Annotated in this window: 57 protein-coding genes and 2 pseudogenes (2 of these 59 only partly in view); 21 read left to right on the top strand and 38 right to left on the bottom strand. The window is 64.8% G+C overall.

Annotated elements, in window-relative coordinates:
• On the bottom strand, nt 1–1,298 hold the 5' portion of the coding sequence (locus tag JJB99_RS06615) for a pseudouridine synthase (protein ID WP_200498011.1). Its footprint begins 766 nt before the window's first position; the window shows 1,298 of its 2,064 coding nt (coding positions 1–1,298); it begins with the start codon at nt 1,296–1,298; its stop codon lies beyond the left edge, outside the window.
• A 119-nt stretch (nt 1,299–1,417) separates the two neighbouring features.
• On the opposite strand from JJB99_RS06615, the gene JJB99_RS06610 reads away from it, so the two are divergent.
• A complete protein-coding gene (locus tag JJB99_RS06610) occupies nt 1,418–1,876 on the top strand; it encodes a nucleoside deaminase (protein WP_200498010.1) in 459 nt (152 codons plus the stop codon).
• On the opposite strand, the gene JJB99_RS06605 is transcribed toward JJB99_RS06610, so the two are convergent.
• The 6 genes and pseudogenes from JJB99_RS06605 to JJB99_RS06580 form a co-directional block, all read right to left on the bottom strand.
• Nucleotides 1,873–2,778: an alpha/beta fold hydrolase gene (locus JJB99_RS06605; RefSeq protein WP_200498009.1), complete on the bottom strand. Its 906-nt coding sequence runs from the start codon at nt 2,776–2,778 to the stop codon at nt 1,873–1,875. The two genes, JJB99_RS06610 and JJB99_RS06605, sit on opposite strands and share 4 nt — an antisense overlap.
• Before the next feature lie 194 nt (nt 2,779–2,972).
• Entirely contained in the window at nt 2,973–4,256 is a 1,284-nt protein-coding gene (gene purD / locus JJB99_RS06600; protein WP_200498008.1) for a phosphoribosylamine--glycine ligase, read from the bottom strand.
• A 286-nt stretch (nt 4,257–4,542) separates the two neighbouring features.
• Nucleotides 4,543–5,561, bottom strand: a pseudogene (locus JJB99_RS06595) (IS5 family transposase).
• A gap of 166 nt (nt 5,562–5,727) precedes the next feature.
• On the bottom strand, nt 5,728–6,048 hold the full coding sequence (locus JJB99_RS06590; RefSeq protein WP_246775152.1) for a hypothetical protein: 321 nt from the start codon (nt 6,046–6,048) through the stop codon (nt 5,728–5,730).
• Nucleotides 6,049–6,052: 4 nt separating this feature from the next.
• Entirely contained in the window at nt 6,053–6,241 is a 189-nt protein-coding gene (locus JJB99_RS06585) for a DUF3606 domain-containing protein (RefSeq protein WP_200498007.1), read from the bottom strand.
• Between the two features lie 1,010 nt (nt 6,242–7,251).
• Nucleotides 7,252–7,461, bottom strand: a pseudogene (locus JJB99_RS06580) (phosphoribosylamine--glycine ligase); the annotation flags it as partial.
• Nucleotides 7,462–7,895: 434 nt separating this feature from the next.
• Here JJB99_RS06580 and JJB99_RS06575 point away from each other — a divergent pair.
• Nucleotides 7,896–8,636 (top strand): hypothetical protein, encoded by a 741-nt coding sequence (locus JJB99_RS06575; protein ID WP_200498006.1) that lies wholly within the window; start codon nt 7,896–7,898, stop codon nt 8,634–8,636.
• Between the two features lie 558 nt (nt 8,637–9,194).
• Entirely contained in the window at nt 9,195–9,797 is a 603-nt protein-coding gene (locus JJB99_RS06570) for a hypothetical protein (protein ID WP_200498005.1), read from the top strand.
• Nucleotides 9,798–10,053: 256 nt separating this feature from the next.
• Here JJB99_RS06570 and JJB99_RS06565 read toward each other — a convergent pair whose 3' ends face one another.
• The 4 genes from JJB99_RS06565 to JJB99_RS06550 are packed head-to-tail and all read right to left on the bottom strand — an operon-like array spanning nt 10,054 to nt 12,653.
• A complete protein-coding gene (locus tag JJB99_RS06565) occupies nt 10,054–10,353 on the bottom strand; it encodes a winged helix-turn-helix domain-containing protein (RefSeq protein ID WP_200498004.1) in 300 nt (99 codons plus the stop codon).
• A 2-nt stretch (nt 10,354–10,355) separates the two neighbouring features.
• Nucleotides 10,356–10,907, bottom strand: a complete 552-nt coding sequence (locus JJB99_RS06560) for a hypothetical protein (protein WP_200498003.1) — start codon at nt 10,905–10,907, stop codon at nt 10,356–10,358.
• Nucleotides 10,904–11,500, bottom strand: a complete 597-nt coding sequence (locus tag JJB99_RS06555; RefSeq protein ID WP_200498002.1) for a septation protein IspZ — start codon at nt 11,498–11,500, stop codon at nt 10,904–10,906. Before JJB99_RS06555 ends, JJB99_RS06560 begins: the two co-directional genes overlap by 4 nt.
• 40 nt (nt 11,501–11,540) lie before the next feature.
• A complete protein-coding gene (locus tag JJB99_RS06550; protein WP_200498001.1) occupies nt 11,541–12,653 on the bottom strand; it encodes an alpha/beta hydrolase in 1,113 nt (370 codons plus the stop codon).
• A 138-nt stretch (nt 12,654–12,791) separates the two neighbouring features.
• Here JJB99_RS06550 and xseA point away from each other — a divergent pair, with 138 nt between their 5' ends.
• Entirely contained in the window at nt 12,792–14,414 is a 1,623-nt protein-coding gene (xseA, locus tag JJB99_RS06545; protein WP_200500066.1) for an exodeoxyribonuclease VII large subunit, read from the top strand.
• A gap of 109 nt (nt 14,415–14,523) precedes the next feature.
• On the opposite strand, the gene JJB99_RS06540 is transcribed toward xseA, so the two are convergent.
• The 3 genes from JJB99_RS06540 to JJB99_RS06530 form a co-directional block, all read right to left on the bottom strand.
• Nucleotides 14,524–15,888 carry an IS30 family transposase gene (locus tag JJB99_RS06540; protein ID WP_210347628.1) on the bottom strand — a complete coding sequence of 455 codons (1,365 nt, stop codon included), beginning with the start codon at nt 15,886–15,888 and terminating at the stop codon, nt 14,524–14,526.
• A gap of 100 nt (nt 15,889–15,988) precedes the next feature.
• Nucleotides 15,989–16,138 (bottom strand): hypothetical protein, encoded by a 150-nt coding sequence (locus JJB99_RS06535; RefSeq protein WP_200498000.1) that lies wholly within the window; start codon nt 16,136–16,138, stop codon nt 15,989–15,991.
• 284 nt (nt 16,139–16,422) lie between these two features.
• Nucleotides 16,423–17,247 carry a dienelactone hydrolase family protein gene (locus JJB99_RS06530; protein ID WP_200497999.1) on the bottom strand — a complete coding sequence of 275 codons (825 nt, stop codon included), beginning with the start codon at nt 17,245–17,247 and terminating at the stop codon, nt 16,423–16,425.
• Between the two features lie 173 nt (nt 17,248–17,420).
• Between JJB99_RS06530 and JJB99_RS06525 the strand changes: the two genes are divergently transcribed.
• Complete coding sequence (locus JJB99_RS06525) at nt 17,421–17,645, top strand: DUF2093 domain-containing protein (protein WP_200497998.1); 225 nt, start codon at nt 17,421–17,423, stop codon at nt 17,643–17,645.
• Between the two features lie 19 nt (nt 17,646–17,664).
• On the opposite strand, the gene JJB99_RS06520 is transcribed toward JJB99_RS06525, so the two are convergent.
• Nucleotides 17,665–17,970 carry a hypothetical protein gene (locus JJB99_RS06520; RefSeq protein ID WP_200500065.1) on the bottom strand — a complete coding sequence of 102 codons (306 nt, stop codon included), beginning with the start codon at nt 17,968–17,970 and terminating at the stop codon, nt 17,665–17,667.
• 508 nt (nt 17,971–18,478) lie between these two features.
• Here JJB99_RS06520 and JJB99_RS06515 point away from each other — a divergent pair.
• Complete coding sequence (locus JJB99_RS06515) at nt 18,479–18,676, top strand: hypothetical protein (RefSeq protein WP_200497997.1); 198 nt, start codon at nt 18,479–18,481, stop codon at nt 18,674–18,676.
• A gap of 313 nt (nt 18,677–18,989) precedes the next feature.
• Here JJB99_RS06515 and lpxK read toward each other — a convergent pair whose 3' ends face one another.
• From lpxK to JJB99_RS06480, 7 genes are read right to left on the bottom strand one after another with little or no spacing between them, the layout of a single operon-like run.
• Complete coding sequence (gene lpxK / locus JJB99_RS06510; RefSeq protein WP_200497996.1) at nt 18,990–20,006, bottom strand: tetraacyldisaccharide 4'-kinase; 1,017 nt, start codon at nt 20,004–20,006, stop codon at nt 18,990–18,992.
• A complete protein-coding gene (locus JJB99_RS06505; protein ID WP_200497995.1) occupies nt 19,999–21,345 on the bottom strand; it encodes a 3-deoxy-D-manno-octulosonic acid transferase in 1,347 nt (448 codons plus the stop codon). The genes lpxK and JJB99_RS06505 overlap by 8 nt, the downstream gene beginning before the upstream one ends.
• A complete protein-coding gene (locus JJB99_RS06500) occupies nt 21,308–22,021 on the bottom strand; it encodes a lysophospholipid acyltransferase family protein (RefSeq protein WP_200497994.1) in 714 nt (237 codons plus the stop codon). The genes JJB99_RS06505 and JJB99_RS06500 overlap by 38 nt, the downstream gene beginning before the upstream one ends.
• Complete coding sequence (locus tag JJB99_RS06495) at nt 22,018–22,266, bottom strand: DUF4170 domain-containing protein (protein ID WP_200497993.1); 249 nt, start codon at nt 22,264–22,266, stop codon at nt 22,018–22,020. The genes JJB99_RS06500 and JJB99_RS06495 overlap by 4 nt, the downstream gene beginning before the upstream one ends.
• 60 nt (nt 22,267–22,326) lie before the next feature.
• Nucleotides 22,327–23,142 carry a 3'(2'),5'-bisphosphate nucleotidase CysQ gene (locus tag JJB99_RS06490; protein WP_200497992.1) on the bottom strand — a complete coding sequence of 272 codons (816 nt, stop codon included), beginning with the start codon at nt 23,140–23,142 and terminating at the stop codon, nt 22,327–22,329.
• Nucleotides 23,129–24,520 (bottom strand): TldD/PmbA family protein, encoded by a 1,392-nt coding sequence (locus JJB99_RS06485; RefSeq protein ID WP_200497991.1) that lies wholly within the window; start codon nt 24,518–24,520, stop codon nt 23,129–23,131. The genes JJB99_RS06490 and JJB99_RS06485 overlap by 14 nt, the downstream gene beginning before the upstream one ends.
• Nucleotides 24,517–24,690 carry a hypothetical protein gene (locus JJB99_RS06480; RefSeq protein WP_200497990.1) on the bottom strand — a complete coding sequence of 58 codons (174 nt, stop codon included), beginning with the start codon at nt 24,688–24,690 and terminating at the stop codon, nt 24,517–24,519. Before JJB99_RS06480 ends, JJB99_RS06485 begins: the two co-directional genes overlap by 4 nt.
• Before the next feature lie 110 nt (nt 24,691–24,800).
• On the opposite strand from JJB99_RS06480, the gene JJB99_RS06475 reads away from it, so the two are divergent.
• Nucleotides 24,801–25,319, top strand: a complete 519-nt coding sequence (locus JJB99_RS06475) for a DUF6101 family protein (protein ID WP_200497989.1) — start codon at nt 24,801–24,803, stop codon at nt 25,317–25,319.
• A 104-nt stretch (nt 25,320–25,423) separates the two neighbouring features.
• Here JJB99_RS06475 and ubiA read toward each other — a convergent pair whose 3' ends face one another.
• Both ubiA and JJB99_RS06465 read right to left on the bottom strand, forming a co-directional pair.
• Nucleotides 25,424–26,362: a 4-hydroxybenzoate octaprenyltransferase gene (gene ubiA, locus JJB99_RS06470; RefSeq protein WP_200497988.1), complete on the bottom strand. Its 939-nt coding sequence runs from the start codon at nt 26,360–26,362 to the stop codon at nt 25,424–25,426.
• The gene (locus JJB99_RS06465) at nt 26,359–27,015 is read right to left on the bottom strand and encodes a hypothetical protein (RefSeq protein ID WP_200500064.1); all 657 of its coding nucleotides are present in this window, start codon (nt 27,013–27,015) and stop codon (nt 26,359–26,361) included. The genes ubiA and JJB99_RS06465 overlap by 4 nt, the downstream gene beginning before the upstream one ends.
• Before the next feature lie 208 nt (nt 27,016–27,223).
• Between JJB99_RS06465 and JJB99_RS06460 the strand changes: the two genes are divergently transcribed.
• The 6 genes from JJB99_RS06460 (at nt 27,224) to JJB99_RS06435 (ending at nt 33,403) form a co-directional block, all read left to right on the top strand.
• Nucleotides 27,224–27,988, top strand: a complete 765-nt coding sequence (locus JJB99_RS06460; protein ID WP_200497987.1) for a 16S rRNA (uracil(1498)-N(3))-methyltransferase — start codon at nt 27,224–27,226, stop codon at nt 27,986–27,988.
• Between the two features lie 340 nt (nt 27,989–28,328).
• Nucleotides 28,329–29,480: an ATP phosphoribosyltransferase regulatory subunit gene (locus JJB99_RS06455; RefSeq protein ID WP_200497986.1), complete on the top strand. Its 1,152-nt coding sequence runs from the start codon at nt 28,329–28,331 to the stop codon at nt 29,478–29,480.
• A 3-nt stretch (nt 29,481–29,483) separates the two neighbouring features.
• Nucleotides 29,484–30,461, top strand: a complete 978-nt coding sequence (hisG, locus tag JJB99_RS06450; protein WP_200497985.1) for an ATP phosphoribosyltransferase — start codon at nt 29,484–29,486, stop codon at nt 30,459–30,461.
• A gap of 100 nt (nt 30,462–30,561) precedes the next feature.
• Nucleotides 30,562–31,599 (top strand): glycosyltransferase family 2 protein, encoded by a 1,038-nt coding sequence (locus JJB99_RS06445; protein WP_200497984.1) that lies wholly within the window; start codon nt 30,562–30,564, stop codon nt 31,597–31,599.
• On the top strand, nt 31,596–32,441 hold the full coding sequence (locus JJB99_RS06440) for a ChbG/HpnK family deacetylase (RefSeq protein ID WP_200497983.1): 846 nt from the start codon (nt 31,596–31,598) through the stop codon (nt 32,439–32,441). Before JJB99_RS06445 ends, JJB99_RS06440 begins: the two co-directional genes overlap by 4 nt.
• A 125-nt stretch (nt 32,442–32,566) precedes the next feature.
• Nucleotides 32,567–33,403 carry a DUF2076 domain-containing protein gene (locus tag JJB99_RS06435; RefSeq protein WP_200497982.1) on the top strand — a complete coding sequence of 279 codons (837 nt, stop codon included), beginning with the start codon at nt 32,567–32,569 and terminating at the stop codon, nt 33,401–33,403.
• 187 nt (nt 33,404–33,590) lie between these two features.
• On the opposite strand, the gene JJB99_RS06430 is transcribed toward JJB99_RS06435, so the two are convergent.
• A complete protein-coding gene (locus JJB99_RS06430; RefSeq protein WP_200497981.1) occupies nt 33,591–34,406 on the bottom strand; it encodes a L,D-transpeptidase in 816 nt (271 codons plus the stop codon).
• Between the two features lie 316 nt (nt 34,407–34,722).
• On the opposite strand from JJB99_RS06430, the gene JJB99_RS06425 reads away from it, so the two are divergent.
• Complete coding sequence (locus JJB99_RS06425) at nt 34,723–35,502, top strand: protein phosphatase CheZ (protein WP_200497980.1); 780 nt, start codon at nt 34,723–34,725, stop codon at nt 35,500–35,502.
• Between the two features lie 185 nt (nt 35,503–35,687).
• Here JJB99_RS06425 and JJB99_RS06420 read toward each other — a convergent pair whose 3' ends face one another.
• Nucleotides 35,688–36,209: a hypothetical protein gene (locus tag JJB99_RS06420; RefSeq protein WP_200497979.1), complete on the bottom strand. Its 522-nt coding sequence runs from the start codon at nt 36,207–36,209 to the stop codon at nt 35,688–35,690.
• A 311-nt stretch (nt 36,210–36,520) separates the two neighbouring features.
• Here JJB99_RS06420 and JJB99_RS06415 point away from each other — a divergent pair, with 311 nt between their 5' ends.
• The 3 genes from JJB99_RS06415 (at nt 36,521) to JJB99_RS06405 (ending at nt 39,928) form a co-directional block, all read left to right on the top strand.
• The gene (locus tag JJB99_RS06415) at nt 36,521–36,817 is read left to right on the top strand and encodes a co-chaperone GroES (protein WP_027546050.1); all 297 of its coding nucleotides are present in this window, start codon (nt 36,521–36,523) and stop codon (nt 36,815–36,817) included.
• 123 nt (nt 36,818–36,940) lie between these two features.
• Nucleotides 36,941–38,572, top strand: coding sequence for a chaperonin GroEL (gene groL, locus JJB99_RS06410; RefSeq protein WP_200497978.1), 1,632 nt, complete (start codon nt 36,941–36,943; stop codon nt 38,570–38,572).
• Between the two features lie 144 nt (nt 38,573–38,716).
• Entirely contained in the window at nt 38,717–39,928 is a 1,212-nt protein-coding gene (locus tag JJB99_RS06405; protein WP_200497977.1) for a hypothetical protein, read from the top strand.
• A 129-nt stretch (nt 39,929–40,057) separates the two neighbouring features.
• Here the strand turns inward: JJB99_RS06405 and JJB99_RS06400 are convergent, their stop codons facing one another.
• The gene (locus JJB99_RS06400) at nt 40,058–40,456 is read right to left on the bottom strand and encodes an META domain-containing protein (RefSeq protein ID WP_200497976.1); all 399 of its coding nucleotides are present in this window, start codon (nt 40,454–40,456) and stop codon (nt 40,058–40,060) included.
• A gap of 138 nt (nt 40,457–40,594) precedes the next feature.
• The gene (locus JJB99_RS06395) at nt 40,595–42,259 is read right to left on the bottom strand and encodes an L-lactate permease (RefSeq protein WP_200497975.1); all 1,665 of its coding nucleotides are present in this window, start codon (nt 42,257–42,259) and stop codon (nt 40,595–40,597) included.
• 318 nt (nt 42,260–42,577) lie between these two features.
• Between JJB99_RS06395 and JJB99_RS06390 the strand changes: the two genes are divergently transcribed.
• The gene (locus JJB99_RS06390; RefSeq protein WP_200497974.1) at nt 42,578–44,338 is read left to right on the top strand and encodes an ABC transporter ATP-binding protein/permease; all 1,761 of its coding nucleotides are present in this window, start codon (nt 42,578–42,580) and stop codon (nt 44,336–44,338) included.
• A gap of 222 nt (nt 44,339–44,560) precedes the next feature.
• Here the strand turns inward: JJB99_RS06390 and JJB99_RS06385 are convergent, their stop codons facing one another.
• From JJB99_RS06385 to JJB99_RS06370, 4 genes are all read right to left on the bottom strand, one after another.
• Nucleotides 44,561–45,574, bottom strand: a complete 1,014-nt coding sequence (locus JJB99_RS06385; RefSeq protein WP_200497973.1) for a TorF family putative porin — start codon at nt 45,572–45,574, stop codon at nt 44,561–44,563.
• A 467-nt stretch (nt 45,575–46,041) separates the two neighbouring features.
• The gene (locus tag JJB99_RS06380) at nt 46,042–46,392 is read right to left on the bottom strand and encodes a histone (protein WP_200497972.1); all 351 of its coding nucleotides are present in this window, start codon (nt 46,390–46,392) and stop codon (nt 46,042–46,044) included.
• Between the two features lie 68 nt (nt 46,393–46,460).
• Nucleotides 46,461–47,798, bottom strand: a complete 1,338-nt coding sequence (gene glcF / locus JJB99_RS06375; RefSeq protein WP_200497971.1) for a glycolate oxidase subunit GlcF — start codon at nt 47,796–47,798, stop codon at nt 46,461–46,463.
• Nucleotides 47,795–49,033 carry an FAD-binding protein gene (locus JJB99_RS06370; protein WP_200497970.1) on the bottom strand — a complete coding sequence of 413 codons (1,239 nt, stop codon included), beginning with the start codon at nt 49,031–49,033 and terminating at the stop codon, nt 47,795–47,797. The genes glcF and JJB99_RS06370 overlap by 4 nt, the downstream gene beginning before the upstream one ends.
• 230 nt (nt 49,034–49,263) lie before the next feature.
• Between JJB99_RS06370 and JJB99_RS06365 the strand changes: the two genes are divergently transcribed.
• A complete protein-coding gene (locus JJB99_RS06365) occupies nt 49,264–49,599 on the top strand; it encodes a putative quinol monooxygenase (protein ID WP_200497969.1) in 336 nt (111 codons plus the stop codon).
• Nucleotides 49,600–49,641: 42 nt separating this feature from the next.
• Here the strand turns inward: JJB99_RS06365 and JJB99_RS06360 are convergent, their stop codons facing one another.
• Complete coding sequence (locus JJB99_RS06360; RefSeq protein ID WP_200497968.1) at nt 49,642–51,135, bottom strand: FAD-linked oxidase C-terminal domain-containing protein; 1,494 nt, start codon at nt 51,133–51,135, stop codon at nt 49,642–49,644.
• A gap of 278 nt (nt 51,136–51,413) precedes the next feature.
• Between JJB99_RS06360 and cycA the strand changes: the two genes are divergently transcribed.
• The gene (gene cycA / locus JJB99_RS06355) at nt 51,414–51,809 is read left to right on the top strand and encodes a cytochrome c-550 CycA (protein ID WP_200497967.1); all 396 of its coding nucleotides are present in this window, start codon (nt 51,414–51,416) and stop codon (nt 51,807–51,809) included.
• 120 nt (nt 51,810–51,929) lie between these two features.
• Here cycA and JJB99_RS06350 read toward each other — a convergent pair whose 3' ends face one another.
• Nucleotides 51,930–52,886: an alpha/beta fold hydrolase gene (locus JJB99_RS06350; protein ID WP_200497966.1), complete on the bottom strand. Its 957-nt coding sequence runs from the start codon at nt 52,884–52,886 to the stop codon at nt 51,930–51,932.
• A 329-nt stretch (nt 52,887–53,215) separates the two neighbouring features.
• Here JJB99_RS06350 and JJB99_RS06345 point away from each other — a divergent pair, with 329 nt between their 5' ends.
• Nucleotides 53,216–53,398, top strand: coding sequence for a hypothetical protein (locus JJB99_RS06345; protein WP_200497965.1), 183 nt, complete (start codon nt 53,216–53,218; stop codon nt 53,396–53,398).
• Between the two features lie 7 nt (nt 53,399–53,405).
• Here JJB99_RS06345 and JJB99_RS06340 read toward each other — a convergent pair whose 3' ends face one another.
• The 4 genes from JJB99_RS06340 to JJB99_RS06325 form a co-directional block, all read right to left on the bottom strand.
• Nucleotides 53,406–53,666: a hypothetical protein gene (locus JJB99_RS06340; RefSeq protein WP_200497964.1), complete on the bottom strand. Its 261-nt coding sequence runs from the start codon at nt 53,664–53,666 to the stop codon at nt 53,406–53,408.
• Nucleotides 53,667–53,868: 202 nt separating this feature from the next.
• Nucleotides 53,869–54,513: a tetratricopeptide repeat protein gene (locus JJB99_RS06335; RefSeq protein WP_200500063.1), complete on the bottom strand. Its 645-nt coding sequence runs from the start codon at nt 54,511–54,513 to the stop codon at nt 53,869–53,871.
• A gap of 122 nt (nt 54,514–54,635) precedes the next feature.
• The gene (gene ykgO / locus JJB99_RS06330; protein ID WP_006611362.1) at nt 54,636–54,761 is read right to left on the bottom strand and encodes a type B 50S ribosomal protein L36; all 126 of its coding nucleotides are present in this window, start codon (nt 54,759–54,761) and stop codon (nt 54,636–54,638) included.
• A 211-nt stretch (nt 54,762–54,972) separates the two neighbouring features.
• Nucleotides 54,973–55,077: the end of a MaoC family dehydratase gene (locus JJB99_RS06325; RefSeq protein WP_200497963.1), read on the bottom strand. The gene runs 330 nt beyond the window's last position; the window shows 105 of its 435 coding nt (coding positions 331–435); its start codon lies off the right edge, out of view; its stop codon occupies nt 54,973–54,975.

The raw sequence follows: 55,077 nt of genomic DNA, 5'->3' as shown, positions 1-55,077 counted from the left end.
TTGTGATAGAGGAACAGCCGGGTGCGCTCGCGCGGCGGCAACGGCTTGCCGTCGACGGCGACCACGTCGTTCTGGGTGACGTCGAGGGCGGGCGAGTTGATGACGCGGCCGTTGACGGTGACGCGGCCCTGCGTGACCATCTCCTCGGCATCGCGGCGCGAGGCAAGCCCTGCACGCGCGAGCACCCTGGCGATGCGCTCGCCGACCTTCTTCGGCTTCGGTGCTTCGTCCCGGCGCGGCCGGCCCTCGAAATCACGGTCGCGCTCGCGATAGGCGCCGCGGCCGCCGAAGGCGGGGCGCCGTTCGAAGATCCGGCTATCGTCCTCGTTCTCGCGGCGCGGACGATCGCCGAAGCGACCTTCGCTGCGCGGATGTTCGTGCCAGTCAGAGCGACCTTCGGAGCGCTCGCGCGGACGATTGAATTTGGGGCGATCACCACCGCGTTCGCCACGCTCGCCATCGTTGTCGCGACGAGCCCGATCGAATTTGGGCCGCTCGCGGAACGGACGATCACCCGAGCCGCGATCATCGCGCTTCTGCCAAGGCTTGTCGGTGCCGCGGTCGCGGCCGCCGAAATCCTTGCGTGGCCCGCGATCCGGTGCCCCCCGCGAAAACTTTCGCTCGCCGTCGAACTTGCGCTCCGGGCGGTCACCACGTGGCGCGCGATCACCGCGATCGAAATTCGGACGGTCTCCGCGCGGTTTGAAGCTGCGCTCGCCACGATCCTCGCGCGGCCCGCGATCGCGGTCCCCGCCGCGCGAAAACTTCCGCTCGCCCTCGAACTTGCGTTCGGGCCGGTCGCCGCGCGGCGCATAAGGCCGCTTGTCGCCGAACTTCCGCTCGCTGGAGCGGCCGGCGGGGCGGGACTCGTCGCGATCCCGGCTGCGCGGCGGGCGGTCGTCGCGACCATGGGACGGACGCTCGCCGCGCGGCTTGAACGGCCGCTTCTCGCCATCGCGCGCTCCGCGGTCGGAGAACGGACGGTCGCCCCGCGGCTTGAAACTGCGCTCGCCGCGGCCCTCGCTGCCGCGATCATCGCGCTTGAAGCGCGGACGGTCGGAAAAATCGCGGCGCGGGGCATCGCCCTCCTCGCGGCGGCGGAACGGACGGTCGCCACGATCGGCGCGAGGCGGTCGGCTGTCGCGGTCACCCCTCCCCTCGCCCTTGCCCTCAAAACCGCGCTTGGCGAATTTCTTCTCGGGACCGCGCGGCTTGCCGGAGCGGCCGCCCTTCGATGGTCCCTTGGGCGGGCCTCGCCGGCCGCGGGAATCGTTGTCTTTGTCGCTGTCGCGAGGCATGAATAATCTCACTCAGGGGGTAGCCGGAAAGCATTGTGCGCGCTCGTTCCGAGCCGCATGCTCAGGCAAAATCGGTCTTCACTCTTGCTGAAGGCGGAGCTAGTAGCAGGTTTCTGGCGATGATACGAGACTTGAAAGCCCCCTCCTTCATGGATTTGGCGCTCAAAACGGCCGAAAACGCCGGAAAGGCGGGCGAAGTTCCGATCGGATGCGTGGTGGTCCGCAATTACGAGGTCATCGCCACCGCCGCCAACCGGACGTTGACGGACTATGACCCCACCGGGCATGCCGAAATCATTGCACTGCGCGAGGCCGCCAAGAAAATCGGCAGCGAGCGCCTCGTCGACTGCGACCTCTACGTGACGCTGGAGCCCTGCACCATGTGTGCGGGCGCGATCTCGTTTGCAAGGGTGAGGCGGCTCTATTACGGCGCCGCCGACCCCAAGGGCGGCGCGGTCGAGTCCGGCGTGCGGTTCTTTACCTCGCCGACCTGCCATCATGCGCCGGATGTCTATTCCGGCGTCGGCGAGAGCGAGGCGGCGCGGCTGCTCAAGGAGTTCTTTCGCGAGCGGCGCTAGCTGCCTGCGAAGAACTCGCGCAGCGCGTTCGCGGTCACCTCGGGGTTTTCCTCCGTCAGGAAGTGCCCCGACTCCACCGGCATGCCGTCGACGTTGGTCGCCCATTGCTTCCAGGTGTCGAGCGGCGTCGCGGCGGCCTGCGCGATGCCGGCATTGCCCCACAGCGCCAGCATCGGGATCGTGATCTTCTTGCCGGCCTCGAAATCGGCCTTGTCGAGGTCGTAGTCGAAATAGGCGCCGGCGCGGTAGTCCTCGCACATCGCGTGCACGCGGGCGGGATCGCGGAACGGGGCGATGTAGTGCTCGAGCGCGGGCGGATCGATCGCGTCCAGCGTCTTCGACCTGGTCTGGCTCGCCATCTTGAAGCGCAGGAAGAACTCGCCATTGCCGGAGATCAGCGTCTCCGGCAGCGGGTAGGGCTGCGCCAGGAAGGTCCAGTGATAGATCTTCAGCGCGTAGGCGCGGTTCATCCGCTCCCAGTAATTATAGGTCGGCAGGATATCGAGCACGGCGAGCTTCGACAGCCGGCCGGGATGGTCGAGCGCCAACCGATACGACACGCGGCCGCCGCGGTCGTGACCGGCCAGCGCGAAGTGGACGTGGCCGAGCCGCTCCATCGCCTCGACCATGGCTTTCGCCATCGCGCGCTTGCTGTAGGGCATATGCAGCGCATCGCTCGCGGGCATGTCGGACCAGCCATAGCCCGGCAGGTCGGCGATGATCAGCGTGAAGGCGTCGGCGAGCTCGGGCGCGACGCGGTGCCACATCACGTTCGTCTCGGAGAAGCCGTGCAGCAGCAACAGCGGCGGCCCGCTGCCGCCGACGCGGGCGAAGATGCGGCCGAGGGAGGTGTTGATCCATTCGGAGGCGAAGCCGGGATAGAGGTCGGCGAGATCGGACATCTTGTTGCATCCTTGTCAGGGTCAGCCCGGAACTGCTCTCAACAAAATGTCGAAAACAACCCCATGCACAGTAGCGGTATTATCAGCGGGGCCGCTAACCCCAACAGTTGATTGCGCATTTCTGGAATGTCGAGACGGCGCCCACATCGAGATTCCGGTTCGGCACGCTGCACGCGCCGTCCCCCAATGACGAGCTAGATCTTGGCCTTCTCGGCTTCCACCGCCTGCCAGCCGATGTCGCGGCGGCAGAAGCCGTCGCGCCAATTGATGCGGTCGACGGCCTGATAGGCGCGCGCCTGCGCCTCGGTCACGGTGGCCCCCAGCGCGCAGACATTGAGCACGCGGCCGCCATTGGCAAGGATCGCGCCGTCCTTGGCCACCGTGCCGGCGTGGAAGATCTCGACGGTCTCGACCTCCGCGGCGTGATCGAGCCCCTCGATACGCGTGCCCTTCTGATAGTCGCCGGGATAGCCCTTCGCCGCCATCACCACCGTCAGCGCAGACTCCGGATACCAGCGAAGGTCAAAGTTCTTCAGCTGGCCATCGCAGGCGGCGAGGAACGCCGGCACGATGTCCGACATCATGCGCAGCATCAGCACTTGGCACTCGGGATCGCCGAAGCGGACGTTGTACTCGAACAGCTTTGGGCCCTGCGTCGTCAGCATGATGCCGGCATAGAGGATGCCGCGGAACGGCGTGCCGCGCTGCTTCATGCCCGATACCGTCGGCAGGATGATCCTGGCCATGATCGCGTCGTGGATCGCCGGCGTCACCAGCGGCGTCGGCGAATAGGCGCCCATGCCGCCGGTGTTCGGGCCGACGTCGTGGTCGAACACGCGCTTGTGGTCCTGCGCGGACGCCAGCGGAATGGCGGTCTCGCCGTCGCACAGCGCGAAGAAGCTGATCTCGCGGCCGGGCAGAAATTCCTCGATCACGACCTCCGTGCCGGCTTCGCCGAAGGCGCCCTCGAACATCATGGCGATGGCGTCCTCGGCCTCGCGCACGGATTTGGCGACGACGACGCCCTTGCCGGCGGCGAGCCCGTCGGCCTTCACCACGATCGGCGCGCCCTGGCTCTGGACATAGGCGCGCGCATCGGCGGCGTTGGTGAAGCGCCTGTAGGCGCCGGTCGGAATGCCGAATTCGGTGCACAGCGCCTTGGTGAATCCCTTCGAGCTTTCGAGCTGCGCGGCCGCCTTGCTCGGGCCGAACGCCTTGATGCCGGCCGCGGTGAGATCGTCGACGATGCCGGCCGCCAGCGGCGTCTCCGGGCCGACCACGACGAGCTCGACCGCATTGGTCTTGCAGAAGTCGATCACGGCGGCATGGTCGGCGATGTCGAGCGCGACACATTCCGCCTCGCGCGCGATCCCGGCATTGCCGGGCGCGCACCAGAATTTGGTCACCAGGGGGGAGGCTGCGATCTTCCACGCCAGAGCATGTTCGCGGCCGCCAGAACCAAGCAGGAGAATGTGCATCGAAGGCTCGAAAATGAGGGGTTTTGCCGGGGCGGAGGTCGCACGAATCGGGGTGGGGCTCAAGGGGGCGGCCCCGAACTCCCCGTCATTCCCCAAGGCAATCGCCTATGGCGCGCACGATGCTGCGGCATTGGCAGTCGGCTCCCTCTCCCGCTTGCGAGAGCTTTGCTTAATTGGATGTGCGGAGGTAGTTCCCGCTGCCGGGCTTTTTTTGCGCAGCGTCTGACGGCGCACGGCATGGAACGGTTGCGTTTTGGTGGCGACGGATGGCTTCGGGCGACGACGGTCATGCTGCAGCTCCCACAGCAGACAGCACCGCCCATCGTTTGAGATTCATGGCGAGGCAGATCAGGCGCAGATGGGTCTGGTTGCGCGCCAGGCCCAGATAGCGGGCGCGCGCCCAGCGGTAGCCGCCCTTGAGGCGGGCGAAGACCTGCTCGACCGGCGCGCGCCGCTTTCCCACAGCGTCGTTGAAGCGCTTCTGCCGCTCGGTCAGCGGATGATGCTTGTTGGGGCGGAACATCAGCCGCGGCTTGATGCCTCGCGCACGAAGGCCGCTGCGGCGCGCTCGTGCTTGTCATAGGCCTGGTCGGCATACACCGCCTTCTCATCACCGCAGATCAACTCGTCGGCGGGCACCGTGTCGTTGACCGCAGCATCGGTCAGCTTGCTGCGGCGGATGATCGCCGAGCCCTGGTCGATGCCCACATGTGCCTTGTAGCCGCCGAAGTATCGTTTGCCGCCCTTCTTGGTCCAGCGCGCGTCAGGATCGCGCTTGCTGTTGACCAGTTTGCTCGGCGCCAGACCGTCCGGGCCGGGCGGTTGCGGATCCTCTGGCGGCTTCGGCGGCTTCACCGCCGCCGGGATCAGGCTCGCGTCGATCAACGTGCCCCGGCGCAGCACCAGCCCGCGCGCGTCGATCTGATGCAGGATCTCGGCGAACAGCTTCTCGTCCAGACCGGCCTGCTGCAAAGTCTCACGGAAGCGCCAGATCGTCGTATGGTCGGGTGTCTCGTCGCTCAGCACAAAGCCGCAGAAATCGCGGAACGAGGCGCGGTCATCGAGTGCTTCTTCGAGTTCCGGATCGGACAGCCCATACCATTGCTGCAGCAGCAGCGCCTTGAACATGACCAGCCGCGGATAGGGCGGCGAGCCACGCTCCGGCTCCGGAAGGCCGCGCAGCACGCGCTCCACAGCCGCCCAGTCGACCAGCTCGGAAATCCGCCTCAGCACCGGGCTTCCTTTTCCTCGCCGCGATACCAGCGCATCCGCGAAGCCCGGTTGCCCAACCTGTCGATATGCCATTCCGAGCCCCCTCCGAACTTCGGCCCTAGAGAATCGCAGATTCGCCCTTTATGCAAAGCTCTCGCTTGCGGGAGAGGCGGAGCCAGCCCCAAACCATCTTCGTGGAATCCATATGCGATTGCCCTGCCGTCATTCCGGGGCGCGCCCGCATCGCAACGGCTCCGGCTCAGCGGCGGAGCCATCCAAGAGCGTTGGCGCGCAAGGAGAGCAGCCAATTCCAAAGGCGCGCGAACCACGGCAGCGTGAGGAGTTTTGGGCGGACGATCCTGAACAGTCTTTCGACCAGAAACAGGCTACATGCGTAGGCGCAAACGATGACGGCGGTGCCGGTGATCCAATGCCCTTCACCCGCAATCGCGACGGCACCGAGCTTCAAGGGCTCGACGATACTGGCCGGGACGAGAAGCAGCACCAGGGACTGGTAAGGCCCCAATCCCTCGATGTGGCGACGTAGCCGCGATGGCTGATGCAACGAGGGCTGCGACATCCGACTATCGCCCTAGCCTCTTCTCCACCTTCTTCCTGACGTTGCCGACTTTTCTGACCGCCTTCTTGACGGCCGAGGCCGATCGTCCCGCTTTCCTGGCCTCATATCGGACCTCGTAGTCTTGCCCGCCGGCGACGCGGCTGCGGTCCTGCTTGCGCCCGCGGACGGTCTGTTTCTTTGCCTTCTTGGCCATGAGACGCCTCCTCATGGCGCAACGCAGGAATAAGTCGCCCGGTTCCGGGAGCCGTTCCCGCTTGATGAACGCGCGATGCGAGATGCGCCGCTCGCGGCGAGAGGCGAATTGGAACGGACCGATGGCGGATGGCTTGATGGCTCAAAGGAGTGCCATCATGAAGATCTCCCGTTTTGCCCTCGTCATGGCCGTTATCATTCCCTGCTCCGCGTTCGCTCAAGGCGGCGGTGGCGGTGGAGGCGGAGGTGGCGGCGGAGCTGGTGGTGGAGGCGCAGGCGGAGCATCATCTTCTGCCGGCGGCGCGGCAGGCGCAGCCTCCTCGTCAGGGACAGCGGGTGCAGCCGCAACATCTCCATCCGGTTCAGTCGGGACCGGTGCTGCAGGGACCGGTGCTGCAGGGACTGGCGCAAATGCGAACGCGACGACGGCTCCTAACCTCAACAACGGATCGGCCACGGGAAACGTTGCGGGCGGCAACCTCAACAGCCCCTCGCCCGCCCAGTCAGGTGCAAATCGTCCAACAGGCAACGGCAATGGCCTGACAACGGGAGCAGCGCCCGGCACGAACACGGCCGGCACGGCAGCCCCATCGGGTTCGCCCGGAAACGCGCAGGGCGCGGCCCCTGCGGGCGGCATCGGCAGGCCGATGACGACGGACGAAAAGGGCAGTGACGATAAGATCGATCAAGAGAACAACCGCGCCGATAGAATCGTGGGGAAGATTTGCAAAAACTGCTGAATTGCACCCTGTGCATCGTTTTCGTCGCAGCGCTTGCGTTGAATGAGTCTGCCGAGGCCAGACACCACAGGCAGCATACGCATCCCGTCGCTGCAGCGGCAGGCGAGCCCAATTCCACGAAGCCTGCCGTGGATCCGCCTCGCGATCCCGCCGACATAGCCATGGAAAAGAAGATCAAGAGCATCTGCCGCGGCTGCTAAGCGCAATGGCTTCGGCCGAGGAGCTGCCGCGAGCAAAGGAAATCGCGAAACTGGTTTAGTGCCCACCGTAATTCCGGGCCGACCAGGACCAACTCGACCGCGTTATTTTTGCAGAAATCGATCACCGCTGCATCGTCGGCGACATCGAGCCAAGCATCCGCCTCGCGCGCGATGCCGGCATTGCCGGGCGCGCACCAGAATTTGGTCCCCCGGGGAGAGGCCGCGATCTTCCACGCCAGGGCATGTTCGCGGCCGCCGGAACCGAGGAGGAGAATGTGCATCGAGGGCTCAGAATGAGGGGTTTTGCTGGGGGCGGAGGTCGCACGAATCGGGGGGGCTCAAGGTGGGCTGGGGGCCCGTATCCCTTGGGCGCATGTAAGCTGATGTTTCCACAGTGTGGCGGCGTTCAATGTTAAGCGATGCCTTGATTAGGTCTGATCGACAATGACAAGGCTCATCCCGTTGGAGCGCATCGAATTTTTCAAGAAATAGATGCGGCTCCGACGCTTTGACCGCGAGGGTCTTCGCCCCCATTCCATTTAAGCATTGTGAACTGCTCACAAAACCTGGGCTTGAGTTCACGTTCGTGGCATGTTCACCAGCAACCTAAAATATTCTGTAAGGCCTTTACTGCTTTTGGCGAGCGGGCGCGTTCCGAGCTGATTTTCGAGCGGCGCCAAACGCACGTCAACTGAAACAAGATATCAGGAATGTCATGCCAGACGACGGGTGGAATAAAGACGAAGTGCTGCGGCGCAAGCTTCATGAACGCTACATCTTGTTCATCTTACTGAGCATCCTCATCGGCGTTCTAACGGTGAAGTGGTCCGACGTTCCTAAGCTCACCGATTATCTGGGGTTCGCTCTGACGTTGGCTTCACTGTTGCTGGCTGTCCTGGCGATTGGCTACGCAATTTATTCCAACCAAGGATTAGAGACGAACTTGGCGTCGTTGGTCTCGTCAATCTCTGACGTCAAGGCAATCGCGTCGACTTTATCTGCATCGTCAACGGCCCTCTCCAGTGACCTGCGTAATCTGTCCGAAAGAACTGGCGGCATCGATCAACGTTTGAGCGAGATGGCAGAGGCTGCACGCAACCAAGATCAAAAAAACCAGACCGTGACGCCAACTGACGGCAAGAGCGCGCCAATCGCGCCAAGTTTTGATTTAAGACGATTCGCAGCTGAAACGTCTACGAGCGGCAGGTGGGTTCTGTTCTGCCTTGCAGTGGCATATTTGAACAACAAAGCGATCAACATGCGTGAGTTGCTTCATCGAACAGAAAAGAATGTTGATTATTCGCACGGATTTTTAATCGCAGTATCATCCGCAAACATTTACGAGGGAAATTCCGAGTTATCGAATTTGACTGTGGACGACTTCAGAGGGGTCGCGAAAGAGTTTCTTTCAGACTTGGTCTCGCTGACAATGACCTCTGCGGACGTTCGAAAATAAGGAACATGCGCGAGATGACCACAGCGGACATGGGGCGGATTAGGACCTACTTGGAAGATCAAGGATTCGATCATTTTGGTTCACTTGATGACTACCCCCGATTGCCCCTCAAGCAGGTCGCAGACCCGGAAGATCAAATTTAATGGATTAAGGCGACAGTGCACCACGCTCCAAAGCCGAACTCATTAGCTGACATGGTTCAGTACACTGTCACCATATTCCTATCGCCCCCTCGTCGGGCAGGCTGCCGACAACCGGCGGACACGAATGGAGAGTGACCGCATGGGACGCCATGGCTGAGGTGTACCTTGCGGATTACCCTAGCGTGGATCGCTGGATGTCCGCATTGAGGGGTTCGTCGAAGAGACTAAGCGGCGCTGTCGCCCGATCATCGACAGAACCTATGCCGAGCCGAATCGAAGCGTTGGTGGTGGTGCAAGAAGCCTGCATAATTACCGTTAGGTTTTGAATCATGATTACGGTGCACTAAGTTCCAGAGCCAATGCATCAGCTGTCACCGTAATCTCCTTTGTAGCTCCACATCTAACGGACTCAGCCATGCTTGAGAACGAACCTTTGGTTTTCCCTGCTCGCCAACGGTACGTGATGGACCCCGGTATCTCCAATCGCCAGCTTTGGGCAATTGGGATGGTAGTAGTGCAGTGGTCCCACGCCGAATGGTACATTGATATGAACACCCATCACCTGATGAATCAGGACAAGGACCTCCTTGAGCAATACAGGAAAATTAGAGGTTTCAAGCAGAGCCTCGCATTCTGGGTGACACTGATAGAACTAAAGACACACGATCCATATCGCGCCTACATGCTCGGTCTTGTGCCCAGAATACAGAACCTAAATACGCAGAGAGATGAGGTTATTCATCGCCTCTGGGGCGGCGGAATGGAACGCCACTCGCCCAGCGCCGCGGGGCTAGAAACCACTGACGCCGGTCTGCTTCCCAATCCGGGAGAAAATCGAAAGACTAACGTTCGCGATGGCCTTATTCCGTTTACTTGGCACGCCACCTTCGATCGCTTGCGACGGCTAGCGACAGAAATCGCCGAACTAAACCGCGATCTGCTGCAATCAATGCTGTTTGATTCCGCGCCGCACGGCTACGTAGACATCGATGGCCAGGTCAGGCCGCGAACGCGCTGAATCGTCTTCCGACGCTCTTTCCAATCAACGTAATTGACTTCGCCCGCAGCAGTCAACGCTTCCGGGATATTGCGGTAGTGCACTAATTCCGAAGTTCTGCCCATCATTCCGGGGCGCGCCAGCGCGAGCCCGGAATCCATTGAACCGCAGTGTTGGTGGAACGATGGATTCCGGGCTCGTCGCTTCGCGACGCCGCGGAATGATGACGGAAAGAGCACGCGCCGGTTGACAATAGGGGGAGCGGCGGGAGTGAGGCCTACACCTGCCTCCCCGCAATAATCTCCTGCAACGTCGCGACGTGCCGCGCGAACGCCCCGCGCCCCGCGGCCGTAGCCCTCACCGTCGTCTGCGGCTTCTTGCCCACGAACGCCTTCTCCACCGAGACATAGCCAGCCTTCGCCAGCGTCTCGATATGCGCGCCGAGATTGCCGTCGGTGGCGCCGGTGAGCTTCTTCAGCCGCGCGAATTCCAGCCCGACCTCTGCGGGCAGCGCGTTCAGCGCCGCCATGATCTTGAGCCGCAGCGGCTGGTGGATGATGTCGTCGAGCTCGGCCAATGCTAGCTCCGCCGCATCCAGAGGCCGCCGACGGTCAGACCGCCGCCATTGACGGCTGCCATCCACAACAGCAGCGATATCCCCGGGACATAGAAATAGCCGATCAGCGTCAGCGTAATGATGGTCGCGCCGATCACGAGGAAGGCGTGGCCGAACCAGACGCCGGCCATCATGTAGAACAGCATGATGTAGATCGGCCAGAATGCGGTTTGCTGGCGCGGCGTGAACTGGCCGAAATAGCAGCAGAAGATTCCGAACGCGACGATCAGCAGAAACGTCAGGAGATAGCGGCCGTCGAAGACGCGGATGCGGTTCCGCGACCGATGATAGCTGCCGATGAGGACGAAGCCCACGATCGAGGCGGCGTAAAGGCCGATCCATAAATAGAGGCCGTAGCGCGGCCAGAGCCAGCCTGCGATGTTGCCGACGAATGCGAGGAGCCCCCACATCAGCATGGCGAGGCTGGAGACCTGGTAAATCAACGACTGCCGCACGCGGCGAACGGTGTCGTCGATGTCGGCCAGCGCTTCCGAAGCCTGCTTGCTGTCGATCATGTCGTCCCTTTCAGTTCGGCATCGTGCGGCGGAACGCCGGCCAGCCGCCGCTTGCGCGCAACCGCGAAAGCGCGAATGACGGTGTAACTGATCAGGAACATCGCGGCCTTGCTGGCGAGGCCGTAGATCGACATCGTCGCCGACCAGGCCCCGAAGTCGACATTGAGCGCCACGATCACGTTCAGCGCGGCGGAACAGAACATCAAAGCCGACCAAGCGTACCCGACCATGACGGCGATATCCGGCACCAGCTCGACCGCAATCGGCGGCAGATAACGGTTCAGCCAGCCCCGCTTCAGCATCACGACGCCGACGATGACGTAGACGACACTCGGCTTGATCATCAGGAAGCGCGGATCGGCGGTGATCAGCGTGACGGTGCCGGCCCCGAGCACCAGAAGCAGGCTCATCCATTGCATGGTATCGACCGGCTTGCGACGCGCGAACTGCCAGCCGATCTGGGCGACGCCCAGCATCATGCCAAGCACGACCGACAGGGTCACATTGTGCGTCAGCAGATAGAGCGCGAGAAAGAACAGCGTCGCCGCCATGTCGAGCAGCAGCAGTTTTCCGGCCTCGAGCAGATTTTTCAACGGAGCCCCCGCGGTTTGCCGCCAATGGGTCGCATCATGGTCAGCTCCCCGCGGCGCCGCGCGTCGCCACGTCCTCGGCGATAGTGGAGACCGCTTTCGGATGGGTGACCATGCCCATGTGGTTGACACCGTCGATCACCTTCACATCGACCGAGGATTTGATCGCCTGCACGGTCTCCGCATATTTGTCCGAGATCATCATCTTGTCCTCGGCGCCGCCGAAGATCGTCATCGGATGCGTCACGAGCGGCAGGTCGAGGCGATAGCCGCGCGTCGCAAAGTTGCGCATGAGACGATCGGAATAGGTCGGCACCAGGATCCGCTCCGAATTCGGCGGCACGGCGAAGGCCAGCACCGGCAGCTGCGCGCAGCAGTCGATGCCGAGCTTGCGCAATGCGGCCAGCGCGAAGAAGCGCGGCAGGTCGGCGTTGGCCCAGCCGCCGGCTTTCGGCCTGTTGGTCGGCGCGTCGTAGCCGAGATAGGGCGCGACCAGCACGGTGCGGACGAACAGGTCCTGCATGATCGGCGTCGCCGCGACGCGCAGCGAGAAGCCGGCGCCGGCGGAATGGCCGATCAGGGTCAGCGGCAGGTCGGGCGCGCTCTTGCGGACATGGGCGACGAAGTCGACGAGATCGTCCTCGAGCTGGCCGACATAGCCGATGTCGCCGCGCGTGCCCGAGGCGCCGTGGCCGCGGATGTCGAGCGCCCAGGTTTCGACGCCGCGCGAAGCGATCGCATGGGTCAGCGCGTGGTTGACGGTGCCGGAGGAGCCCGACGAGCCATGGATGAAGATGGCCCCGCCCCCGCTGGCAGCGCCGTTGGAGCCGTTTCCGTTCCGATGGGATCGGAACGGGGCTCCAGATTCTTGTTTTGACGCGTTTTCTTCACGCGAACCGGTTTCCACTTCGCTTGAAAACGCTCTGGCAGCGTAGTGGCGATAGCCGAGCCAAGTGCCGTCGCGGGCCTGGAAACGCTCGAGCGGCGGAAGCGTGGACCAGTCGATGCCCTTGGCGGAATCGGAGACGGAGCGCATCTCGGCAGGCCGCTCCAGCGGCGTCGCGATCAGGGCGGTCAGCAGCAGCGCCACTGCGCCGAGCGCAGCCAGCCCCCATTTCAGCAAGCTCAGAGCACCTCGCAGCAACCGCACGGCCATGACCGACTCCGCTAAAAACTCACGATCAATAGAGAACTCTATAGTGCAGAGTACTCTTTCGATCAATCCCCGGATTGGCGCCGGGCTGCGAAAATCCTTAACGTCGGGTCTGACCCCAAAATGCCGAATCGTTTGCCGATGCCGCCTGCGGAACAACTGAACAACGCGCCCGAATTCACCGTCTCCGAGCTCTCCCAATCCCTGAAGCGGACGGTGGAGGACACCTACGGCCACGTCCGGGTCCGCGGCGAGATCTCCGGCTTTCGCGGCGCGCACTCCTCCGGCCATTGCTATTTCGCGCTCAAGGACGAGAGCGCCAAGATCGAGGCGGTGATCTGGAAGGGCGTGCATGGCCGGATGCGCTTCAAGCCCCAGGAGGGGCTCGAGGTCATCGCGACAGGCAAGCTCACGACCTATCCGGGCTCCTCGAAATACCAGATCGTGATCGAGGCGCTGGAGCCGGCCGGCATCGGCGCGCTGATGGCGCTGATGGAGGAGCGCAAGAAGAAGCTCGCCGCCGAAGGCCTGTTCGACGAGGCGCGCAAGCAGCTGCTGCCGTGGCTGCCTGATGTGATCGGCGTCGTGACCTCGCCGACCGGCGCCGTGATCCGCGACATCCTGCATCGGCTGGAGGATCGCTTCCCCCGCCGCGTGCTGGTGTGGCCGGTCAAGGTGCAGGGCGAAGGCTCGGCGGAGCAGGTCGCGGCCGCGATCCGCGGCTTCAACGCGCTGCCCGAGGGCGGCCGGATTCCGCGGCCCGACGTGCTCATCGTCGCGCGCGGCGGCGGCTCGCTGGAGGATCTCTGGTCGTTCAACGAGGAGATCGTGGTGCGCGCAGCCAGCGAGAGCATGATCCCGCTGATCTCGGCGGTCGGCCACGAGACCGACATCACGCTGATCGACTTCGTCGCCGACAAGCGCGCCCCGACGCCGACGGCCGCGGCCGAGATGGCGGTGCCGGTGCGCAGCGATCTGTTCGTCGAAGTCGCCGATCTCGCCCGCCGCACCCGCGCCTGCTGGCAGCGCGGCCATGAGAACCGCCGGAGCGAGCTGCGGGCCGCCGCGCGCGCGCTGCCGGCGGCCGGCGATCTGCTGGCGATCCCGCGGCAACGGCTGGATTCGGCAGACGCGTCCCTGCCCCGCGGCCTCAAGGCCAACACGCATGCGCATTTCCGCAGGTTCACCGCCGCAAGCGCAAAACTGACGCTGCGCGTGCTGCACGGCCAGATTTCGCAGGCCGATCATCGCCTCACGGTGTGCGGCGAGCGGCTGGGCCTTTCCGCGCGCTCGCTGTTGCGGCGGCGCCGCGACCGCTTTGCCGGGCTCGAGGTGCGCCTGCGCGCCTCAAAACTCTCCAACGCGCAGGCGCAGCGCAACGCCATTGCCCGCCAGCGCGAGCGCACGCATCGGCTGGCCGAACGCGCGGGCCGCGCGCTGGCAACGCTGCTGCACCGGTTAGAGGCCCGCGTCGAGAACAGCGGCAAGCTGCTCTCGGCGCTGTCCTATCGCAGCGTGCTCGCGCGCGGCTTTGCCTTGGTGCGCGATGAGGCGGGACATCCAGTGCATGCCGCGGATGCAATCGGCCCCGGCGCGCGTGTCGAGATCGAGTTCGCGGATGGCCGGGTGGGCGCGACGGCGGATGCGGAGCGCGCGGCTGCGACGGCGAAGCGAGCGCCATCGCAGCCGAAGTCGGCTGCACAGGATGCCAAGCCAGCGCCGAAGCGCGTGGGCAAGCCGGTGGATCAGGGCAGCTTGTTCTGAGGCACGACGACGGCGCTCCACCCTCGGTGTCATTCCCCGCGCAGGCTGGGAATCCAGGACGCCGCGGCCTATCGGCTCCATCACTGCCGTCACGGCGTACTGGGCGGATTCAATCGCTCGTCGCAACACGCTGTGTATCGCTCACTCGGAGCAATTGGTCGAGAGTTTCCGCTGGTGTTTTCCAGCCTAGGGTTTTCCTAGGCCTGGTATTGAGAGCAAGAGCGACGCCCTCAAGGTCATCGGCGTTGTGCATGCTGAGATCGGTCCCTTTGGGAAAGTACTGGCGCAGCAACCCATTGGTGTTCTCGTTGGTGCCGCGCTGCCATGGGCTATGAGGGTCGCAGAAGTAGACCTGCACGCCTGCGTCAATTCTCAGACGTGCATGCTGAGCCAACTCAGCTCCTTGATCCCAGGTCAGCGACCGGCGCAGTTGCTCGGGCATGGTGAAGATTGCGCGGGTGATGGCGTCGCGCACGGCTTCAGCGCCATGTCCGGCGAGTGCAGATCCTTTCACCCCAGCTTCCCGTTCCTGGTCCGTCATACGCGGCAGATGCAACAGGATGGTAAAACGGGTCGTACGCTCCACCAGGGTGCCGATCGCGGAGCTTCCCAGACCCATAATGAGGTCACCTTCCCAGTGGCCCGGCACCGCGCGATCAGCGGCCTCCGCCGGACGCTGACTGATCATGATCTCGGAAGGAATGAAGCTTCGGCCTTTACGGACGCGCGCTCTCGGCATCCGCAATGCCCGCCCGGTGCGCAAGCAGGCCGTCAGTTCGCGGCGCAAAGCTCCTCGACCCTGCACATAAAGCGCCTGATAGATCGCCTCGTGACTGATGCGCATCGCCTCATCCTCGGGAAAGTCGAGCCGAAGTCGCCGAGAAATCTGTTCGGGGCTCCATGCCCTCGCCCAGCGTCGGTTTTGCCGATGCACAGCCCGGCGTCCCTTCCACACGACCTTCGGGCCAACGAGGAGTTCCCCGTCCGGCTTGGCGATCATACCGGCAAGCCTGTCCTGCACATAATCCCGCAGGGCCGGATTGACGGCCAACTTCGCCAACTTGGGCCGTCGGGCAGACCGATCAGCGTGCCATTGTGCTGTGGTCGCTCGGTACTCTGGAGCACCGTGGCGGCGCGCCACATTGCGCCGGAGTTCACGAGAGATCGTGCATGGAGGCCGATCGAGCCGACGAGCGATCGCTCGCACCCCATGACCCTGTGCACGCAAGATGGCAATCTCCTCACGTTCCGCGAACGAGAGGTAGCGCTCCGATGCAGGCTTGGACGACCGCGATAAATGTGTTGGCGGCATACCGCCTGCCCTCCGGAACCAGCGTACTCCGATCGCCGGCGACACCCCGGCCTCAACCGCAGCATCCTCGCTCGATCGTCCCGAAGCAATCGCAGCCCAGAACGGTCTGTAATGCCTTCGTAGCGCCTCTCGGGGCCGACCTGATCGCACATAGTTCTCCATCGCAACCTCCTTTGCTGAAGTGTTGCGACGAGCGGTTGAAGCCGCCCTGGATCGCCCGGTCAAGCCGGGCAATGACAGCACGTGTGTGGAGGCAATCCGTTCACCGGCACGACAATCCCGCGTCGATCGTGGTCCAGAAGCCGCAATGTCCGGGCGCGCGCAGGGGTGCGCCGGCGTGGGCTTCGAACAGGAGGATCGCGACGGTGAAGACGATGAAGGCGGACGAGAACAGGGCGATGCGGTTGCGCATGAGGATTGCGTTTAATCGACATCGTGGTCGAATGATGGCGGCATGGGCCTAGGTTGAATCAAGCGGCCCCGGGCTCGGTACACCTCTCCCGCTGCGGGAGAGGTCGGCGCGTCCCGGGCGATGCGAAAGCATCGTCCCGCGCGCCGGGTGAGGGCTCTCTCCTCTTGGGGGTTGTCGATTGCGGAGATACCCTCTCCCCAACCCTCCCCCGCAAGCGGGGGAGGGAGCGCACCTCTCTCGTTGCGGCATTCGAACCTGATCCCACCATGCTGTAAGGCACCCCCTTACCGCGCCAGCCACTCCGCGACTTCCTTCTGCGCGTCCGCGCGGGCCACCGTGTCGGTGCCGAGATGGCCGCGCTCGGGCGCGGCGGCATCGCTGCTGCCGGCGGCAGTGTGCAGCGGCGTGTTGGCGCGGTCGAACTCGTGATAGGCGCCGGGATAGACCACGATGCGCGCGAGCGCGCTGCGGCCGTGCGCGCCATCGACCATCTGGCGGCAAGCCGGCGGCGAGGAGACATCGTCATTGCCGCCGATCAGCACGAGGGTCGGCACCCGCGTGCTCCAGCCGAGACCGGCGGAGATCCGGCAGTCCGGATAGAACGCGATTGCGGCGCGGAAATCCGGGCTTGCGTCGCGCGCCACGCCCTGCGGCCGCACCGCCCAGAGCAGCGCGCTGGCGCCGTTGGCCCAGCCGATCAGGCTGATGCGGCTGCGCGCCACCCAGGTCTGCTTCATCAGCCAGGCGCGCGAGGCCGCGATATCGGCGACGCGCTCGCGCCGCGCCTTGACGTGGCTCTCCTTGACGCGGCATTGCGGGCCAAGCTCGCGCGAGCCGTAGCTGTCGGGCAGCAGCACGGCATTGCCCTCCCTGAGCAGCCGCTCGGCCCACTCGCGGTAGCGCGGCTGCACGGGATCGGCATGGCCGCCGAGGCCGCCACAGCCATGCAGCGCAATCACGGTCGGAAACGGCCCATCGCCCTCGGGCTTGTAGAGCTGCGCATGGAGCACGCCCGACGACAGCGGAATGTCGACCTGCTGCGGCGCCGGCGAAGCATGCGCGGCCGGCATCAGCAGCATCAGGAACAGGGCTGTCAGTCGAAGGCACATCGAACTCTGCCGCAGGAGGAACCAGTCATCCTTCGCGCGAAGCACTATCATGCGGAAGCGGCGGCAAAACATCACAAACCGGTGGGTTTAACGGGCGGACAAGCCACCCTATCTATGCTACATCCCGTCCAACACATCGTGCCCTGACGGGCATTCCACGGAGAGTTTCGACCGTGCTGAACAAGTTCGGCCCCTCGGGCCATGGCGAAGCGCAGGTGCAATATCTCGACGGCGATTTCCGCGTGATCTCGCCGGGCACCTTCGTGCGCTGCGCGATATCCGACACGCGGATCCCGCTCGACGAGTTGAAGTACTGGAGCGTCGACCTGCAAGAAGCCTACGCCACGCCCGGCGCGGTGCTGCAACGGCATTTTCCGGGCGCGCTGAAGCAGCCGTGACGGCACGGGCACGCGATGATTACTGCTGCTCCGTGCCATCGCCGCCCACGCAGGTCTTGATGAAACTCTTGCGCGGCTCGCCGACGATTTTCTGATCGATCGCCTGCTTCAGGCAATCGATTCGCGCCTGGGCCATGCAGAGCTGCATCTGGTCGCGCTTGTCCTGCCCCTTCAGATTCTGCGTGGTGGCGAGACACGTCACGCGCTTGGCCGCAGGGACCGGCACCGTCGCGGTCGGACTGGCGGACGGCGTCGTTTGTGCCAACACCGGCGCAACGATCAGACACAGAAGGCTGGCGACGACGGCAGCAGACGGGAATTTCATCGGATTCTCCTGATCGTCTGGAACCGATAGGTGTTTTGCGATGAATGCCGCCTGAATGGCAGGCTGCTGCAGGATGGCCAAAGCGCAGCCGCACTGGCGGGGCGACGCAGTTCATCTCGAGGCAGCGCGATGAATGTGCCGACGTCCCGACGGTGTTCGTGCGCGTCCGAACCGCCTGCAGCAGAAATGTTCTTGATCGTGCCGGCCTGCCTTGCATCGAACAGCGCCTGCACTCAATGGTGAGTCATTTCGCGCTGTGGTTGGATTCTTTGTCGCGGTTTGGCGCGCTTAAGTTGTTTGACGAAGTATTGGTGAAACACAGGGCTGCTATTATACGTGTTAGGTAATTGGCCCTGCTGTTTTTATCGCACAGACAATCAAGTCAACCAAAAGCCGTTGAGCATTGGAATTGGCGCGGTCTGTGAACGGGCTCATATCGAAGAGCCATCTGATGGGCTAGGATCACCTCGAAAATTCGTGGTGGAATTCAGTCAATCGAAATCGAGCGATGGGGGTGATCATGCCCATCATATTAGACCTGCTCTATCGTGAATATTGCCGCGCCCGTCTCGCTGAAATGCGCAAACAGCTTCTGATCGCAACTGAACGCTCTGAAGCTCTTGAAGCGGATTGTCATCCTGCGGATCAGGGTGACGAGGATGGGACGAAGGCGCACCACGAGACCGGCCGCAGCGCGCCGCATTGAAGCGGCTCCAAGACCGGCGATGAGACCAGCGATCTCTCCCGCATAGCAATGGCCAAGCAATTGGCTTCAGTTTGGGAGGAAGCGATGAATACACCCGAATGCTATACCTTCATGGTGGCCTGCGCCTCGTGCCTGACCATTATCGGAATGATCGCCGTTGGGGCGTGGTGAGCACGACCGAGTGCTGAACCGCGATTGCAGGCCGTAGCGGCGTAGGGTGGGGCAAGCGAAGCGTGCCCACGAGACATTGCCGGCACCGACGATCGTGACGGTGGGCGCGGCGCAAGAGCGCCTTTGCCCGGCCTGTACGAGATCATCGCGGGCTGAACCGCCGCTCCCGCGCCTTGTAGAGATGATCGCTGATCAGTTGCCGGAGCGTTGCCGGATCGTCGAATTCGAGCTGCACGGCGAATGGCACGATGCCGCCCGGCACATCCCCGCGGCCGCGCAGGCGTGCAAGATCCTTTTCCGTCGTCACCAGCGTGAGCTGCTCGCGCCGGGCATCGGCCGCGAGCGCGGCGAGCTCGTCGTGCGAGAACATGTGGTGGTCGGCAAAGGCGCGCGTGCGCGCGACCTCGATGCCGCAGGCACGCAGGCTGCGGAAGAAGCGGTCGGGATCGCCGATGCCGGCGAAGGCGAAGATCTTTCTGCCGTGCAGCTGCACGATCGAGGCCGCATCGGGCTTCAGCCGCGCGCGCAGCGCCGGCTTGCCACGCGCGGAAATCTCCGCCGCGACATCGTCGGCGGCATGGCCGTCGCCGATCAGCACCAAGGCATCGGTGCGCGCGAGCTGCGCCTTCAGCGGCGCGCGCAGGGGACCTGCCGGGAACACCTTGCCGTTGCCGAGACCGCGCTCGCTGTCGATCACGATCAGTGAAGCGTCCTTCAACAGGCGCGGGTTCTGGAAGCCATCGTCCATCAGGATCACGGTGGCGCCCTGTGATTTGGCGAGCGCGACGCCGTCGATGCGGTCGTGCGCGACCGCGACAGGCACGTCGCGCACCATCATCAGCGGCTCGTCGCCGATGTCGGCGGCGGTGTGACGCGCGCGGTCGACCATCACGGGGCCGCGCAGGCGTCCGCCATAGCCGCGGCTGAGCACCACAGGCGTCTCGCCGAGCTCGCGGAGGAGCTTCGTCAGCGCGAGCACGGTCGGCGTCTTGCCGGCGCCGCCGACATGGTAATTGCCGACGCAGATCACGGGGATGCCGGCGTCAAACCCCTTGCGCAGCATGCGCCGTTCGGCGATGGCGCCGTACAGCGCGCCCAATGGCCGTAACGCGTGTGACTTGAAGGAACGTGGCCGGTACCAGAAGGCCGGCTCACGCATTGGCGGCCCCCATCTCGATCCGCAGCTGCAAAAGATACGGCTCGAGCGCACTCAGGGTGCGATCGAGCGCGCCGCCGAGTTCCTCGACCACGCTTGAGCCTGCACGCTGCATCTTGTCGCGCATGGCGGGATCGGCCAGCAACTGGCCGAGCTGCTTGACGAGCGAGTCCTGCGTATCGGCCTGGCGCGCGCCGCCGCTGCCATCCAGCGCCTCATAGACATCGGCGAAGTTGAAGACGTGCGGACCGTGGACGATTGCCGCACCGAGCTTGATCGCCTCGATCGGATTCTGGCCGCCATGGCGGATCAGCGATCCGCCCATGAAGACGATCGGCGAGAGGCGGTAGAACAGGCCGAGCTCGCCCATGGTGTCGGCGACGTAGACATCGGTCGCGGCGGTCGGCAGCTCCCCGCGCGAGCGCAGAGCGGGCTTCAGGCCCGACGCCGCGATCAGGCCCGAAATCGATGAGCCGCGATCCGGATGCCGCGGCACGATCACGGTGAGGAGCTGCGGGAAGAAGCCGACCAGGCTGCGATGCGCCGCGACCAGCATCTCGTCCTCGCCCGGATGGGTCGAGGCCGCGACGATGATCGGACGCCCGCGCGTCATCGCCATCAGCCGCTCCAGCTTGGCGGGATCGGCCGGCGGCGCCGGCACGTCGAGCTTGAGATTGCCCGTGGTGACGACGTCGCGTCCGCCAAGCGCGGAGAAGCGCTCGGCATCGACCTTCGACTGCGCCAGACAAATATCGAACCGCGACAGCAGCGCCGAGATGGTGCCATACATGCGCCGCCAGCGCGGGAACGAGCGCGGCGACATCCGCCCGTTGATCAGCACCATCGGCAGGCGGCGCGCCGCACCGGCCAGAATCAGGTTCGGCCACAGATCGGATTCGATGAACAGCGCCAGCGACGGTTTCCAATGGTCGAGGAAGCGCGCGACATAGCGCGGCGAATCATATGGCACGTATTGGTGGATGACGTCGGGCGGAAAGCGTTTTGCGACGACGGCCGCAGAGGTCACGGTGCCCGAGGTGAGCAGGATGCGCAAATTGAGGTCGCGCAGGCGCTCGATCAGCGCGGCTGCGGCCAAGACCTCACCGACGCTGGCGCCGTGGATCCAGACCAGCGGGCCGTGCGGCCGCACGTCTTGAGACAGTCCCCGCCGCTCGCCGACGCGCGCGGGGTCTTCCTTGCCCTGCTTGAGCCGCCGCTTGATCAGCACAGGCGCGAGCGGCACCAGGCTTGATGCGAGGCGCCGATACATCCGCAGCGTCATTGGCAGAGTTTTGGGCAGCGCATTAGCCATCTTCAGGTCCCGGACGGCCGAGATGCGCATAGGCGCGGCGGGTGGCCTCGTTCAGGGTCTCTTCCAGCTCGAGCCGCAGAGTTTCCATCATGGCCGCATCGGCGTCCGGCGGAACGTGGATTTCCTTGATGCCCACCACTGCGCCCCGCCCGAATGGCAAATTGATGGTGGTGCGGTCCCAGTTCTTGAGCCGGATGAAGCGGCTGGTCGCCATGGCGAAAGGCATGATCGGCCGCCCCGATTCCCGTGCCAGCATGATGATGCCGAGCCCGGCCACGCGCGCGCGCTTGGGGACATCGGCGGTCAGCGCAACATTACAGCCGTCCTCGAGCGTGCGCACCATTTCCTTGAAGGCGCCGACGCCTCCTTTGCGGTGGAAAGCGCTGCCGTGATCGCCGGAACCGCGGATGAGGCCGATGCCGAGCCGCTCCACCGCGATGGCGTTGAACTCGCCGTCGCGGTGGCGGGAGATCAGGACCTTGGCCCGATAGGATTCCTTGTTCTTGATGAACGGGGTGAGGAAATGCTGGCCGTGCCAGAACGCGAAGATGGCCGGGATCTGCGGCTCGACGAGGTCATAGACATCGGGCGGATCGAACGTGAATGTATTGGTCCGCCAGACCAGACGCAGATATTCGGCCGCCAGGACCCCGACGGCACGCTGAAACCAGCTGCTTCGCAGCGTATTGCGAAGCAGTTTTTTCAACGCGCCGGCTTCGATTCTTGATTCGGGTCGAGCAGCCGGTGGAGATGGACGATGAAATAGCGCATCTGCGCGTTGTCGACCGTGCTCTGTGCCTTGGCCCGCCAGGCGGCGTGGGCGGTCGCATAGTTCGGATAGAGGCCGACGATCTCGACGTCGTCGAGATTCTTGAAGGTGTTGTGCTCGAGATCGACGAGCTCGCCGCCGATGACGAGATGCAGCAATTGTTGCGGGGCACTATCTGGCATGGGGTCTGTTCCTAACGGGCTGCCCGGCAAAGCAGTGGTCGACAAGCACAGCGGGAGCGCTTAGGCGAAGGGACGATCTCGAAAATGCGCGACAATGCTCGCATGACGATCGCGACCCGCTGCCACCAGCACCCCGTGCGCCACTTCCCGGCGGTTATAGAGGATGGGATCTCCGGAGAGACCGCTCATCCTACCATCCGCTTCCTGCACGATCAAATCGGCCGCCGCAAGGTCCCAATCATGGCTGTTACCCCCCGCAAAAGCCGCATCCAGCGCGCCGTGGGCCACCCGGCACAGGCGTAGCGCGAGCGAGCCGATTCGCGGATGCAGCTTGATGTCGCCGAGCGAGGGCTTCAGCCGCTCGACCAGCGGCTTCGGACCGGCGACGCGGGCGAAATCGAGCGCGGATCCGCCCGCCGCCCGCACCGGCACGCCGTTGAGCGTGGTGCCCTGGTCGCGGGCCGCGAAGAAGAACTCGTCGCTGCTCGGCGCGTACACCGCGGCCAGCACCGGTGAGGCATCCTCGACCAGCGCGACGCTGACGCACCATTCGTCATGGCCGTTGAGATAATTGCGGGTGCCGTCGATGGGATCGACCACCCAGGTCAGCCGCCGCGACAGCCGCGCCTCGTCGTCGGCACTCTCCTCCGACAGCCAGCCGTAATCGGGCGTGGCGCTGCGCAGGCGGGCCTCGAGCAGATCGTTGACCGCGATGTCGGCTTCCGACACCGGCGAGGACGCGCCCTTGATCCACTTCTTCAGCTCGGTGCGGAACATCGCGTGCGCGAGGCTGCCCGCCTCCCGCACCGAATCTTTCAGCAGCGCCGCATCACGCGTCAGGATGGTTTCGAGGGAGTGCGCCTCAACGTCCGCCAAGCGTCAAACCCTCGATGCGCACCGTCGGCGCATTGATGCCGTAGCGGAACTCGAGATTGTTCGCCGGCTGCATCGACTTGAAGATCTCGAACAGGTGCCCTGCGATCGTGACCTCGCTGACGGGATAGGTGATCTCGCCATTCTCGATCCAGAAGCCGGAGGCGCCGCGGCTGTAATCGCCGGTGACGCCGTTGACGCCCGAGCCGATCAGGTCGGTAACGTAGAAACCCTGCTTGATGTCGGCGATCAGCTCGGCCGGGCTCAGTGTGCCAGCTTCGAGATGCAGATTGTACGGCCCCGGCGAGGGCGAGGACGAGACACCGCGATGGGCGTGGCCGGTGGTGACAAGGCCGAGCTCGCGCGCGGTGGCGCAGTCGAGCAGCCAGGTCGTCAGCACACCCTCGTCAACCAGCGCGGTCCGCTTCACCGCGACGCCTTCGGCATCGAAGGTCTGCGAGCGCAGGCCGCGCTTGCGCAAGGGATCGTCGATGATGCGGATGTTTTTCGCGAACAGCTGCTGGCCGAGCTTGTCCTTGAGGAAGCTGGTCTTGCGCGCGATCGAGGCGCCGTTGATGGCGCCGACGAGATGGCCGACAAGCGAGCCCGCAACGCGCGGGTCGAACACCACCGGCACCTTGCAGGTCTCGACCTTGCGCGGATTGAAGCGCGCTACGGTGCGCTCGCCGGCGGAACGGCCGACGAGCTCCGGTGACAACAGATCGGACGCATGCGGCGCCGAGGTGAAGTCGTAGTCGCGCTCCATGCCGGTGCCCTCGCCCGCGATGGCGGTGGCGGAGATGCCCTGGCTGGAGCGCAGATAAGAGCCGTGGAAGCCGGTCGAGGTGACCAGCACCATGCCGCCGATGCCCGCGGAAGCCGACGCACCGCCCGATTTGGTGACGCCCTTCACGGCGAGCGCGGCGGCTTCGGCTTCGAGTGCACGGCGCTCGAGCTCTGAGGTCGCGGGCACGTCGGGATCGAGCAAATCGAGCTCGGGAAAATCGCGCGCGAGCAGCGCGGGATCGGCGAGGCCAACAAACTTATCGACTGGCGCGACCTTCGCCATCGCGACCGCGCGCTCGGCAAGCTTGGTCACCGCATCGCCGCTGACGTCGTTGGTCGACACCACCGCCTGGCGCTGGCCGACCAGCACGCGCAAGCCGACATCGTCGCCCTCGGAACGTTCGGATTCCTCGACGCGGCCGTCGCGCACCTCGACGCCTTGCGAGATACCGCGCACTGCGACCGCATCGGCCGCATCCGCGCCAGCGCGCTTCGCCGCCTCCACCAGCCGCTGTGCGAGATCGGACAGCGCGGATTGATCGAACAGATCGCGATTGGCTTGCGGCGAAAGCGTCGAGCTTGGTGAAGGGTTCACAAACGAAATCCTGTTGGGGCGCGGGAGGTTTCGGGGGCGACGGGCGCCCTGACCACCAGATGTGCCCAAATGGTGCGGACTTCAAGCATTTTCAGCCCCGCAAAACGCTCAGATTCGCGAGACTGGCGCAACGTCTCGTCAATCATGCGCGCCAAGGTCTTGTCAATCATGCGCGGCGGTGACGCTGGATTAACCAGCCTTTTTAAGCGGTTTCCGCAAAGGCCGCGCTAAGGTCCTCGCATCGACCGGGAACATAATCCCGGCGGGGAGAATGAAAGCCGTGAGGCGTCAAACAGCAACATGCGGGGCCAACCCCGCCGGGTCGAGCCGCTCTCTGCGGCTCGACCCTCTTTCCCTTCCGGTCCGCTTCGATGCGCATGATGCGCGCGCCGACGGCTACACCAGGCAGATCGAGCTTCATCGCGAGCGCGTCGTGCTGCGCCGCGCCGTCCGCGGCATGCAGATGGCGATCAATTTGCGCGTCAGCGACTTCATTGGCATCGCGCTACGCGGCAACGACGAGGCGCGGACGCTCGTGCTCGTGCATCGCGATCCCTCGCTCTCCATTCCGCTGCTGGTCGGCGCCGACAGCGAAGAACTCGCTGAAGCCTGGGCGATCTGGAGCGAGCTCTTCGCGCTGCCGCAGCTCGACGAAGCTGCGCGCAAGCCGGCGGCCCGCCGTCGCCGCGCCAACGCGATCCGCGCCCGCCGCCCGAAATTCCTGATGCGCCGCCGCGCCGGTATCAAGCGCGAGTTGCCGGTGCATCGCGAAGAACGCGAGATCATCGCGCGGAATTAGACGGCAATCACAGGTGCCGTAGGGTGGGCAAAGCGCAAGCGTGCCCACCTTTTTGTCAATCATTGCGAGATGGTGGGCACGGCGCAAGTGCACCTTTGCCCGCCCTACGAGAGCTGCGCCCGCATCACCGCATCCGCCAGCAATCCCGCAAACAGCAACAGCCCGGCATACTTGTTCGACTTGAACAGCCGCAGGCACAATTCCGGATCGTCGATCCGCAGGCGCACGATCTGCGAGGCCAGATGCAGGGCGAACGCCAAAAGCCCGATCCACGCTGGCCAGCGCGCGTCGCCCGAGGCCAGCGCAACGCCGATCAGCATCACCGCGAGCCCATAGAACAGGATCAGCGCCTGGTGCGTGTGCGCGCCGAACAGGCGTGCGGTGGACTTGACGCCGATCAGTGCGTCGTCCTCGGCGTCCTGATGCGCGTAGATCGTGTCATAGCCGATCACCCAGGCGATCGATCCGGCATAGAGCACCAGCGCAGTGACATCGATGCGTCCTAAGGTGACGGCAAAACCCATCAGCGCCCCCCATGAGAAGGCGAGCCCGAGGAACACCTGCGGCCACCAGGTGACGCGCTTCATGAACGGATAGACGGCAACGACCACGAGCGAGGCAATGCCGGTTCCGACGGCAAAGCGGTTGAACTGGAGCAGCACGACGAAGCCGACCAGCGCCAGCGCGACCAGAAAGGCCAGCGCCTGTTTCACTGTGATTTGCCCCGACGGCAGCGGCCGCGAGCGGGTGCGCTCGACCTTGGCGTCGAGGTCGCGGTCGGTGATGTCGTTCCAGGCGCAGCCTGCCCCGCGCATCGCAAAGGCGCCGACGAAGAACAGCACGATTGCGAGCGGCAGGCCGCGCACGTCATGCGCCATGCCGCTCGCGAGCGCCGCCGACCACCAGCACGGCATCAACAAGAGCCAGGAGCCGATCGGACGATCGAAGCGGGACAGACGCAAATAAGGCCGCGCCCATTCCGGCGCGAGCGTATCCACCCAGTTGCCGGTGGAATCGGCAACGCGGGCGGATGTGTCGCTCATCGGGTGAGGACGTTGCCGTTGAGCGTGTCGAAGGTGCTGCCGCCCTTCTTGCCGGCATTGGCTTCAGGCGCCGAGCCGGAACCCAGCACCTCGCTCAGCGACGGGCCGGCCGGACGCGCCTGCTGCATCTGCTGCGCCACCATGCAGACCTTCTTCTGCATGGCTTCGGTGTTCTTGTGGCTGTCCTTCATCTGCGCGCTGACCTGGGGAGGGATTCCGCATTTGGCGGCGTGCGACTCAACGTACTTGATCATCTTGAACTCGGCCTGGCTGAAATTGCCGATCAGCTTGCAGGCCTCGTCGGGCGGCGCGTGACGGTCGCTCGCGGCCTTGATCAGCTTGCCGCGCTTCTCGGCCTCCTCGCGCAGCGGCATGAAAGCCTTCATGCAGTCCTCGCCCGGACCGCCTTGCGTCGGCGGGGCCGCGCTGAACGCACCGGGCCCGCCGATCGGCGCGGCGCCGTTCACCGGAAACGAGGATTGCGGGGCCACACCGACCGAGGCGGTCGGCGCCGAGCCGTTGACGGGCGGAAAAGCAGAACTGGTCGCGGCCTGGTTGGGCAGCGGCGCCGGGAACGCGCCTTGCGCGAAAGCACCCGCGGCTCCCATCGTGACCATGGCGGCAGTGATCGGAACCATCAAATGACGGATCATCAAGATAGTCTCTCCGGCAGGAGCTTACGGGGTCGGCGTCTTCCCAATCGAAGCGCAACCAGCGTGTTCGCGTTTTTACGATTCCCGCCGACGCTTAACAACCCGTCGAATAGGGCAAGAGCGCGGCGCGGAGACGCACCAATTTGCCGATATTTACCCCCAAAAGTACTGGTTTCGGTTAAGAACGGCGCCAATCGGACCTGAAACGATGCCCGCCCACGATTTTCGCGCCCCCCGCCTGTTCGTCGATGCTCCCCTGGCCCAGGACACCAGGGTCGCGCTCGACCGCGACCAGAGCAATTATCTCGGCAATGTGCTGAGGCTGGCCGCCGGGGCCGAGGTGCTCGCCTTCAACGGCCGCGACGGCGAATGGCAGGCGGCGATCGAGGGCCGCAAACGGCCCGACGGCCTTGTCATCCTGCAGCAGATCCGGCCGCAGGACCGACTAGCCGACCTCTCTTACGTCTTCGCTCCGCTCAAACACGCCCGGCTCGACTACATGGTCCAGAAGGCCATCGAGATGGGCGCCGCCACGCTTCAGCCGGTGCTGACCCGGTTCACCCAGGCCTCCCGGGTCAACACCGAGCGGATGCGCGCCAATGTCGTCGAGGCGGCCGAGCAATGCGGCATCCTCAGCATCGCCACTGTGGCCGAGCCGCTGCCGCTGGAGCGCTATCTCAGCCAGCGCCCGGCGGACCGCCTGCTGATCTTCTGCGATGAAGCCGCGGAGGTGGAAAACCCGATCCAGAGCCTGCGAGACGCACGCGAGGCCGCCGGACAGGGTATCGACGTGCTGATCGGCCCCGAAGGCGGCTTTGCCGAGGAAGAGCGCGCCCTGCTGCTGCGGCAGCCGAAAACCCTTCGACTGGCCCTCGGCCCCCGGATCATGCGGGCCGACACGGCCGCGGTGGCCGCACTGGCGCTGGTGCAGGCGGTGCTGGGCGATTGGGGACCCGCCCTAACGCGACCGTAAGGCGGCGGCAACCGCTTCCCAAAAGGTTTGCTCTTCTCGTTTGCCGTCCAAACTTGCTCTTTCCGCCTGCTTGTTTGCATGGGATGCGGCCGACGAACCATGAGCAATCCCGAGCTCATGCGCTGTGCGCTGGACCTCAATCCAGAAATCGTGGTCGAGGGGTACCATCATGACGCCACCTTGCCACGGGGAGTAAATTAGGACAGTCCCAATTGCAGCACCCCTGTTAAACCATTGTGCCCATTGGAGGTCGAAACCGCTTTCGGGCCATGCTAAGGGCTGCGCCAATTCGCCTCCCCTTCACCAGCCTGGTTCCACACCGGGACGATGGACCCCTGAGATGACCGCGACTGCCACCTCGAATGCTGCCGGCTCCGCCGCCTGGGCGGATACGCTGCTCTTGTCGTTCGCGCAGGCGGGTTACGTCAGGGCCGAGCCCGCGATCCTGCAGCCGGCCGAGCCGTTCCTCGATCTCTCCGGCGAGGACATTCGCAAGAGCCTGTACCTGACCACGGACCTGTCCGGCGAGGAGCTCTGCCTGCGCCCGGACCTGACCATTCCCGTCGCCCGCGACTATCTCGCCTCGGGCCGCGCCGGCCAGCCGGCCGGGTTCAGTTATCTCGGTCCGGTGTTCCGCTACCGCAGCGGCCAGACCAGCGAATTCCTCCAGGCCGGCATCGAATCGTTCGGCCGCCAGGATCGCGCCGCCGCCGACGCCGAGATGCTGGCGCTGGCGCTGGAAGCGACCAGCGCCTTCGGCGTCCGCGACGTCGAGATCCGCACCGGGGACGTCGCGCTGTTCAATGCCCTGCTCGATGCGCTCGACCTCTATCCGGTCTGGCGCCGCCGCCTGGTCAAGGATTTCAACCGCAAGATCAGCCTGGAGCAGGATCTGGAACGGCTGGCGGCCGCGACCGCAGCCAAGCGCAGCGAATATGAGGGCGTACTCGCCGCGCTCGCCGGCTCCGACCGCAAGGCGGCGCTGGCCTTCGTTACCGATCTGATGTCGATCGCCGGCACCACCAATGTCGGCGGCCGCACCACGGCGGAGATCGCCGACCGCTTCCTCGAGCAGTCGACGCTGAAGGGCGGCGCGCTGCCGCGCGAGGCGATCACCGTGCTCAAGCGTTTCCTGTCCATTGCGGGCAATCCCGACGAAGCCGTGGCCGAGCTGCGCGCCCTCACCGCCGACGCCAAGCTCGATCTCGCTGCCGCCATCGATCAGCTCGAAAGCCGGGTCGGCTTCATGGCGGCGCGCGGCGTCGAGGTGAAGCAGACGCGCTTCTCGACCGCGTTCGGGCGCGGCCTCGACTATTACACCGGCTTCGAGTTCGAGCTGCATCACCGCGGCGACAGTGCCGAACCGCTGGTCGCCGGCGGCCGCTACGACGGGCTGATGACCCAGCTCGGCTCCGTCGCGCCGATCCCTGCGGTCGGTTTCTCGGTCTGGGTCGATGCGCTGACCCGGATCGGCCGCAAGGTGGGAGCCTAAGCCATGAGCGCGCCATTCGTTCTGGCCGTTCCCTCCAAGGGCCGCCTGCAGGACAACACCGAAGCCTTCTTCGCCCGCGCCGGGCTCAAGCTGTCGAAGGCCGGCGGCGCGCGCGACTATCGCGGCACCATCGCTGGCCTCGACAATGTCGAGGTCGCTTATCTCTCGGCGAGCGAGATCGCCTCGCAGCTGTCGCGCGGCTTCGCCCATCTCGGCGTCACCGGCGAGGATCTGGTGCGCGAGAACATCGCGGATGCCGACAGGCGCGTGTCGCTGATCGAAGGCCTCGGCTTCGGCTATGCCGACGTTGTCGTCGCGGTGCCGCAGGCCTGGATCGACGTCCGCACCATGGCCGACCTCGACGACGTCACCACCGGCTTCCGCGAGCAGCATCACATGCGGATGCGGGTCGCGACCAAGTTCATCAACCTCACCCGCGCGTTCTTCTCGCAGCACGGCATCACCGACTACCGCATCGTCGAAAGCGCGGGCGCGACCGAAGGCGCGCCGGCGGCCGGCAGCGCCGAACTGATCGTCGACATCACCACCACGGGCGCCACGCTCGCCGCCAACGGCCTGCGGGTGCTCGACGACGGCGTGATGCTGCGCAGCCAGGCCAACCTCGTCGCCTCGAAAGACGCCGACTGGTCGCCGCGGGCGCGGGAAACCGCGCGCGTGATCCTCGATCATATCGCCGCAAGGGCGCGGGCCAACAAATACCGCGAGGTCCGCACCCGCTTCCGCCAGTGCGACGCCACCCTGCTCGGCGAAGCCCATAGCCGGTTCGGCGTCGAAGCCCCGTTCGGCGGGCCGACCTCGTCAGGCATGCTGACCCTGCACTGCCCGCCGGGGCAGCTCTATGCGCTGGCGAGCTTCCTGCGCGAGCACGGCGCCGAGACCGTCTCGGCGGTCTCGCTCGACTACGTGTTCGACCGGGAGAACCCGCTGTTCGCCAGACTCGAGGCGTTCCTGCGGCGGTGAGCCCAAGGTATGTTGAGCAGCTCCGTTCAGCGTAGCGACAGCAAACGGCAGCTACCATATGCCGTTGAGATGACTTTGAACGCCTCTGGAACCTTGATCGATGACGCTGGGCTCTGACGTTTCCGGCCTGACCACCACCGCAGCGATTGCCGCTGCGAAAGGGCTGTCGATTGTCGTCCCCCTCTACAACGAGGCGGCGGGCCTTGCCGCCCTGCACGAGCGGATCTGCGATCTCGCAAAAACCTTGCGGCAGCGCTACCGGCTGGCTTGCGAGGTCGTCTATGTCGACGACGGCAGCGCGGATGCGACGCTGTCGATCGCCCGCAGCCTGCCGGCCGACGCGATCGACGTCCAGGTGGTGTCGCTGTCGCGCAATTTCGGCAAGGAGGCGGCGCTGATGGCCGGCCTCGACCACGCCCGGCTCGGCGCCGTGATGTTCATGGACGGCGACGGCCAGCATCCGCCGGCGCTGATCGAGCAGCTGGTGCGGCACTGGATCGATGACGGCTACGACGTCGTCTATACCGCGAAAGCGCATCGCGACAACGAGACCTTCCTGCGCCGGCTCGCCGTGCACGGCTTCTACGCGCTGATCAATTGGGGCGCGCGCCAGAAGATTCCGGAGGACGCCGGCGACTTCCGCCTGCTCTCGCCGCGCGCGGTCACGGCGCTGCGGCAACTTCCCGAGCGCAACCGCTTCTTCAAGGGCCTCGCCAGCTGGATCGGCTTCCGCCAGATCCGCGTCGATTATGAGCCGGCGCCGCGCGCCCATGGCGTCACCACCTTCAACGCCGCGCGCCTGCTCGGCCTGTCGATCGAGGGCCTGACCTCGTTCTCGGTGGCGCCGCTGCGCTTCGCCAGCCTGCTCGGCGTCGTCCTTGCCGGCATTGCCTTCCTGTTCGGCCTGTCGATCCTCTGGGAGGTGTTCACGACCGGCAAGCAGGTGCCCGGCTATCCCTCGCTCGTGGTCGGCCTGATGACGATCGGCGGCGTGCAGCTCATCATGATCGGCATCGTCGGCGAATATATCGGCAAGATCCTGTCCGAGCTGAAGGCGCGGCCGATCTACTTCGTGGCCGAGCACAGCGAAAAGCATTTCGAGGCCGATGACGCCGCCAAGAGGACGGCGGCCGAATGAGCACGGCCGCGAGCCTGCGGCGAATCTGGCTCTGCGCCGACGATTACGGCATCAGCCCGGGCGTCAATCGCGCCATCCGCGACCTGATCGAACGCGGCCGCCTCAACGCCACCTCCGTGATGATGGTGGGTCCCGCGATCGAGCGCAGTGAGGTCGAAGCGCTTCAGGCCTCGGTGAAGGACAGCCCGCGCTGCGCGATCGGACTGCACGTCACGCTGTCGGCGCCGTTCCGGCCGCTCACCATGCATTTCCGCCCGCTCGACGGCGACATGTTCATGCCGTTTCCAAAGCTGCTGCGCGCCGGACTTGCGCGCAGGCTCGACCGCGAATTCTTTCGCAACGAGGTGAAGGCGCAGCTCGCCGCCTTCGTGGAGGCCTTCGGTCGCACGCCCGACTTCGTCGACGGCCACCAGCATGTGCAGCTCTATCCGCAGGTGCGCGATGGTTTTGTCGATGCCGTCAGCGAGGTCGCGCCGAACGCCTGGGTGCGCCAGGGCGGCCGCGACCTGCCGCTTGTGCAGCGCCTCGCCTCGCCAAAGGCCATGGTGCTCGACATTCTCAGCGCGCAATTCCGCCGCCGCGCCGCCGCCGCCGGCCTCAGCTTCAATCCGGGCTTTGCCGGCGCCTATGATTTTACGCGCCCGGCGGATTTCGGCGCGCTGATGCGGCAATTCCTCGAAGGCCTGCCCGATGGCGGCCTCGTGATGTGCCACCCCGGCTTCGTCGACGATATTCTCACTGGCCTCGACCCGATGACCGACGTCCGCGAACGCGAGCATGCGTATCTGGCGAGCGATGCCTTCCCGCGTTTGCTGACGGACAGCGGCGTCACGCTGCAGTGAAACCAGCGCAAAACAAGCCGCGAGGCAGTCTGTCGCATACCGAAATTTAATCCGACCGGCACTGTTGGGGCCACAATGGAACCCTACATCTGGCTCGCGCTTGGTTTGCGCGAGGGAGATTGATCATGACGCCGCAGGAACGCCAGCTCGTCGACGACCTTTTCGACCGGCTTTCAAAGCTGGAAAATGCACCGCGCGATCCCGATGCGATCGCAGCGATCTCCGACGGCCTGCGCAAGGCCCCCGGCGCGGTCTACGCGCTGGTGCAGACCACGCTGTTGCAGGACGAAGCTTTGAAGCGCGCCCATAACCGCATCCAGGAGCTGGAAGCGGCCCATGCGCCCGAGCCGGCGCAGTCCGGCGGCTTCCTGGATACGATGCGGGATACGCTGTTCGGCTCAAACCAGTCGCGCGGCTCGGTTCCGAACGTGCCGCCGCGCGAGCAGCGGCCGGTCTGGAACAGCGGCCAGACGATGCAGCAGCCCCAACCCGGTTATGGCCAGCCGTCTTACGGACAGGCCTACGGCCAAGGCCCGGGTCCGGGTTATGGCGCCTCGCCGGTCGGCGGTGGCGGCGGCTCGTTCCTCGGCACGGCGGCGGCAGCCGCGGCCGGCGTCGTCGGCGGCTCGCTGCTGCTCTCCAGCATCCGCGGCATGATGGGCGGCGGACCGCATCAGGCCTTTGGCGACACCACCATCATCGAGGAGCGTGGCGGCGGAGGCGGAAGTCCTTGGGGCGGCGGCGACCAGTCCGGCGGCTCGCTCGCGCGCGATGCCGGCCTCAACGACATCGGCTCGAACCGCAGCGACGAATCCCGCCAGGGCTTCGCCGACCAGGCCTCCAACGACCGCGACAACGATACCGACCAGAACTACGACGACGATCGCGACGACGGCAGCATGGACATGGCCGATGACAGCGATTTCGGCGGCGGCGACGACGGCGGCAGCGATTACGCGTGACTCTTCTCCCTCTCCCCGTTCTTACGGGGGCGCGACGAGCTTCGCTCGCGCTGAGAGGTCGGGGTGAGGGGCTCTCTCCGCAAAGGCGGTGAGAGTTAGACTCGCGGAGGCTCCTCCTCGCCCGGAATTCGCGCTTCGCTCGAATTCCGGCCTCTCCCCGCGAGCGGGGAGAGGCGAACGCAAGACATCACATCACCACGACCTTGGTGCCGACATTGACGCGGCCGTAGAGGTCGATGACGTCCTCGTTGCGCATGCGGATGCAGCCGGAGGAGACGTTGGTGCCGATGGTCCAGGGCTCGTTGGAGCCGTGGATGCGATAGAGCGTCGAGCCGAGATACATCGCGCGGGCGCCGAGCGGGTTTTCCGGACCGCCTTCCATGTGCCGCGGCAGATCCGGCCGGCGCGCGATCATTTCCGCCGGTGGCGTCCAGTCCGGCCATTCGCGTTTGGCCGTGATCGACTTGACGCCGGACCAGGTGAAGCCGGGACGGCCGACACCGATGCCGTAACGCATCGCGCGGCCGTTGCCCTCGACGAGGTAGAGGAACTTGTTCGGCGTATCGACCACGATCGTGCCGGCGCCTTCCTTGCCGCTATAGTCGACAAGCTGCTTCTCGAATTTCGGATCGAACGGACGCTGGCGCGGATCGACCGCTTCCTGCTGCAGACCTCCGCCTTGCTGATATCCACCCTGCATCTGCGGCTCGCCCATCGGCGGCAGGCGGCGCTGGTCGTAATAGCCGGGCTGCTGCTGATACACCGGCTGCTGCGGCGCGTAGGCCGGACCGCGGGCAGGACCGTCGCCGAACAGGAACTCGATGAAGCCGCCGCCCATGTTCGAATTGGAGGCGACGCGCACCGGCGCCGGCGGCACCTGCGGGGCGTAGAGCACCGCCGGCGGATCATTCGGCACCGAATTGTCGAAGGCGCTCGCGCCGTTCGCGCCGGCCATGAAGGTGCAAGCGCTGCCAAGCAGCGCGACAGACATTTTCTTGAACATCGACGTACTCTGTACTGTTTCGTCTAGATCACATGCGTCGTGCGGAGCTGATGGCTGATCGGGCGTCCGCGACGTGGTCAATAAAGAGCAAAAGCCGTTTTGTTTGGTAAACGGATCAGGCGTTTCGATTCACCACGTCCTGCGCGGAGCGGCAATTTGGCGATCAGCGTTTATTTTCGATGAATGCCGCGCGCCCATGGTTAATCGCTTCTTTGCGCGCCCTCGCGCGACGGCTGCAAGACAGTTCCGGCCGTGAACTTCGTGTTAAATCGCTTCTGCCTACAAAGACGCGTGAGTGAGGTGGGGGGAGTTCCTGATGGCTGTTCACCGCAAACGTTTTCGTGTCGAGGAGGCTGTTGTCGGCGAGATGCCAAGCCCCGAAATGATCGAGGAGGCTGCGCCGATGCATAGTGAAATCATGGCGGAGCTGCGCGCGATCCGCGCACAGATGGCGAAGGGCCCTGCGCCCTTGTCCGGCAGCGCAGCCATGGCGGCAATCGACGCGTCCACGGCCCACGAGCTATCCGAAGCACGCACCATGCTCGAGACCTATCGCGCGCAGATCGAGCAGTGCGAGAAGCTGAAGGTCGAGCTCGACCTGATCCACGACGCCATCGACCGCACCAAACGCGAAATCGCGACCCTGCACGGCAAGAGCTTCGACGGCGGCGAGATGGCCAAGGTCAATGGCGAGCTCGGCGCGGTCGTCGGCGGTACCGAGCAGGCGACCCAGCAGATCCTCGAAGCCGCGGAATCGATCGACCAGGCCGCCAGCGCGATGTCCAAGGTGCAATCGGCCGACCAGCAGAAGCGCCTCGCCGACGACATCCAGGAACGCGTCATCTCGATCTTCGAAGCCTGCAACTTCCAGGACCTGACCGGCCAGCGCATCAGCAAGGTGATGGGCACGATGAAGTTCATCGAGCAGCACATCAATGCGATGATGGAGATCTGGGGCGGGGTCGATGCGATCAAGGCCCACGTGCCGGCGCATGTCGATACCCGCAGCGAAGACGAAAAGCTCCTCAACGGCCCCAAGCTCGCCGGCGACATCGGCCACGCCTCGCAGGACGACATCGACGCGCTGTTCGACTGAGCGCGCGGGCATACGAACAAAACAAAATGCCGGCGCAAGCCGGCATTTTTGTTTTCGCGTCACCCCTTCCGCTGTCATCGCCCGGCGAAGACCGGGCGATCCAGTAGTCCAGAGACGGCAGTGATCGAATCGCGAGGCCGCGGCGTACTGGATGCCCCGCTTTCGCGGGGCATGACGAAGAGAGCCTACGCCCTTGGCGCGCAGCGGACGTAGACCATGTTGCCGTAGCGGGTGGCGGCGTCCTTGTCGATGAAGCGGGTGATGAGGACCCGGCCATCGAAGGAAACGATCTCGCGGTCCTGCTCGCCGGGGGTGGGGCCGGCCGGTCCGATGTAGTTCTTGCCGCTGGGCGAGCCCTTCAGCCGCAGTTCCTGCGGGGTTGCCTGGTCGGCCAGATGCATGATCACGCCGCCGGACGGGCCAGCGGTGATGACGTAAGGGTTCTTGCACTGGGCGCGGGCCGCAGCCTCGGTGCGGGCGCGGTCGGCCGGGTTCTGGAACGAGGCGAGACCCCAGCGGCCGACGATCTCGTCGGCGCGGATGCTCGCCGGCATTTCCGGACCCGCACCAGGCTCCGCCTCGGGCGGTGGGGAGGACGACGAAAAGGACGGCAGGCTCATGCCGCCGCCGCAGGCGCCCAGCAGCAACGCCAAGCCACAGGCAGCGGCCAGATTGGCGACCGTGCGCGCGCGAGCTGAACAGATCATGGCATTCCCCCGAACAAGACCATGGCCGCACCCCTCCCGCAGCCAAGCGCAAAACTGCCGCCGGAGCAATGACGTCCTTTGAGACGCGGGCGCCCCGACCAAGTTTTCAATGCCACCATCCTATATCTGCCTCAACAACCGCTTAACCACCTTTGCTTGACAGGATCGCGGCCAAGCCATATTTCCGGACCACTCTTAGCACTCGGAAAGCCCGATTGCTAAGCGCGCCGTTGATCCTCGGCAAGAGGGAACGGCAGCGCCGCCCCACCTACTTCCACCACCTCCGAAGCGAGCCTCCAAAGGGAAACGTCATGGCTAAATCCAAATTTCGTCCGCTGCATGACCGTGTCGTGGTCAAACGTATCGACGCCGAGGAAAAGACCAAGGGCGGCATCATCATTCCGGATACCGCCAAGGAAAAGCCGTCCCAGGGCGAGGTCGTCGCCGTCGGCCCCGGCGGCCGCGACGAGACCGGCAAGCTGATTCCGATCGATCTCAAGGCCGGCGACCGCGTGCTGTTCGGCAAATGGTCGGGCACCGAGGTCAAGATCGACAATGAAGAGCTCCTGATCATGAAGGAGTCGGACATCATGGGCGTGCTGGCCTAAGGCCGCCTGCCTGAACAGCCGCTGAAGATCGATGCCCGGGTCCCGACGATCCGGGCATCCAACATTTCGTCCGCGACACATCACGAAACAAGACACATCACGAAACAACAGGGATTGCAGATCATGGCTGCCAAGGACGTCAAATTCTCCGGAGACGCGCGCGATCGCATGCTGCGCGGCGTCGATATTCTCGCCAACGCCGTCAAGGTGACGCTCGGCCCGAAGGGCCGCAACGTCGTCATCGAGAAGAGCTTCGGCGCTCCCCGCATTACCAAGGATGGCGTCACCGTCGCCAAGGAGATCGAGCTCGAGGACAAGTTCGAGAACATGGGCGCCCAGATGGTGCGTGAGGTCGCCTCCAAGACCAACGATCTGGCCGGCGACGGCACCACCACCGCGACTGTGCTGGCCCAGGCCATCGTGCGCGAAGGCGCCAAGGCGGTTGCCGCCGGCATGAACCCGATGGATCTCAAGCGCGGCATCGACATCGCGGTCGCGGCCGTGGTCAAGGACATCGAAAAGCGCGCCAAGCCGGTCGCCGCCTCCTCCGAGGTTGCCCAGGTCGGCACCATCTCGGCCAACGGCGATGCCGCCATCGGCAAGATGATCGCGCAGGCGATGCAGAAGGTCGGCAACGAGGGCGTCATCACCGTCGAAGAGAACAAGTCGCTCGACACCGAGGTCGACATCGTCGAGGGCATGAAGTTCGACCGCGGCTATCTCAGCCCCTACTTCGTCACCAACGCCGAGAAGATGACCGCCGAGCTCGAGGACGCCTACATCCTCCTGCACGAGAAGAAGCTGTCCGGCCTGCAGGCCATGCTGCCGGTGCTGGAAGCCGTGGTGCAGTCGGGCAAGCCGCTCGTCATCATCGCCGAAGACGTCGAGGGCGAGGCGCTCGCCACCCTGGTCGTCAACCGCCTGCGTGGCGGCCTCAAGGTCGCCGCCGTCAAGGCGCCGGGCTTCGGCGACCGCCGCAAGGCCATGCTGGAGGACCTCGCAATCCTCACCGGCGGCCAGCTCATCTCCGAGGATCTCGGCATCAAGCTCGAGAACGTCACGGTGAAGATGCTCGGTCGTGCCGGCAAGGTCGTGATCGACAAGGAGAACACCACGATCGTCAAGGGCGCCGGCAAGAAGCCGGAGATCGAGGCTCGCGTCGGCCAGATCAAGGCGCAGATCGAGGAAACCACCTCGGACTACGACCGCGAGAAGCTGCAGGAGCGCCTCGCCAAGCTCGCCGGCGGCGTCGCGGTGATCCGCGTCGGCGGCGCCACCGAGATCGAGGTCAAGGAAAAGAAGGACCGGGTCGAGGACGCCCTCAACGCCACCCGCGCCGCGGTGCAGGAAGGCATCGTCCCCGGCGGCGGCGTCGCGCTACTGCGCGCCAAGAAGGCGGTCGGCCGTCTCACCAACGCCAATGCCGACGTGCAGGCCGGCATCAACATCGTGCTGAAGGCGCTGGAAGCTCCGATCCGCCAGATCTCCGAGAACGCCGGCGTGGAAGGCTCGATCGTGGTCGGCAAGATCCTGGAGAACAAGTCCGAGACCTTCGGCTTCGACGCCCAGAACGAGGCTTATGTCGACATGGTCGAGAAGGGCATCATCGATCCCGCCAAGGTGGTGCGCGCCGCGCTCCAGGACGCCTCCTCCGTGGCCGGCCTGCTGGTGACCACCGAGGCCATGGTCGCCGAAATGCCGAAGAAGGACGCCGCGCCGGCGATGCCCGGCGGCGGCGGCATGGGCGGCTTCTAAAGCCCACCCTTTCCTTACAGTGTTGCGAAGGCCGCCTCCGGGCGGCCTTCTTTTTTGCCGATCCTCCCTGACGCTTTGCAATTCAATCGGCGGCCAAAACCAACTACGGTGGCGGCCGATTCTGTCCCTTCGAGGATTTCGGCGATGCGCGCGCTCCTGGTTTGCCCGACGATGATTTTGGCGGCTCTGCTCGCCAGCTCGCCCGAGATCGCATCCGCCCAGATGAAATTGTCGCCGAAGGCGACGGCGCCGGGCGGAACCGAGACGCGCTATTTCACCTCGATCGATGGGCTGATGGATGGCAATGCCGACGTGATCCTGAAGGAGACGCGTCAGGGCAAGACCGTGACGGCGGCCGTGCTCGACGTCTGCTATCCCGTCGCGAAGAATTCCGACCGCAAGGACCGCTTCGTCGTCAATCTTCAGGTCGCCGGCCAGAACCTGACCGGCACCACCCAAAGCCTCGGCGAGAAGTCGCCGGTCAGCGTCAAGCTGCTGCGCAAGCAGTCCGGCGATACCTTCGAATTCCGCGGCCAGATCTCGATCGGCCAGACCGTGACCGAGGTCACCTCGCCGGACAATTCCGATCTCAGCGAGAAGGAATTTCTGGACAACCAGACCTCCGACGACGGCATCACGCCGCAGCCGAAGGATTTCACCGACGTCTCGCCCGAGGCAATCGCGGTCAAGGTCAAGCTGGACGCGGCGACCGAGTTCCTGAAGAGCCTGAAGGGCCAGGACGTCGAGGTGACGCTGGCGAGCCTCTCGGTCGGCTGCGACGCGCTGCGCGCCGGCGAGCAGACCATCAACATGTCGGTCGATCCGGAACGGGCGACCGCGCTGCTCGCGAAGTTCAAGGCGATGCCGGGCGTCACCGCTGCAGGCTGGATCGCCGGGATGACCGAGATGGACCGCACCATCCGCATTCCCGCCGCCGACTGGCGCGACGGCGACAGGATCAACCGCGACAAGCTCGCTTCGGCCGTGGCGGGCGTGCTGAGCAGGACGCTTGCGGCAAAGCCGGCGTCGCAAAGCTTCAATCCCGCCACCGGCAAGCTCAAGCTGGTTTTCAAGCGGCCGAACCAGGATTTCCCGGCGCTTGAGCTCACCGACACGATCGAGGTGGCAGGCCTGATCTCGCCCGACCGGCCGGGCACCACCGACAAGCTCATGCTGTGGATCGGCAGCCCCGCGACCACCACCGTCGACGAGAGCAGCGGCGCCAGGCTCAATCTCTCGGACGAAGCCTCGGCCGATGAGGAAGGCGATCAGCCCGACGACAACGGCTCGATCGATGCGCTCGCCAAGGAACTGAAGGGCCAGAAGTGGGACGCCGACAAGTCGGTGTGGAAGTGACGTGAACACCACTCGCGGTCATCGCCCCGCTTGACCGGGCGATCCAGTACTCCGACGGGGTTGTGAATCTGCCGAGAAGCCGCGGCCCTGGGTGCCCCGGTCAAGCCGGGGCACGACAGCGAGCGTGGCTCAATTCCCGTTCACGCGAAAGCGCAGCGGCTTGGGGCCGATCAGCGTCAGCACCTCGCCTTGGCGCTTCCAGGTCTCGACGCTGCCGAGGGCTGCGACGAGGTCGTCGTCGGCCTGGGCTTTTGCCGGCGGACAGGAGCGGTCCTGGATCTGGCCGGGGACGAAGATCACGGTGTTGCCGGCGACCGAGAACTGGCCCTTGCCGCCCTTGCACCAGAGCTCCAGCACGACCTCGCCATTGTCGCCGATCTCGATGTTCGGAATCCGCTTCGAGCCTGCTTGCGGCAGCGCCTCCAGCGTCATCTCGGTGCCGAAGGGAAAGCCCTCCTCGGCACGCGCGAGGCTGGACGCCGCGAGCATTGCAACCACCAGACACACCACCTGCTTGAGCGAAACCATGAAACCTCTCGACGAACCTGATTTGCGGCACCTTCTATAAGACGGCGGGGCCATTGAGAAGGTTCGTCCAACGCAGATGCGAAAATCCCCGCGAGGACGAACCTCGCGGGGATTTTGCGTGGAAGCCGCTGTCGGCTTCTACTTCAGCACCAGCGCCGTAAACGGCCAGACATAGGCCTGCAGCGTCACCAGCACACCGACGAGACAGGCCAGCACGATGGAGTGCCAGAACACGAAGCGCAGGATCGAGCCCTCGTGGCCGTACCACCGCGTGGCGGTGGAGGCGACTACGATCGATTGCGCGTCGATCATCTTGCCCATCACGCCGCCGGAAGAGTTCGCCGCTGCCATCAGGATCGGCGATAGGCCGATCTGCTCGGAGGTGATCTTCTGAAGGTTGCCGAACAGGATGTTCGAGGCGGTATCCGATCCCGTCAACGCCACGCCCAACCAGCCGAGCAGCGTGCCGAAGAAGGGATAGAGCACGCCTGTTGCCGCAAAGGCGAGACCGAGCGTCGCGTCGACACCCGAGAGACGAGTCAGCGTGCCGATCGCCAGCATCGCCGAGATCGTGATCAGCGAGATCGCGCAGAGGCGAATGGTGCGACCATACTCCGCCAACAGCCGCCCCGGCCCAACCCCCATCAGGAAGCCCGAGACGATCGCCGCGATCAGCATGCCCGTGCCGGTAAAGGACAGGTAGGTGAACGCGAACACCGCCCCCTCCGGCGTCGGCTTGGCGGCCACCGGCGGCATCTTGTTGATCATCTGGTGCAGTTCGGGAACGGCGTAGTTCCAGGTGAAGATCGAATTCGCCCAGGTCTTGAACGCACCATTGCCCCAGATCAGCATCACGATACAGACGATGATCCACGGCAGCAGCGCGCTCCACAGCTCGGCCTGCGTGAGCGGCGTTTTGTCGAGCGGCGTGGTTGCGCCCATGTGGGAGGTCGATTCGTCGCGGCCCTGCAACGCCGGCGACAGCCAGAGCTGTTTCGGCTGCCACACCTTCAGGAACAGGATCAGACCGCCCATCGAGATCAGCGACGCCCCGATGTCGACGATCCAGGGGTTGACGTAGTTCGAGATCACGAATTGCGGGACTGCGAAGCACACGCCGGTGACGAGAATCGCCGGCCAGACGTCCTTCATACCCCGCCAGCCCGCGAACGCCCACACCACCCAGAACGGCACGATCAGCGAGAAGAACGGCAATTGCCGTCCGACCATCGCGCCGAGAATGTAGGGATCAAGTCCGGTGACGGAGGCAAGACCCTGGATCGGCGTGCCGAGCGCGCCATAGGCGACCGGCGCGGTGTTGGCGATCAGCGAAAGGCCGGATGCCGCAAGCGGCGAGAAGCCGAGACCGATCAGCACGGCGCCGGTGATCGCGACCGGCGTGCCGAAGCCCGAGGCGCCTTCGAAGAAGGCGCCGAACGAGAATGCCACCAGCAGGAGTTGCAGGCGGCGGTCCTCGGTGACGCCGCCGACCGCGCGCTTCAGCAACTCGAAGCGTCCGGTGGTCACCGTCACCTGGTAGAGGAAGATGACGTTGAGGACGATCCAGCCGATCGGGAAGAAGCCGGTCACGATCCCGAGCACCGAGGCGCGGAGCGACATGTTCGCCGGCATGGTGAAGATGAAGATAGCGATCAGATTGGTGATGATCACCGCGATCACGGCGGCGATGTGCGCTTTGACGCGGCCGCTCGCGATCAGGACCAGCAGCGTGACGACTGGCACCGCCGCGGCGATCGTCGACAGCACGGGACTGTGCAGCGGATCATAGATTTGATTCCACATGGTCTTCCTCCCCCACGCATCTGTTGCGGCAGGCGGCCATGCGTGGACGGCCGAACCCGCTTGACGCTGGAAGCCATAACCCCCGACCCGGAGGCGAATTCCTCGCGAATGCTGCGGTTCCCGTCCGCTCACAAGGTCGCGAAATCCTGGAGGCCCCCACCCCGCGCCGATGAAGCCCATGCTAGGGTTGCAAGCCGCGACAAGCCAACGCAAATTGCAGAACTTGCGACTTTAGTCTAAGCGCAGCCAATTTCCGCCGTGGCCACAGCCATTTGGCTCCCGGCATTTGTCCACACCCCCTCGAGGAGACAGAGCTCTGTGAAGAACATCAGCGCCACGCTCGCGATCGTCTGGCGAATCGCCATGCCCTATTTCCGATCCGAGGACAAATGGGCCGGCCGCGGCCTGCTCGCAGCCGTGGTTACGATGGAGCTGGCGCTGGTCGCAATCGACGTGCTGGTGAACCAATGGCAGAACCGGTTCTACAGCGCGCTCCAGGCGAGCGATTGGGACGCGTTCGTCACGCAGATATGGATCTTCGTCGGGCTTGCTTCCATCTTCATCGCGCTGGCGGTCTACAAGCTGTACCTGAACCAGTGGCTCCAGATCCGCTGGCGGCAGTGGCTGACGCGGCACTATCTCGGCGAATGGCTCGACGGCGCCACGCATTATCGCATGCAGCTCAAGGGCGATGCGGCCGACAACCCCGACCAGCGCATCACCGAAGACGTCAAGAACTTTGTCGAGCAGACCCTGACCATCGGGCTCGGCCTGCTCTCCTCGATCGTGACGCTGTTCTCGTTCGTGATCATCCTCTGGGGTCTCTCCAACGCCGCACCGCTGCACCTGTTCGGCACCGATTACGTGATCCCGGGGTATCTGTGCTGGGGCGCGCTGATCTACGCGATCTTCGGCACCGCCTTGACGCACTGGATCGGCGCACCGCTCGTCAATCTCAATTTCGAGCAGCAGCGCTATGAGGCCGACTTTCGCTTCAATCTCGTCCGCGTCCGCGAGAATTCCGAGCAGATCGCGCTGCTGAAGGGCGAAGGCGCCGAGCGCAGCCGGCTGCTGGGTCGTTTCGGTTTCGTGATCGGCAATTGGTACGCGATCATGAGCCGGACCAAGCGCCTCACCATGTTCACGGCCAGCTATCAGCAGGCCGCGGTGATCTTTCCCTATGTGCTGGTCGCGCCGGCGTTCTTCGCCAAGAAGATCCAGCTCGGCGACATGATGCAGACAGCGTCAGCCTTCTCCAGCGTGCAGGGCGCGCTGTCCTTCTTCGTCACGGCCTACCGGTCGATCGCGGAATGGCGCTCGATCGTCGCTCGTCTCGACGGCTTCGAGATGTCGGTCGCCTCAGCTACGACCCTGCCGGCGAACGAGCCCGCGATCGCCCTCAAGGCTGCGGGCAGCCGCGATGTCGACCTCGAGCAGCTCTGCGTCAACCTTCCCAACGGCGCGCCGCTGGTCGCGGCCGACAGCTTCGCGATCCACGCGCCGGAGCGCGTGCTGGTGACCGGACCATCGGGCTCCGGCAAGTCGACGCTGTTCCGGGCCATCGCCGGGATCTGGCCGTTCGGCACCGGCACCATCTTCATCCCTGAAAAAGCGAAGCTGATGATGCTGCCGCAGCGCCCCTATTTCCCCGTCGGCGTGCTGCGCGACGCCGTGGTCTATCCCGCAGCGCCCGGCGCATTCGAGAGCCCGCGGATCAGGGACGCCCTGATCGCGGTCGGCCTGCCCGATCTCGCCGAGCGGCTCGAGGAGGACGGCCACTGGAACCGGATGCTGTCGCTGGGCGAGCAGCAGCGCTTGGGGCTCGCCCGCGCGCTGCTGGATGTGCCGGACTATCTGTTCCTGGACGAGGCCACCGCCTCGCTGGACGAGCCGTCCGAGGCCCGGCTGTACCGCCTGCTCACGGAGAAGCTGCCGCAGGCCACCATCGTCTCGATTGGCCACCGCTCGACTCTGGACGCCTTCCACACCCGCAAGGTGGCGATGGTGAAGGACGGCGCGATCCACATTCTCGGCAAGGGCGACACGCCGGCCAAGGCGGAGCCGACTGCGGTGCGCTAAAGTTGGGGGCGCTGCGAAGCCTAAGGACGTCTGCAATAGTCGCGGCCCATCCTTCGAGACGCCCGCCTACGGCGGGCCCTCAGGCGGCAAGATCCCAGACTCCCATGGTGAGGAGCGCCGCCTTACGGCGCGTCTCTAACCATGCAGGCCCGGGACTCGCACAGCCCAAAGCAAAAGGGCGGCAGATTGCTCTGCCGCCCTCGAGTCTTCCCGCGGAGAAACTTACTTCAGGTTGGTCATCGCCGTCAGGTCAAAGGACAGCTTGGCGATACCGGCCGCGCCGCACCAATTGGAGCCGACGCCAGTCGGGTTGATGTTGCTGAAGCTGCCGTTGAAGCCCGCGGTGTAGTCGCTGGTGAACGCGTTGCAGTTCGCCTTCGAAAGGTCGGTGTCCGAGTAACGCAGATCGAGCGTGAACACCTTGTAGGTGAAGCCGATGCCGATATTCCAGGTGTTGTAGTCGGCGTATTTGATGCCGTTCGGATACGGACCGCCGAAGCCCGGCGCAGCGAAGCCCGTGCCGTAGAAGGAGTCGGAGGTGCCCAAGAACTGGCGGCCGAACTCGCCCGAGACGTACATGCCGACGCCGCTGGAGCCGAACACCGTGCTGGGCGCCGTGTACTTGGCGGTGATGGACACATAGTCGCCCCACGCACCCGAGTTCAGGAAGCTCGGTGTGTAGTACTCGTTCACGCCAACGGCCCAGTTGTCGTTGATGGTGTAGAGCACCTTGCCGTAGACTTCGAAGAAGCTGACGTCCTTCTTCATGACGTTGCCGTTCAGCAGGAAATTGGTGGCGCATTCGGCGCTGAGCGGGTTGCCCGCTGTATCGAAGGGAGCGCCGTATTGGCAGGTGCCGCCCGGATACAGGTAGCCCCAGACGCCGATGTCGAAGGCGAAGGCGCCGAAGGTCGGGCGGATACCGCCGTAGATGTCGACTTCAGCCGCGGCACGGTTGGGGAACGAGATGCTCTCGGCGGAGACGCCGGCATAGAGCTGGAGGTCCTTGTTGACGTTGTAGCGCGGCTCGAAATAGGCGGCGACCGACGGCTTGTGGTTCGACTGGGTGATGCCGCGGAAGATGTAGTCGCTCATGATCGCGCCGCCGAACGCGATATCCCAGGGTTCAAAGGCCGGTGCCGGAAGAGCTTTCAGGGCCTTCACCGGCATGTCTGCCGCGAAAGCCGAACCCGTCACCATTGCCAGCGCCGTTGCCAACAAAGCCACTTTCTTCATCTCGATCCCCATCACCAGTTCTACCCAGTCGGTCCCGGAAGCCCCCCGGAGTGTACGACCTGTCTGCAAAATCGCGTTGCTGCGACAATCTGGATTGGCGGGTCTCAACCGAGAAGCAAAAATCGCGAGCATCTGCCGACTTTTTGGGCGTTTTGACGATTCCACGAAAGGTTGTCAGCCTGTGTTGCTTCTCGACCACATTATTCGCATTCCAAAGCGCCGAGAGCGGTCCGGATTAATACGGAGCGCCGAGCCGCCGTGGTGTGCGCGCCACGAATCAGGCTGAGGCGAGAAACAACCACTGCCTGCAGCCATTGTGACGATGCAAAAAGGCCGCAGCGTCACCGCCGCGGCCTTGCTGTTGTCGATCATTGCCGGTTGGGGTGGCCCGCAACCTTTGGTCGAAGCTTTCTTTGGTCGAGCCTTCGGCCGAACCTTGGGGCTTGGTCCCAGACCGGCCTCCCGGCCTAGCCCTGCCCGTCGGCCGGCGTCGGTTCCGCAGAAGACGAAGGCATCGCCCAGCTCGTCTCGGCGGCGGGCTCGGGAGCCGCAGCCGGCGCTGCCGGCTTCGGCGCGGGAGCTGCCTTCGCCTTCTTCGGTGCCGCTTTCTTCGCGGCCTTCTTCGGTGCAGCCTGCTTCACAGCTTTCTTGGCCGACTTCGCAGCCTTCTTCGGAGCGGCCTTCTTGGCCGACTTTTTGGCTGCTTTCGCAGACTTCTTCGCGGACTTCTTGACTGCCTTCTTCGCGGTCTTCTTCGCCGCTACAACCTTCTTGGCCTTTTTGGCCTTCTTGCTTTTCTTCTTCTTCGCTTTCGCCATCGTGGTCCTCCTGTTGCCGCCGAACAATGGTCGATCGGGCGCTTCAGCCGTCACCGGCGGACGAAAGCTCAGCCCTTGAAAGCTCGATCTTGCGCATTCAACGCCGGCCGCGACCCGCCCGTAGCCCAATCGAGAAGCTCAATCGTGTGTACGACCGGAACTGACGTGCCACTGGCAATCTGCACCATGCAGCCGATATTGCCCGCGGCGATCATGTCCGGCTTGACGCTTGCGATGTTGGCGACCTTGCGATCGCGCAACCGGCCCGCAAGCTCGGGCTGGAGAATGTTGTAGGTCCCCGCCGAACCGCAACACAAATGGCTCTCCGGGACATCTTTCACCACGAATCCATTCTTGGAAAGCAATTCTTTCGGAAGGCCCGTGATTTTCTGCCCGTGCTGCAACGAACACGCGGAGTGATAGGCGACGACGATGTTGTCGTTTCGCGCAGTGGGCGCGAGGTCCAGGCCGGCGACGTATTCGGTGATGTCCTTGGCGAGCGCGGACACCTTCGCCGCATCGGCCGCGAAGGCTTGGTCCTCGCGCAGCAGATAGCCGTAGTCCTTGATCACGGTGCCGCAGCCGGACGTCGTGACCAGGATGGCGTCGAGCCCCTCGCCGGCCGCTTCCTTTTGCCAGGCCGTGACGTTGGCGCGAGCTCGCGCCAGCGCATCGTGGTCGTTGCCGAGGTGATGGGTCAGCGCACCGCAGCACTGCTCGTCCCGGACCAGTATGACCTCGATGCCGTGACGGGTGAGCAGGCTGATGGCGGCCTGGTTGATGCGCGGCGCCAGCACCTGCTGGGCGCAGCCCTGGAGTAGCGCGACACGGCCGCGCTTCTTGCCGAGGGCTGCGAACACGCTGCCGGCGGCAGGCCCGGGCGACGGCAGCCGGTCCGGCGCCAGCGCCAGCATCGCCTTGAGGCGCTCGATCAGGCCGGGCGTGGCCGAGGGCCGCGGCGTCGGCAGCAACACGGCGAGCGGGCGGGCGAGCCGCGCCAGCCACATGCTGATGCGGAAGCGCTGCGGGTCCGGCAGCACGAAGGCCAGCACCTGGCGCAGCAGCCGCTCGGTCAGGGGCCGCTCGTAGCGCTGCTCGATCCTGACCCGGGCCTGATCGACAAGGTGCATGTAGTTCACCCCGGAGGGGCAGGTCGTCATGCAGGCCAGGCACGACAGGCAGCGATCGACGTGCTTGACCACTTCGGCGGTCGGCGCCTGGTCCTTCTCCAGCATCTCCTTGATCAGATAGATGCGGCCGCGCGGGCTATCGAGCTCGTCGCCGAGCAGCACATAGGTCGGACAGGTTGCGGTGCAGAAGCCGCAATGGACGCAGGCGCGCAGGATCTTGTCGGCTTCAGCGATATCGGGGTCGGCGAGCTGCGCCAGTGAGAATTCGGTTTTCATGCCGCAGCGCCCCGCTTCAGGCGTCCCCGGTTCAAGATGGTCTTCGGATCGAAGCTGGCGCGGACCCGTTCGCTCAATGCGGCAATGCCCGGCGCCTGCGGATGGAACACGTCGACAGCGCGCCTGACATCTTCGGCCGCCCGGATCAGCGTGGCGTGTCCACCAAGGGCATCCACGCGCTGGCGCACGATTGGCGCATGCGCATCGGCCTTCGGCGGCAGCGCGGCCCAGATCAGGCCGCCGCCCCAATCATAGATCACGTCGCCGCCGGTCTCGCGGGCCAATTGCGTGCCGAGCGCCGCGCCCGACGCCGGCGGGCAGACGATCCGCCACACCGGCCAGGCGCCGAGCGCACCGTTGGCCGCGAACGGCAGCACGTCACGGATCGCGGCCCACAGCGCGGCGGATGCCGCATCCTCGATCAGCGTCGCGGTTCCGAACGGCGCCAGCAATTCGCGCAGCGAGCCGGCACGGTGGGCAGCGGAGGCCGTGATGCCTTCGAGCCGCAGCAACGTCAGCGCCTCGCCCTGGCCGGCGATATCGCCCAGCCCTTCGGTCCTGGCACGGAGCGCCGATTTCGGCAGATGCGCAGCAGCGGACACATCGTAAGGCGAGCCGAGCGCCGCGGTCATCGCCTTGTTGGCGGCGGCATCGTCCAACCCGCGCAGCAGCAGTGTGCGCTCGGCTTCGGGCTTGGGCATCACCTTCAGCGTCACTTCGGTCATCACCGACAGCGTGCCCCAGGATCCCGCCAAGAGCTTGCAGAGGTCGTAGCCGGTGACGTTCTTCACCACCTTGCCGCCGGTCTTGAAGCTGTCGCCGAAACCGGAGACGGCATGCGCGCCGAGCAGATGGTCGCGCGCGCCGCCCGCCCTGATCCGCCGCGGCCCCGCGAGGCCGGCCGCGATCATGCCGCCGATGGTGCCGAGAGCGGGCGTGCCGAGCAGCGGCGCGGTGTTGACAGGCTCGAAGGCGAATTGCTGGTTTTTGGCATCGATCAGCGACAGTACGTCGGCGAGCGGCGCGCCGGCCTGGAGCGTGACGATCAGCTCGTTCGGCTCGTAGGACGTGACGGCATTGAGCGCGGAAATATCGAGCACGGCGTTGGTCGCCATCGTGTGCCCAATGCTGCGCTTGCTGCCATGACCGATGATCTCGAGCGGCTGCTCATTGGCAATCGCCGCGCGCACCACCTCTTCGACGTCTTTGGCGTCTCTGACCCTGAGCGTGTCCACGGGAAAAGCCGGTAGCGAAATTCGGCGCCAAAATCAAATGCGGCGTGTCGCCAGCGACCATTACCGGCGCGATCGAGCTCCTGCGCCGGGCCACTCACGCTTCGATCATGACCGAAGCCTTCACGACATCGATACTTCGATGACCGGCGAACCAAGCCGGTCCGGCCTTCGCTACAAGCTCACACCGATCGCGATCGAGACTTGAAGTCCAGCAGCAAGGAGCAAGAGCCATGAACCACTATGCCACGCAGAAGTCTCTGAGCGAGGCCGTCGATGGCGGCGGCCTGCTCGTGGTCGCGCAATGGGAGGCCAAGCCCGGCGAGGCCGACAAGGTCGCAGCGATCCTCGACCGCTTCCTGCCGGAGGCGCAGCGCGAGGACGGCGTCAAGCTGTTCCTGATCTCGCGGGGCAAGGACAATCCGGCCCAGTTCCTGTTCTACGAGCTGTTCCGCGACGAGGCCGCCTTCAAGGCGCATCAGGAGAGCGCGCATTTCAAGACGTTTATCGCCGGCGAAGCGCTGCCGCTGCTGGCGAAGCGCGAGCGGGCGCAGTACGGGCTGTTGTAACCGGCCCTGGAAAAGGGCCTGCGCCGCAGGTCCTTTCCTTCGTCAGAACCGCGGAATGTCGGGGAACGCCAGCTTGCCCGCGTGCACATGCATGCGGCCGAGCTCGGCGCAGCGATGCAGGGTCGGAAACACCTTTCCGGGATTGAGCAGGCCTTGCGCGTCGAAGGCGCATTTGAGGCGCTGCTGTTGGTTGAGGTCGATCTCGGTGAACATGTCAGGCATGAGGTCGCGCTTCTCGATGCCGACGCCGTGCTCGCCGGTGAGCACGCCGCCGAACTCGACGCAGGCGCGCAGGATGTCGGCGCCGAACGCTTCCGCGCGTTCGATCTCGCCGGGCTTGTTGGCATCGTAGAGGATCAGCGGGTGCAGATTGCCGTCGCCGGCGTGGAACACGTTGGCGCAGCCGAGCTGGTATTTTTCCGAGAGCTCGCGGATGCGGGCCAGCGCCTTCGGCAGCGCGCCGCGCGGGATAGTGCCGTCCATGCAGAGATAGTCGGGTGAGATGCGGCCCACGGCGGGGAAGGCCGCCTTGCGGCCGGCCCAGAACAGATTGCGCTCGGCCTCCGAGGTCGAGATCTGGCAGGTGGTCGAACCGCAGCCGTTCGCAATGGCCTCGACGCGCGTGATCAGCTCGTCGACCTCGATCTTGGGACCGTCGAGCTCGATGATGAGCAGCGCCTCGACGTCAAGCGGGTAGCCGGCATGGACGAAGGCTTCGGCGGCGTGGATCGCGGGCTTGTCCATCATCTCCATCCCGCCGGGAATGATGCCGGCGCCGATGATGCGCGCCACGCATTCGCCGGCGGCCTCGACCTCCGCAAAGCCCACCATCAGCGCGCGCGCCGTCTCCGGCTTTTGCAGGATCCGCACCGTGATCTCGGTGATGACGCCGAGCAGCCCTTCCGAGCCGGTGATGACGCCCATCAGATCGTAGCCGGAATTCTCGCACCCCTTGCCGCCGATGCGCAGGATCTCGCCGCTCATCAGCACGATCTCGCAGCCGAGCACGTTGTTGGTGGTCATGCCGTATTTCAGGCAGTGCACGCCGCCGGAGTTCTCCGCGACATTGCCGCCGATCGAGCAGGCGATCTGCGAGGACGGATCGGGCGCGTAGTAGAAGCCGGCATGGGCGACCGCCTGGCTGATGGCGAGATTGGTGACGCCGGGCTCCGTGACGACGACGCGGTTGTCGAAATCGATCTCGCGGATGCGCTTGAACTTGCCGAGGCCGAGCAGCACGCCGTCCTCGAGCGGCAGCGCGCCGCCGGACAGCGAGGTGCCGGAGCCGCGCGGCACCACCTTGATGCCGTGTTCAGCACAATATTTCAGGACGAGCGAGACCTGCTCGGTCGTATCGGGCAGCACCACGACCATCGGCGGCTGCCGATAGGCGGTCAGCCCGTCGGACTCGTAGGCCCGCATCTCGGCAGGCGTATCGATCACGCCCTCGCCGGGCACGATGGCGCGCAATGCAGCCACGATCTCAGCGCGGCGCGCGAGCACCGCCTGATCACTCGCAGGCATCATGATGGCCATAGCAAATCCTTTGGCATTGTCCCTTCCGGCTCACGGCGAACCGTCGATTTATCACGGCAAATCAACCACGTCCGCGCCTGTTTGGGTAGGTCATCCGAAAGTCGGAGCGATGATCGCGGGCGACTTCGCTCTGGGACAAGTAGGCAGCCATGAAACCTGTCATGGTTTCATGGCTTGTCCAAGCCGGGCGGGCCTGCCACAACCGGCAGGCCTGACGATTGCCGACGGGCAACAGACGACCAGGCCAGACCCACCAGGGAAGAGACGAAGAGCACCCGATGACAAAACTGACTTTTGGCGCACTGATGATCCTCACCGCGACTGCGACCGCACCCGCCGCGATGGCGCAGGATGTCGCGGCCGGCAAATCGTCGTTCAACAAATGCCTGGCCTGCCACGCGATCGGCGAAGGCGCCAAGAACAAGGTGGGTCCCGAGCTCAACGGTCTCGACGGCCGCAAGTCCGGCACCGCGCCGGACTACAACTATTCCGACGCGAACAAGAATTCCGGCATCACCTGGAACGAGGCGCAGTTCAAGGAATACATCAAGGACCCCAAGGCCAAGATTCCCGGCACCAAGATGGCCTTCGCCGGCATCAAGAACGAGAACGAGATCAACAATCTCTGGGCATACGTCTCGCAGTTCGACAAGGACGGGAAGATCAAGCAGTAGGCGCGTCGATGGCGGCCGCCACAGCTTCGGTTCTGATCGGAATCAGGACCGAAGCGGTGGCTTCTTGTTTTGACGCGTTTTCTTCACGCGAACCGGTCTCCACGTCGCTCGAGAACGTATCTAATCGGCGGCCGCCTGCGCCGGGGTGATTCTTTCGATCATGGTCTCGATCTCCGTCTTCACCAGATCCGGCACCGCGTTCTGCACCATGTGGCCGAGATCGGGCAGCACAATCAGCTTGGCGTTCGGCAGCAGAGCTGCGAACGGACGCGCGTGGATCTCGGTCCTCACCGTCTTGTCCGGCTCGCCGGCGATGATGGTGACCGGCACCTTGATCTCGCCATAACGCGGAGCTTGCGCAGTCACCGCTTGCTTCAGCGTCAGCAGATCATAGGCATTGGCGATGAACTCGCGCGGGCGCAGCAAGAGCGGCGTCGCGGAGTCCTGCACGAAACCATCGGGCATCATCTGCGGCAGGAACACGTCGCGCGCGCCGGGTTCGGCGAGAAAGTAGCCGAGCGGCAGCGTGATCGTGTAGGCGAGCAGCGGGCCGATCACCGGCGTTGCGATGATCTCGTTGTATCGGCCGACACCGCCGCGCCAGGGATGGGTGACGGGCGCGAGCATCACGAGGCCGGCGACGCGGCCAGGATAATCGAGCGCGATCCGCGCGCCCAGCGCGCCGCTCCAGGAATGCACCACGAACACGGCGCGTTCGATCCCGAGCTTGCCAAGCGTCTCGTCGATCATCCGCGCCTGGATCTGTGGCGTCGAATCCTGCCGCCGCGCGCGCGTGCTCCAGCCGTGGCCCGGACGGTCGATCAGGATGACGCGATGATCGCTGGCGAGCATGTCGCCGAGCGGGCGCCGCATCGCCTCCAGATTGGAGCTCGCGCCGTGCAGCATCACGATCGGCAGGCCGGCATCGCGCGGACCGACGTCGACGACGTGGAGGCTCGCGCCCTCGACCTCGATCATCCGTCCCTGCGGCGGAAAGGCGCGCTGCACGGCCACAACGCCGGCCTGCGTGATCAGCGCCAGCAGAACCAGCGCGGTCACGACTGACATCACGATCATGGAGACTGTCCGGGAAATCCAGTGCACATCGCAGCTACGGGTTTGGCGGAAGCCAGTTTCGCTCCGTCGGCTTCAGCAATTCCACCGCAAATGGGGGGCTGTGGATATGTGCATAATTGCCGAACCAAAAAGCTGAGTAAAATCAATGTCAGTTCCCGTGGCACACAAGCCTCGGACCAGCTTCATGCAGTCGTCATCGCGGCTTCCATATAATCGCCACGGTCGGTTCCGCCATCTAGACGCGGGTGGGCGCCGATCCTCCTCGCAACCTCGGGGATGTGAGGAATTGGCCGGCAGGATTTGTCCTGATTTGAACCGGAGAATTTTCGATGAGCTTCAGATCCAACGACACTGCGATCGATGAGATCGTGGCGAGCTGCAACGGCGACCTGCGTGGTGCCGTGCGCGCGCTGCTCCTCATCAACGAGCATCTCGAGGCGGAGCTGGCAAAGGCTTACGCCGCAGCAGCCGATCGCGGCCTTACCGAGCGCGGCGGCAGCGTCCTGCACTGAGTGCAGGCTAGTTCGAGCTGTCCTCGGCCTTTTCCTCGTCCGCCGTAACCGCGGGACAGGCGCGGATCGTCGAACGGGCAAGCTTGGCGTCGGCCTTGGACTTATAGGGGCCGTCCCCAAACCAGATGTCGCCGTCGATCACAGGATTGCTGGTCACGATGTGACATTTGCCGGTGGCGCGGTTGCCGACCACCCAGAACAATCCGTCGGCGAGACTCACCGTCCCCGACGCCAGCAGCAATGTACCTGCAAGGATCAAACGCTTCATGGCCGTGCTCCTGCCATGAAGGTAAGCCCGCGGCCGCGGCGCCAATACCCCTTGCAACGCGGCGCGTCTCATCGTGGTTAATCCACCTCCGCCGCACCGGCTCAAGAGCTGATCGACTTGTCCGTAATTTGCTCGAGCACGATCTTACCGGAAACCGCTGCACAATTTGCGCTAACGCGGCCCTTCCGGTCCGGATCGTGCTCTAAATATCGCGGCCTTCGACCTTCTCGGTCAGCGCCTTGACCTGCTCGGGGATCTTCTCAAGGTGCGGGTTGACCGCGAGGGCCTTGCGGTAGGCCTCGAGCGCGCGCTTCTCGTCGCCGATCTCCTGCATGATCATGCCGAGGCCTGCGAGCGCGCCGAAATGGCGGGGCTCCCGGATCAGCACCTCGCGGATGTCGGCGAGCGAGCGGCCGTAGTCGTTCTGCATGTAGTAAAGCGTGGCACGCCGGTTCCAGGCCTCGATATAGTCGGGCCTGAGCTTGATGACCGAATCCAGCAGCTTGATCGCGACCTCGATCTTCTGCGCCTCGACCGCGGTCTTGGCCCGCGCCATCAGGAGCGCCGCGGTGTCGCTGGGAGTGTGAATCCAGATCGCCCAAATCCGCGCCTCGACATGCTTGGCGCTGGCCTCGTCGGGCGCAGCCTTCAGCGCGCCGAACAGGAAATCGAGATTTTTGCTGCGATCGACCTTCGGCAGCTTGGCCGGCGCTTCCGGAAGCTTCTTCTGCTCCTTGCCGGGCGGGGCCGGCGGCTCAATCTGCTGCGCCAAGGCTGGAGCCAGCCCGGCGGTCCCCAGCACAAGAGCCAGACACAGGGTGCGCGCGAAACGGAATCTCACAGCCATCATGCAAGTCTAAACGCGTAAAGCCGCCCTTGCATAGCAGGGGCGGCGTCAAACTCGTGTGAGACAGTGGTCTTGCAGGACGCGCGCAGGCAATTCAGCCTTGGCGGATCAGCCTTGGCGAATCAGCCCTGGCGAGCCTTGAAGCGGCGCTGCACCTTGTTGATCACATAGACCCGGCCCTTGCGGCGGACCAGACGGTTGGCGCGGTGGCGACCGCGCAGCGATTTCAGCGAGTTACGGACCTTCATGGCAGAATCCTGAACGTTCGAAAGGCCGTGTTCGGCACTACCGTTTCGGCACGCGCGAATGTGGCAAAATGAGATTTTTCCCGCTGGCGGACCGACCGCCCGGGACGGGGCGGTTCTTAAGGCATGCGGGGAGGTGATGTCAATCCAAACAGGCCATTCCGCGCTGATTAACCCCACCGGCTGAGCGAGAAAGGGCTGAAACGGGCCCTTTTCAAGCCGGAAACTCAATCATAGCCTCGCCGGTTGCGACCCGCTCCTGGTCTTGGTTCCGCACGACGACATCGATGAGGACCCAGCGCGCTTTGGCCGTAACCTG

The organism is Bradyrhizobium diazoefficiens (assembly GCF_016616235.1).
GTDB classification, from domain to species: domain Bacteria; phylum Pseudomonadota; class Alphaproteobacteria; order Rhizobiales; family Xanthobacteraceae; genus Bradyrhizobium; species Bradyrhizobium diazoefficiens_H.
Note: the sequence above shows the minus strand (reverse complement) of the source record. Positions and strands in the feature narration are given on the sequence as shown.

Bases quoted from the DNA above. Each gene is read 5' to 3' on its own strand.
- JJB99_RS06610 (WP_200498010.1), top strand. From the start codon at position 1,418: ATGATACGAGACTTGAAAGCCCCCTCCTTCATGGATTTGGCGCTCAAA.
- JJB99_RS06605 (WP_200498009.1), bottom strand. From the start codon at position 2,778: ATGTCCGATCTCGCCGACCTCTATCCCGGCTTCGCCTCCGAATGGATC.
- purD (WP_200498008.1), bottom strand. From the start codon at position 4,256: ATGCACATTCTCCTGCTTGGTTCTGGCGGCCGCGAACATGCTCTGGCG.
- JJB99_RS06590 (WP_246775152.1), bottom strand. From the start codon at position 6,048: ATGTCGCAGCCCTCGTTGCATCAGCCATCGCGGCTACGTCGCCACATC.
- JJB99_RS06585 (WP_200498007.1), bottom strand. From the start codon at position 6,241: ATGGCCAAGAAGGCAAAGAAACAGACCGTCCGCGGGCGCAAGCAGGAC.
- JJB99_RS06575 (WP_200498006.1), top strand. From the start codon at position 7,896: ATGCCAGACGACGGGTGGAATAAAGACGAAGTGCTGCGGCGCAAGCTT.
- JJB99_RS06570 (WP_200498005.1), top strand. From the start codon at position 9,195: ATGCTTGAGAACGAACCTTTGGTTTTCCCTGCTCGCCAACGGTACGTG.
- JJB99_RS06560 (WP_200498003.1), bottom strand. From the start codon at position 10,907: ATGATCGACAGCAAGCAGGCTTCGGAAGCGCTGGCCGACATCGACGAC.
- JJB99_RS06550 (WP_200498001.1), bottom strand. From the start codon at position 12,653: ATGGCCGTGCGGTTGCTGCGAGGTGCTCTGAGCTTGCTGAAATGGGGG.
- xseA (WP_200500066.1), top strand. From the start codon at position 12,792: ATGCCGCCTGCGGAACAACTGAACAACGCGCCCGAATTCACCGTCTCC.
- JJB99_RS06540 (WP_210347628.1), bottom strand. From the start codon at position 15,888: ATGGAGAACTATGTGCGATCAGGTCGGCCCCGAGAGGCGCTACGAAGG.
- JJB99_RS06535 (WP_200498000.1), bottom strand. From the start codon at position 16,138: ATGCGCAACCGCATCGCCCTGTTCTCGTCCGCCTTCATCGTCTTCACC.
- JJB99_RS06530 (WP_200497999.1), bottom strand. From the start codon at position 17,247: ATGTGCCTTCGACTGACAGCCCTGTTCCTGATGCTGCTGATGCCGGCC.
- JJB99_RS06520 (WP_200500065.1), bottom strand. From the start codon at position 17,970: ATGAAATTCCCGTCTGCTGCCGTCGTCGCCAGCCTTCTGTGTCTGATC.
- JJB99_RS06515 (WP_200497997.1), top strand. From the start codon at position 18,479: ATGGGGGTGATCATGCCCATCATATTAGACCTGCTCTATCGTGAATAT.
- lpxK (WP_200497996.1), bottom strand. From the start codon at position 20,006: ATGCGTGAGCCGGCCTTCTGGTACCGGCCACGTTCCTTCAAGTCACAC.
- JJB99_RS06505 (WP_200497995.1), bottom strand. From the start codon at position 21,345: ATGCGCATCTCGGCCGTCCGGGACCTGAAGATGGCTAATGCGCTGCCC.
- JJB99_RS06495 (WP_200497993.1), bottom strand. From the start codon at position 22,266: ATGCCAGATAGTGCCCCGCAACAATTGCTGCATCTCGTCATCGGCGGC.
- JJB99_RS06480 (WP_200497990.1), bottom strand. From the start codon at position 24,690: ATGATTGACAAGACCTTGGCGCGCATGATTGACGAGACGTTGCGCCAG.
- ubiA (WP_200497988.1), bottom strand. From the start codon at position 26,362: ATGAGCGACACATCCGCCCGCGTTGCCGATTCCACCGGCAACTGGGTG.
- JJB99_RS06465 (WP_200500064.1), bottom strand. From the start codon at position 27,015: ATGATCCGTCATTTGATGGTTCCGATCACTGCCGCCATGGTCACGATG.
- JJB99_RS06460 (WP_200497987.1), top strand. From the start codon at position 27,224: ATGCCCGCCCACGATTTTCGCGCCCCCCGCCTGTTCGTCGATGCTCCC.
- JJB99_RS06455 (WP_200497986.1), top strand. From the start codon at position 28,329: ATGACCGCGACTGCCACCTCGAATGCTGCCGGCTCCGCCGCCTGGGCG.
- hisG (WP_200497985.1), top strand. From the start codon at position 29,484: ATGAGCGCGCCATTCGTTCTGGCCGTTCCCTCCAAGGGCCGCCTGCAG.
- JJB99_RS06445 (WP_200497984.1), top strand. From the start codon at position 30,562: ATGACGCTGGGCTCTGACGTTTCCGGCCTGACCACCACCGCAGCGATT.
- JJB99_RS06440 (WP_200497983.1), top strand. From the start codon at position 31,596: ATGAGCACGGCCGCGAGCCTGCGGCGAATCTGGCTCTGCGCCGACGAT.
- JJB99_RS06435 (WP_200497982.1), top strand. From the start codon at position 32,567: ATGACGCCGCAGGAACGCCAGCTCGTCGACGACCTTTTCGACCGGCTT.
- JJB99_RS06430 (WP_200497981.1), bottom strand. From the start codon at position 34,406: ATGTTCAAGAAAATGTCTGTCGCGCTGCTTGGCAGCGCTTGCACCTTC.
- JJB99_RS06425 (WP_200497980.1), top strand. From the start codon at position 34,723: ATGGCTGTTCACCGCAAACGTTTTCGTGTCGAGGAGGCTGTTGTCGGC.
- JJB99_RS06420 (WP_200497979.1), bottom strand. From the start codon at position 36,209: ATGATCTGTTCAGCTCGCGCGCGCACGGTCGCCAATCTGGCCGCTGCC.
- JJB99_RS06415 (WP_027546050.1), top strand. From the start codon at position 36,521: ATGGCTAAATCCAAATTTCGTCCGCTGCATGACCGTGTCGTGGTCAAA.
- groL (WP_200497978.1), top strand. From the start codon at position 36,941: ATGGCTGCCAAGGACGTCAAATTCTCCGGAGACGCGCGCGATCGCATG.
- JJB99_RS06405 (WP_200497977.1), top strand. From the start codon at position 38,717: ATGCGCGCGCTCCTGGTTTGCCCGACGATGATTTTGGCGGCTCTGCTC.
- JJB99_RS06400 (WP_200497976.1), bottom strand. From the start codon at position 40,456: ATGGTTTCGCTCAAGCAGGTGGTGTGTCTGGTGGTTGCAATGCTCGCG.
- JJB99_RS06395 (WP_200497975.1), bottom strand. From the start codon at position 42,259: ATGTGGAATCAAATCTATGATCCGCTGCACAGTCCCGTGCTGTCGACG.
- JJB99_RS06385 (WP_200497973.1), bottom strand. From the start codon at position 45,574: ATGAAGAAAGTGGCTTTGTTGGCAACGGCGCTGGCAATGGTGACGGGT.
- JJB99_RS06380 (WP_200497972.1), bottom strand. From the start codon at position 46,392: ATGGCGAAAGCGAAGAAGAAGAAAAGCAAGAAGGCCAAAAAGGCCAAG.
- glcF (WP_200497971.1), bottom strand. From the start codon at position 47,798: ATGAAAACCGAATTCTCACTGGCGCAGCTCGCCGACCCCGATATCGCT.
- JJB99_RS06365 (WP_200497969.1), top strand. From the start codon at position 49,264: ATGAACCACTATGCCACGCAGAAGTCTCTGAGCGAGGCCGTCGATGGC.
- JJB99_RS06360 (WP_200497968.1), bottom strand. From the start codon at position 51,135: ATGGCCATCATGATGCCTGCGAGTGATCAGGCGGTGCTCGCGCGCCGC.
- cycA (WP_200497967.1), top strand. From the start codon at position 51,414: ATGACAAAACTGACTTTTGGCGCACTGATGATCCTCACCGCGACTGCG.
- JJB99_RS06350 (WP_200497966.1), bottom strand. From the start codon at position 52,886: ATGATCGTGATGTCAGTCGTGACCGCGCTGGTTCTGCTGGCGCTGATC.
- JJB99_RS06345 (WP_200497965.1), top strand. From the start codon at position 53,216: ATGAGCTTCAGATCCAACGACACTGCGATCGATGAGATCGTGGCGAGC.
- JJB99_RS06340 (WP_200497964.1), bottom strand. From the start codon at position 53,666: ATGAAGCGTTTGATCCTTGCAGGTACATTGCTGCTGGCGTCGGGGACG.
- JJB99_RS06335 (WP_200500063.1), bottom strand. From the start codon at position 54,513: ATGGCTGTGAGATTCCGTTTCGCGCGCACCCTGTGTCTGGCTCTTGTG.
- ykgO (WP_006611362.1), bottom strand. From the start codon at position 54,761: ATGAAGGTCCGTAACTCGCTGAAATCGCTGCGCGGTCGCCACCGCGCC.